This window comes from Dactylosporangium thailandense (assembly GCF_059739745.1).
The window spans coordinates 6876391-6933653 of record NZ_AP029195.1 but is presented as its reverse complement, the minus strand read 5'-3'; the positions used below and the strand labels follow the sequence as shown (position 1 = coordinate 6933653).

Genomic DNA, 57263 nt, shown 5'->3' with positions numbered 1-57263 from the left:
CACCACCTCCCGGGAAAACTCGTTTGGATCGTTACGATCGGCATTCTTGCGACGCCGCTGGTCAGCGCGGGTGCCCGCCGCGCGGGCACGCCGGGGATTCGGACATTCGCCCCCATGTGCGCCCGCTTCGGGTCGAGCCGAGGTGTTTCGTCAGTTAATGCGGACATGAACGCGCGTTCATTCGGGCCATCGCGGATATATGGCCTGGACAGGTATCCCGATGGCCCGCATACGCGCGTTTGTGGAAGTTCCACGGCAAACTCCTGGTCATTGACAAGCGCCATCGCGAAGTTCATACAATGGCCGGGCTCGCGCCGACATTGGGGTTCAGCGCGTACTTTCCCGGTACAGTGTTTCGGAGATTTGCGACTGTGAAAGCCGATACCGGTTCCGCATACCCGTCCGCGCCCGCCGGCCCGGGGCTCAACGCCGCGGTCGAGCGCTATTACGACACCACCCTCGATCTGTACGAGGACCTGTGGGGCGAGCACGTGCACCACGGCTTCTGGGACGCGGGTGAGCGCCCCGGCAGCGACGACGAGCGCCACGCCGCCACCGACCGGCTGGTCCGCGAGCTGGTGTCGTACGCCGGCATCCCGGCCGGCGCGCGGGTGCTCGACGTGGGCTGCGGCATCGGCGGCCCGGCGCTGTACCTCGCCGGCCCGCACGGCTGCACGGTCGAGGGCGTGACGCTGAGCGCCGCGCAGGCGGCCCGCGCCAACGAGAAGGCGGCCGCGGCCGGGCTCGGCGAGCGGGCCCGCTTCCACCAGCGCGACGCGCTCGACAACGGCTTCCCGGACGCGTCCTTCGACGCGCTGTGGGCCGTGGAGAGCCTCATGCACATCGCCGACCGCGTGGCCTTCTTCGCCGAGGCGATGCGGCTGCTGCGCCCGGGCGGGGTCCTCGCCATCGCCACCTGGTCGGTGCGCGACGGGGAGCTCGACGCCGAGGAGCACCGCGTCGTCGACCAGATCCTGCGCCACCAGGTGATGCCGAGCTTCTCGTCGCTGGAGGAGCACGAGCGGCTCGCCACCGCGGCCGGGTTCACCGACGTGTCCAGTGTGGACTGGAGCGCGAACGTCGCCAACTCCTGGGAGCCGACCTTCGCCCAGGTGCGGGAGCTGGACAACGGCCGGGCGATGATGCGCGACCTGGCCCGCGACCGGGGCGTGGACGTGCTCGGCTTCTTCTACGCCGGCCCGCTCATGCTCAAGGGCTTCAGCACCGGCGCGATGACCTACGGCGCGGTCCGCGCGACGAAGCCGGCCGGGGACTGACCATGTCCACGCCGACGCAGCTCGCGGTCACGCACCTGCTGCGGGAGGTGACGGGGGAGGACGCCGCGTGGGCAGCCGGGATCGGCCCCGGGACGCGGCTCGACGGCGATCTGTTCCTGGACAGCCTCGAGCTGGCCGCGCTCGCGCAGGGCCTCGCGGCCCGGTTCGGGCCGGCCGTCGACCTGGCCGGGTTCGTCGCCGGGCTCGACCTCGACGCGCTGCTGAGCCTGAGCGTCGCCGACGTCGTGTCCTATGTGGACAGCACCCGCGGTACGACATGAAGCTCCTGTTCTTGTCCCTGCCCCTGACCGGGCACGTCAACCCGATGGCGGCGGTCGCGGCCGCCCTGACCCGGCGCGGCCACGAGGTGCTGTGGGCCGGCTCGGAGTCGTTCCTGCGGCCGCTGCTCGGCGACGCCGCGCACATCCACCCGATCCCGCTGCGCGCGCACCGCGGCCAGGCCGAGCGCGGCCTCGACGCGACCCGCTCGCGCTGGGAGGGCTACATCGTCCCGCACGCGAAGAGCACCCGGAAGGGCGTCGACGCGGCGATCGAGGCGTTCCGGCCCGACCTGCTCGTCGTCGACCAGCACGCGATCGCCGGGGCCATCGCCGCGCACGCGCACGGCCTGCGCTGGGTCTCCGTCGCACCGACCACGATGGAGCTGACCCGGCCCTTGCGCCGCGGCCTGCCCCGGGTCGAGGAGTGGATCCTCGGGCAGCTCGCCGCGGCCTGGACCGCCGCCGGGCAGCCCGGCGAGCCCCCGCACGACCTGCGCTTCTCCCCGCACGGCACGATCGCCTTCACCGCGGGCGCCCTGGCCGGAGCGCCGGCTGCCGGGGTGAGGCTCGTCGGCCCGGCCCTCGCCGGGCGCGCGCCGGACCCCGATTTTCCGTTCGACTGGCTGGACCCCGGGCGCAAGCACGTGCTCGTCACCATGGGCACCCTGTCGATGGACCTGGCCAAGGACTTCTACCGCCGCATCGCCGAGGCCCTCGCGCCGCTCGGCGACCGGCTCCAGGCCATCGTGGTCGCGCCCGACGGCACGCTCGACGAGCCCGCCGGCCACGTGCTCGTCCGCCGCCGCGTGCCGGTGCTCGACCTGCTGCCGCACCTGCACGCCGTCGTCGCGCACGGCGGCCTCAACACGGTCTCCGAGGCGCTGGTGCACGGCGTCCCGCTCGTCATCGCGCCGATCAAGGGCGATCAGGCGCTCAACGCCGAAGCGGTGCGGGCGGCCGGCGCCGGCGTGCGGGTCTCCTTCGACCACATCCGGCCCGAGGCGCTGCGCGGGCACCTGCTGCACCTGCTCGACGACCCGGCGTTCGCCGCGGCCGCGCGGGCGGAGGGCGACCGGCTGCTGGCCGGCGGGGGAGCCGAGGCGGCGGCCGACATCCTCCAGGCACTGGCTCAGGCACACCACAACGATTGAGGCGATCCCCGTGAAAGTACTGCGCGACACCTGGCTCATCTTCCAGCGCAACATGCTGCTCATGCTCCGCTCCCCGCTGTGGGTCGTCCTCGGCATCGCGCAGCCGGTGGTGTACCTCATCCTGTTCGCCCCGCTGCTCAAGCCGGCCCTGAACGCCCCCACGATGCTCGACGCCTACCGCGTCTACGTGCCCGGCATGCTGGTCGCGCTGGCCATCGGCGGCGGCCTCTACGTCGGCTTCGGGCTGCTCGGCGACCTCGCCAACGGCAGCATCGAGCGGGCGCGGGTCACCTCCGTCAGCCGGGTCGCGCTGCTGCTCGGCCGCGCCCTGCGCGACGTGGTGACGGTCCTCGTGCAGGCGGTCATCATCACCGTGCTGTCGCTGCCGTTCGGGCTCATCCTCAACGTCGGCTACATCCTGCTCGGCTACGCCATCCTGGCCCTGATCAGCCTCGCGGCCGCCGCGATCTCCTACGGCATCGCCATCAAGGTGAACAACGCCAACGTGCTCGGCCAGGTCATCAACAACGTCGCCCAGCCGCTGATGCTGCTGTCCGGCACGCTGCTGCCGCTGACGCTCGCGCCGCTGTGGCTGAAGACGGTCGCCGACTACAACCCGTTCAACTGGGCCGTCACCGGGATGCGCAAGCTCTACGCCGGATACCCCGGCGACGTCCACGTCTGGGGCTCCATCGTCTTCTGCGGCGCGGTCGTCGTCGTCGCCATCGTGTGGTCGTCGAGCCTCTTCGCGCGCTCGGTCAAGTAGCCCGCCTCGGTTCTCTCGGGAGATTGTCATGATCAAGACCAAGGGGCTCAAGAAGTCCTACAAGACCAAGGCGAAGCGCCAGACCACCGAGGTCGAGGCGGTCAAGGGGATCGACCTCGACGTCGCCGAGGGCGAGATCTTCGGCTTCCTCGGCCCGAACGGCGCCGGCAAGACCACGACCCTGCGGGTGCTGGCCACGCTGCTGCCGCTCGACGACGGCGAGGCCACCATCGCCGGCGCGAACCTGCGCACCGAGCAGGCCGCCGTCCGCCGCGCGATCGGCTTCGTGGCGCAGGGCGGCAGCACCTCCGACGACGTCACCGCGCGGGAGGAGCTGATCCTGCAGGCGCGGATGTACGGCATGAGCCGCTCCACCGCCGCCACGCGCGCCGCCGAGGTCATCGAGTCCTTCGAGCTGACCGACTTCGCCGACCGCAAGTGCAAGACCTACTCGGGCGGCCAGCGGCGCCGGCTCGACATCGCGCTCGGCGTCATCCACCGCCCGCAGGTGCTCTTCCTCGACGAGCCGACCACCGGCCTCGACCCGCAGAGCCGCGCCCACATGTGGGACGAGGTGCGCCGCCTGCGCGAGGAGGGCATGACGGTCTTCATCACCACGCACTACCTCGACGAGGCCGACGCCCTCTGCGACCGCATCGCCATCATCGACCACGGCGAGGTCGTCGCCGAGGGCACGCCGGACGCGCTCAAGCGGGAGATCTCCGGCGACGTGGTGACCGTCGGCGTCGGCGACGCCGTCGAGGAGGCGGCGGCGCTGCTCAAGGCCCAGGCGTTCGCCCGGGACGTGGAGGTCCGCGACGACGGCGAGCTGCGGCTGACCGTCGAGTCCGGCGACACCGCGATCCCGCAGATCATGCGGGCGCTCGAGGGCGGCGGGGTCTCGCTGACCACGATCGAGCTGCACCGCCCGACCCTCGACGACGTGTTCCTCACCAAGACGGGGCGCTCGCTGCGGGACTGAGCTTTTCGTCCCCGGAACACACAGACGGGCGGCCCGCGCTGGGGCCGCCCGTCGTCCGTGTCCGAACACGGCGAGGTCCGCCGCTCGAGGGAGCGCGGCGATCCGGTGGTGGTGCGGCTTTCCGGCCGGCGGCCGGTCCGAACCGCGCTCGGCTCGAGGCCTCACGCGCCCGGCTGCCGGGCCGTTCCCTTCGAGCATCGTCCCGCCGCCGGGACGGTGTCAACCAGAGCTTTTTCAGTTAACTGTCGTGTCCGGAGTCCACAGTGGACAGCCGGATCGACTGGGGGTGGTGGAAGACGTCCTGCGGGTCGTACGCCGCCTTGACCGCCTGCAGGCGCGGGTAGTTGGCGCCGTAGTACGCCGCGGGCCAGTCCCGCAGATCGCGGTCGGCGTAGTTCTGGTACACCTCGCCGGTCAGATGGGGAAGCAGCGCCTCGTGGAAGTCGTCGATCCACGCGACGTTCGCGTCCGTCTCCTCGTCGCCGGGCCACTGCGCGATCACGGAGACATAGTGCAGGGCGCCACGGTGCACGAACGCGGTGGCGTCGGCCGGAACCCGGGCGATCGCGCCACCCGCGAGCAGGTCGAAGCGCACCATGGAGAACCCGGACGGCGCGCGCCGGAACCCCTCGATCAGCACGTCGAAGGCGTCCTCGTCGAAGCCTTCCTCCTGGAAGTACCCGCCGAGCCACTTCGACTGCAGGCCGTACACGATCTCCTCGCCCATGACCGTCATCATGTCGAGGTAGCCGGTCTCGCCGATGGAGCTGAACAGCGGCTCCCCGAGCGCGTGCACGGGGGCGAACGCGGCCTCGGCCTCGGCGGGCGGCCCGACGTACATGCCGTACATCCCGATGACGGGCTCGCCGTCCGGGTACGGCTCGGTGGTCAGCAGCAGGCAGAGCGCGAGCCGGTCGTCGGCGCGGTCCTTGTAGAGGTCGCGGTAGGCGGCGAAGACCTCCTTGGCCCGCTCGAACGGCCAGGCGACCATGCCGCCGACGACGGTCTTGGGGAGCGGGTTGAGCCGGTACGTCAGGCTCGTCACGACCCCGAACCCGGCTCCGCCGGCGCCGCGCAGCGCCCAGAACAGGTCGGCGTGCTCGTGCTCGTTCGCGGTCAGCCGCTCGCCGTCGGCGTTGACGAGCTCGACCTCCACGATGTGGTCGCAGCCGAGCCCGTACGTGCGGCCGAGCGGCCCGTACCCGCCGCCGAGGCTGTAGCCGGCGTTGCTGACCGTGGGGCACTCGCCGCCGGGCCCGGCCAGCCCGTACTCGAGGCCGTCGTCGCCGGTCTCGCTGTACCCCGCGTAGGTGACCCGGTCGATCTCGCGCCACCCCACGCCCGGCCCGACCTTGACGGTCCTCGCCGCCGCGTCGAACTCGATCTGCCCCATCCCGCCGACGTCGACGACGACGCCACCCTCCACAAGGGACAGCCCGCTGGCGTGGTGCCCGCCGCCGCGGACGGAGAGCGGCAGCTTCTGGTCGCGCGCGTACTTGATGGCGGCGGCCACGTCTTCGGCGCTGGTGCAGCGCGCGATGAGCGCGGGCCGGGTGCGCACGCGGGTGTTGAACAGCACCCGGGCGCCCTCGTACGCGGGGTCGTAGGGGGTGAGGAGCTCGCCGTGGAAGTTCGCCAGGGGGGTCAGGTCCAACCGCACCGGCCGATCTTGTCACCGCAGCCACGCTTCGTCCACCGTTCTCGATCACTTCGGTGACGGCGCTCCACGTTCCCGACGTCCCCGCGAAGCCGGACAATCACCGGAATCTCGCCCAATTCGCGCGCCCGCGCGGCCCGCCACCGGTGCCGAGCCGGGCGGGCGGCAGCCATGGTGGCCCGGCCGGCCACTGCGCCCCGCCGCGTACCGTGTCAGGCATGTCGATCGACCTCCTGCGCGATCAGGTGGCCGGCGCCGGCCTCGGCGAGGTCTGCGCCGTCGAGCGCGCCGCGGGCGGGTTCGCGGCCGAGTCGGCCCTCGTACGCCTCCGGTCCGGGCGGGAGGTCTTCGCCAAGACGCTGGCCGAGCCGCCGGGCGAGGACGTCTTCGAGGTCGAGGCCGAAGGGCTCGCGGCCCTCCGCGCGGCCGGGCCGGCCACGCCGGACGTCCTGGCGGTCGGCCGCGGCGTGCTGGTGCTGAGCCGCCTGCTGCCGCGGCGCGACGAGGCCGGAACATGGGAGCGGCTCGCGCACGACCTCGCCCGCCAGCACGCGGTGACGTCGCCGCGCTTCGGCTGGCATCGCAACGGCTGGCTGGGCACCCATCGGCAGGTCAACACCTGGGAGGACAACGGCCACAGCTTCTTCGCGCGCCATCGGCTGCTGCGGTGGCTGCCGAACCCGAGGCTTCGCGGCAAGCTCGGCGCGCCCGACCGCCGGGCGCTCGAGCGGCTGTGCGACCGGCTGCCCGAACTCCTGCCCGAGCGCCCGGCGAGCCTCACACACGGCGACTTCTGGGCGCAGAACATCATGACCACCCAGGACGGGCGGCCTGCCGTGGTCGACCCCGCCGTGTCATATACCTGGGCGGAGGTGGACCTGAGCCACCTGTGGTGCTCGCCGCACCCACCGGCCGCCGAGCGCTTCTTCGCCGTCTACGCGGAGGTCACCGGCCTCGACGCCGGCTGGCGCGAGCGCATGCCGCTGCTGCACCTGCGTCAGCTGCTCGCGCTCGTCGCCATGTTCGACGACGACTGGGGCTCGACGGACTCGGTCCGCGGGTTGCTGGCGCCGTTCCGCGACCGATGACCGTCCGGGCCCGGCCGGCCTGACCACGGCAGGGGGACCGGATCGACGGCGGCACCGTGGTGTGGTCGCGGCGCCCGGGCCTGCTCGAGGTGGACGCACGCGTGGTCGATCACCGCCTGGTCACGTTCGTGCGGCACCAGTGGCAGCACGGCCTGCACGGCGCGGTCGCGGCCACCGGCTGCAGGCCGTGGCAGCTGGCCGTCGCCGCGGCGAGCGGGCTGCGGGTGCCGCGCACGCTCGTCACCAACGCGCCGAGCTGGCCCGGCCCGGCCACCGTACGTTCTTCAAGCCGCTGACGCCGCTGCTGTTCCACCTGGGCGAGACGCGCGAGTTCACCGAGGGCCTCGCGACCGGCGAGACGCTCGAACTGGCGATCTTCCAGCAGCGCGTCGAGCGCGGCGTGGATCTGCGCCTGTTCGTCGTCGGCGACCGGGTCGTGCCCGCGGCCGTGCGCAGCCGGCACGAGGAGCTCATCGACTGGCGCGTCGACCCCGACACGGGTCGGTCGCCGCCGCGGTCGCCGCCATCGCTGGCGGGTCAACTGCTCCCGGATGCTGGCCGGGCACCTGCTGACCCGACGGCCCGACTGACGGCGGCCAGTTCGACGGGCAGGCACTCGCGGTGCTGAAGTCGGCCGCGCGTGACGTGTCGGTGGCGTGGAGGTCGTCGGGGGCTCCGGCGCGGGTGGTAATCGGTCGCGTCGAGCGCCCAGGCCAAGCCGCCGACGTCGAGATCCTCAAGGTCGATCAGCCGGTCACGGGGCGGTTGCGGCCGGTGGTTGCGGATCACCGGTGGCCGCGGCGAACTCGCCCACCAGCCGCCGCAGCCGGGTCACCACGGGCCGGTCCCCGAGCTTGCCTTCGAGCACCCCGAGCACCTCGCGGTAGTTCCACAGCAGCTCCCCGGCCGTGCGGGTGCTCCGCGCGAACAGCGCGGGCCCGAACCGGTGCAGATCGTCCACAAGGGACTGCAGGCTGCACACCTTGTCGGCCGCGATGACGAGCAGCGACTCGGCCCCGGCCTCCGAGCTCATGCGGCCGAGGTGCTCGCGCTTGCGCTCCCACCAGGTGAGGGCGCGCCGCTCGTCGGCGTCGGCGTCGGTGCAGTCGTGCACGATGCGGTACACCTCGTCGCCGAACACCGCCCGCAGCGCGCCGCGGCCCGTGGGCTGGTCCTCGAGCACGTCGTGCAGCAGGGCGCCGATCGCGGCCGTCTCGCCGCCGCCCTCCTCCAGCACGATCGCGCACGTGGCGAGCAGGTGCGAGACGTACGGGGTGCCGGTGTTGTGCCGCACCTGGGCACCGTGGCGGCGCGCGGCGTAGGTGAGCGCCTCCTCGAACCTCGGTGACAGCAACCCGGTGCCCCCTCGGGGCGAGAGGAAGAATCGATCGCGCGGTGCACCACCCCGGCGGCGGCTCCCATATTTTCAGGCTTAGTTTAGCCGACGCGTCCTAATCGATCTCGTATTCGATCACCACTCGGTCACCATCGGTAGCAGAGGCGTCGCGTAGAGGCGGGGAGTGGCGGGCGCGGAGAGCGGAGGCGGGTAGGTGGGGCGGAGACCAGGAGGAGTGGTGGCGGTCAGGAGAGCATCGCGGCTATGTCCTCGAGCTGGCGCACCACCTCGGCCCGGCTCAGGCGGCGGCCCAGCTGCACCCCACCCCGAGGGGGCGGCTCGTCCTGCCGGTAGTACACCTGCGACTCGCGTTTCTCCCGGGGACCGCGCAGCACCAGCGTCGCGCAGGCCTGGGTGCGGTCCGTCACGGCCTGGTGCACGATCGTCGCCGTCGTCTCGTACTGGCCCCGCAGCGGGGCGCGCTCCACGGTGCGGAAGGGCTCCAGGCCGACATCGCCGGTGAAGGAGACGTACGCGATCCGCCCGCCGAGGTAGGGGCGGTAGGTGAAGCGGCGCCACGGGGTCGTCGAGCGGGTCTCGGCCAGCTCGATGAAGTGCTGGCGGCCGCCCAGGAGGATCGAGCGGAAGGGGAAGCGGTGGTCGTGCGGGCGGGAGACGTGCTCGCGCTCGGCCGGGTCGGCGGGCCAGTAGTGCAGGGTGAGGCGGCTGCCGTCGGGGTACTGCGCGGCGACGATCTTCGTGAAGCCGTTGACGTGGCGGTAGGGGCGGCCGGCGGGCTCGCGGCCGGCCCGGACCTCCGCGGTCAGCCGCTGCAGGAGCTCGCCCACGTCGAGGCGGGGGAGGAGCAACGTGTCACCCACGGCGCGTCCTTAGGTCGCGGTGAAGCCTGACAGCTGAAGCGTGGCACAGATCGGACGCGCGAACGTGCGCCGGCCCGGGATACACCCTCGAAGGGCTAGCGCTTCGTGAAGCGTTCGGCCGCGTCGATCACGCGCCTCAGGGTGTCACCCGTGGCCTCGCGCAGCAGCCTCGCCGGGGAGCGGCCCGCGATGCCCGCGGCGCCCACCTCGCGCAGCCACCCCGCCGCCGCGCCGAGCCGGTTGGCCCGTGCGAAGGCGTCGGCCACCTCGACCGCGCCCTGGAGGCGCGCGCCGAACTCCGGCCAGCGCCGCCGGTCGCCCCGCCACCGGTGGAACTCGCCCACCGTGGCGGCGCCCGCGATGTACGCCGTCAGTTCCTCGCCCAGTAACGACACGCAGCGATCAATCCCGCTCGCCGACAGGACCCCCACCGTCATGCCACAAACGCTACCTGCAGAACGCGAGGTCAGCGACCCTACGAATCCAAGAACCGGACATATACGAAAAATCCGATATGTCGCGGCGCGAAGCGCCCGACATATCGGAGCCAAGCGCCCGACATATCGGATTAACACCTAGCCGAGGTAGAAGGACGAGACGTCCGAGGCGAGCAGGTCCAGCACCGGCACCCCAGCGTCCAAGGCCGCCGCGAACGCCGACCAGGAGTCGAGGTGGTAGCCGCCCGCCTCCGGGAACGACTCGCCGGTCAGGTACCGCGGCAGGAGAAACGCGTTCTGGACGAGCCAGTGCACGTACCCGCCCTCCGAACCCCATCCCGGCAGGCCGCGCGTCGAGGACAGGTACGCGCGCAGCTCCTCCGGCGACGCCCACCGGACCATGCGCGACTCGTTGGTCAGGTGCTTGATGTACGGGTTGTAGAGCAGCGTCCCGCCGAGGCCGAAGTGCTCGCGGAACTGCTCCCAGAGGAGGCGCTCGTCCGAGCCCGCGTACGCCATCACCTCGGCCGCCGGCTCGGTCTCCAGCAGGTGGTGCAGGTAGGACCAGGTGGTCAGCGGCGTCAGGAGACGGTTCGCGTCCTTGCTCAGCAGCGTCTGCACGATCGCCCCGGCGTTGCGCTCCAGGTCGTGCAGGGCCAGGTGCGGGACGACCTTGATGGCGGCCAGCACGCTGTAGAGCGACGGGTTGCGCTCGCCGTAGAAGATCCGGGCCACCGACCACGGGTCCGTCGGGCGCTCCAGCGACACCGCGGCCGTGGCCACGTAGTCCTGCAGCGACGCCACCTCCGGCGCCGCGTCGGGGTCGACGCGGCGCATCCAGCGGGTGAGGTCGGCGGCGAACTCGGCGCTGAGCGCCTCGCGGCCGGTGACGCCGAAGTCGTCGAGACACACGACCACGCGCACCCCGCGGGCGCTCAGCGCCGCGGCGGTCAGCGACTGCACGGCGTTGATGAGCGACGCCCGGGCCCGCAGCCGGACCGGCCAGAAGAGCAGCCTGGGGCGCTGGGGCTCGGCCGCCCAGTCCACGCCCCAGCCGTAGCGCCGTTCGAGCTGGCGGAGCAGGGGCAGTACACCTTCGGGAACGGTGTTGCCGGGCTGCGAGAACAGCTCGCGCTCCCACTCGAGGTGGCGCACCCGGCGCCGCGGGTCGGCGCGGGGACCGGCCGGGGGCACCTCGAGCCGGTCCGCGAGGCCGGTGAACAGGTCGTCGCCGTGGATGTCGGTGAAGAACTCGACCAGCCCGGCGAGGCGGTCGGGCAGCAGCAGCGGAGCCGCGTCGTGCAGCGCCCACAGCACCCGGACCGGCCGCGACGCCGCCACGGCCCGCAGGGCGCCGGTGACGACGTCGTCCCAGCCGCTGTACCCCACGACGAGCACGACATCGCCCGTGACCAGCTCCGCGAGGGCCCGCGAGTGGGACTGCGACGCGGTGGCGTCCGGCGCCGGGTCGTGCAGCAGCGGCGAGCGCGCCTCCTCGCTGACCGGCCGCCAGAACCCGTGGAGGTGGAACACCTGCACGGCGCCCTCGCCCTCGGGGCGGCGGTCGGGGCGGCCGTCGGGCGCGACCGGGACGCTGAGCGCCTGCCGGCCCGTCTGGCGGACCGCGACCTCGAAGAGCGGGTCGAAGTTCGTGGTGAGGATGCTGTTGCCGAACTCGTCGGGCCGCCCGGCCAGCAGCCGCCCGACCGCCCGGACCCCGGCCGGCAGCTCCCACCAGTCCAGGCTGTTCTCGACCCGCTCGCCGAGGCGCAGGTCGACGCGCTGCCAGATGCCGTGCGTGGCCAGCGGCGAGGAGTTGAGATCGGGCGCCCGGTAGCCCGCGAGCACGGCCTGCTGGGCGACGACGTCGAACTCGCCGGGGGAGCGGCGGGCGGTGAAGACGCGGCGGTACGCCAGGTAGAGCTCGATCGGCAGCGCGTGCGGGTCGAGCCCCTCGCGCGCCTGCCGCAGCGCCTGCGTCAGCTCGCCGTCGTCGCCGAGCCCGGCCGCGTACCGGTCCGCGAGCTCGACGAGGTCGCCGAGCCCGGGCACCACCGGCATCGTCATCCCGGCGCCGAGGATGAGTGTCACCGTCCCGCCGTGGCGGATCGCGGACACGATCTCGTCGATCAGCCTCAGTTCCATGGTCAGTCTCCCGGGCTCTACTCGCCCGCGGCCCGGGCGTGCAGGGTCGTCCACAGGTCCCGCGGCCGGCTCGACAGCGCCTCGCGCACGTCGGCGTCGCTGAGCAGCAGCAGGCCCCCGTCGATGTCGGCCTCCAGCTGGTCGGGGCCCCAGCCGAGGTAGCCGGAGAACAGCCGCAGCCCGGCGATCACCGGCGCGAGCGGCTGCGGGTCGGCGGACAGGGCGATCACGCCGAGCCGGTCCTTCACCGGCCGCCACCGCAGCGGCGGCTCGACGTCGGGCCGCAGCCGGGCGACCGCGATGAACCCCTCGTACCGGCTCAGCGGCCCCGCGTCGAAGAGCACCGCCGGCGTGGTCAGCAGCCGCCGCCAGCCCTGCGGGATGTCGGCCGGCAGCGGGTCGGTGGTGGGCCGGTTGATCCGCACGCCGACGGCGCCCCGCCCCCGGTCGTGCCGCAGGATCAGCACCGCGGCCTGGCGCAGGTCGCGGTCCTCGACGGCGGCGGTGGCGACCACGATCCGCCCGACGAGGTCGCGGTGGTGGCGGGCCGCGTTGTGCACCAGCGCGAGCTCGTCGCCGGCCGAGCGCAGCTCCGGCAGCTCGAAGCCGCGCTCGCGCAGCCGCAGGGTCACCTCGCGCCAGACGGTCCGCACGTCGAGCACGGCGGGCCGGTCGGGCAGGCCGCCGCGCAGCACCCGCAGCAGCTCGCCGGTGAACGCGGTGTACGGCTCGCCGGGCGGCGCCTGGGCGGTGCGGTTGCGCGGGGCCGAGACGAGCAGGCAGGTGTCGTCGGTGCCGGCCTGGTCCGCGACGGCCTGGCTGCCGGACTCCCCGGCGGCCAGGTGCCCCGCGGCCCGCCCGGCGTAGCAGCAGTCCAGGATCACCAGGCGGCGGCGGGCCCGGCTGCCGGCCACCGCGCGGCGGATCAGCTCGAAGGGCAGGCCGGCCTCGTACGGTACGGCGGGATCGGTCTCCCGCAGGCCCAGCACGAGCGAGCCGTCGATCGGGTCGACCAGCCCGTGCCCGGCGAAGTAGACGACCAGCATCCCCTCGGGGGCCGTCTCCTCCGCCGCGCGGCGCAGCACCCGGGACACCTCCCGGGCGTCGTCGGGGTCGTGCAGCACCGTGCAGTGCTCGGGCGCCAGCCCCCAGAGGTCGGGGTCCTGGAGCACCCCGGCGAGCCCGTTGAGATTCCTCGTGATCGCCGGTACCTCGGGCAGCGCCGCATACCGCGCCCCGCCGACGAGCACGGCCCGCGACGCGCGCGGGTCAGCCAGTTCCGCCACGGTGCCGCCCGGCTCAGCCGTCGAGCGCCCGCGCCGCGGCGGCGACGGCCTCCGGGTCGGAGGACTCGATGCGCACCGACCGCCCGTCGGGGTCGATGCGGGTGAGCACGATCGCGGGGGCCAGGGGCCGCGTCCGGCGCCAGGCCGACACCGCGAGCAGCAGCTGCCCGACCGACAGCCCGGTGCCGAGCACCAGGCTGATGATCTCGACGGCCCCGGAGAGCTCGCCGGGCCGCGTGGCCGTCGACAGCCCGATCTCGGACTGCACGATGCCGGACTCGCCGACCAGCCACCGCTGGAGGTTGAGCAACTCGTCGACGTCGGGTGTGGGACCGTCCCCGAGGGGCTCGAGGTGGATCTGCAGCTGCACTGGTCAACCCGGGGTGAGAGGGATGCGGACTTCGAACCTTATCGAACCCGCGCATCCCCTGTCACCCGGTGCTCACCCGGTGCTCGCCCAGTGCTCGCCCGGTGCTCGCCCGAGGCGTCACCCGAACAGGGCCCGGGCCGCCTTGCGCACCTTGCGGCGGGCCTTGGGCAGGTCCCGCAGGGCCAGCCGGCCGTGCTCGTCGGTGCGCGCGTGCAGCAGCCCGTAGGTGAACGCGTTCTCGCCGGCGCCGTACGCGCTGATGCCGTACTGCCGCAGCAGGTCCCCGGTCACCAGCGCGTCCTGGTGCGCGCCGAGCGCGTCCTGCAGGGTGGTGACCCGGTCGGCGAGGCGCGTGGCGGACTTGCCGGCGACGGGGGCGACGAGCTCGGCGGCGTAGCGGGCGCGCTTGTAGGCCTTGCGCGCCTCGTGCCGCCGCTCGTCGACGGTCGCGGTGGCGGCGCCGGCGGCCGCGGCGGTGTCCGCGGCGGCCAGGCGGGCGTCGGCGCGGCGCAGGGCCTTGCGCGCGCGGCGCAGGAGCCGGCGGCGGGGCACGCGCTCGGGCCGGGCGGAGCGCAGGACCAGCGCGTCGATCGCGTTGAGCACGTCGGTGTACCGCCGGCTGTCCAGCCCCGCGACGAGCGCCCGGCGGGCCTCGGCGGCGCGCGCGGCGAGCAGGGAGGTGATGCGCGCCGCGACCGGGCCGAGCACGAGCTCCGGCGGCTCGGCGTGCACGAGCCCGGCCAGGCGCTCGCTCATCACGTCGCAGTCGCGGACCTCGCCGAGCAGGCCGGTGACCCACTTGATCTCGTCGTGCAGCCGTTCCAGCGCGGCCGGGTCGTCCGGGCCTTCGGCCAGCAGCGGGGCGAACGAGCGCAGGCTGGAGCGCAGGCGGCGGGTGGCCACGCGCATCTTGTGCACCGCCTCGGCGTCGCCCTCGCGCACGTGCGGGTCGTGCTCGACGAGCGCGTCGCGCTGGACGGCGAGGTAGGCGGTGAGCGCCCGGCGGGACTTCGAGCCGCGCATCCGCACGCCGACCGGCTGGGGGTAGTCGGGGCCGAGGGCCTGGGCGAGCTTCGACGGGCTGTGGGCCGGGCGGGCGCCGGCCCGGCGCAGGGCGGCGTCGAGGCGGTCGAGGGCCGTGGCGTCGCCGTCGACGAGCTCGATCTCCAGCTCGTGCCATTCGCGGGCGCCGCCGCCGTCGCGCAGGGACTCGGTGCTGACCCGGTCGTCGGCGAGCAGGGCGACGGTGCTGCCGTCGGCGGCCTTCAGCGCCCGCTCGACGCGGTGGGTGCGGATGCGGGCGACGGGGGCGAGGTCGGCCCCGCGGGTGAGCGCGCGGACCTGGTCGGTGACGGCCCGCGGCGGGGACTTCTGCCGGTTGTTCGCGGGCAGCTGCAGCTCGCTGCGCTCCCCGCCGGCGGGGCGCTTGAGGTGCCAGCCCGCGTCGTTGCCGCCGGTGCGCCGGCGCAGGGTGACCCGGCCCCGGGCCAGATGCAGCCCGGCGGTGTCGTAGTAGACGGCGTCGAGGCGCTGGTCGTCGGGCTCGCCGACGGCGGTGACGCCGCCGACGCCGGTGAGGTCGGGCAGGGCGAACCCGTCCGGCAGCTCGTATTTGCGTTCCACTTCAAGCTTTCCGGCCATGTCACCCATTGTCGCAGCGAACGCGGCACGTCGCGAACGTGAACGTGGGATAAACGAGAGGTGCACCACGACGTACTCGGGCTGCTCGACGCACATCTCGCCGAGCTGACCGCCCTTCGCCATGTCCTCGCCGCGCCCCGGCCGGTGCACCCCGGGGAGCGCTGGGCCGCGGCCCTGGAGACCGTCCGCTCCGCCGACCGGTACTCGCAGGCGGTGGGCGCGCTGATGGATCCCGCGCCCGTGTAACGACCGGCGCGGCCGTTAATCTGGCTGCGTGGGGGTCGTCGCTCAGCGGATTCGCTTCGCGTTGCGGCTGCTGCGCGACTGGCGCCTGACCGTCGCGTGGGGCAAGTCGCTGCTGCGCTCCGGCGTGACGAGCTTCGCCGTGCTCGCCGTCGTGTTCTGGGCGCTGCCCGGCGTGACGGCCAGCGGCGGCCCGGTGGCCCTGGTCGAGCTGACCGTGCTGCTCGCGGTCATCGGCACCCTCATGCGGCTGGTGCTGCTGGGCGTGGCGGTGCTGGTCGGCGGGGTCGGGGTGCTGGCCGTCGGCGTGGTCATCCAGGCCGTGGTGATGTTCACCGCTCTGCACTTGGCCAACGGCGTCAGCGTCGGCTCCTTCGCCGACGCCTGGATCGCCTCGTGGCTCGCCGCCGTGCTCACCGCGCTCGTGAACTGGCTCGCCGACGCCGGCAGCGAGGACGTCTTCCTCGGCCAGGCGCTGCGGCAGATGGCCCGCCGGCACCGGGGCACCCCGGCGACCGAGCCGGGGGTGCTCATCGTGCAGCTCGACGGGCTCTCCGCGCCGCTGCTGTCGTGGGCGGTGAAGGCCGGGAACCTGCCCAACCTCGGGCATTGGCTGCGCACGGGCACGCACGCGATGCGGGCGTGGCACACGGGCCTGCCGGCCACCACCCCGGCCAGCCAGGCGGGGATCATGCACGGGGACTTCGCGCAGATCCCGGCCTTCCGGTGGTACGAGAAGGACGCCGCCCGGCTCGTGGTGACCAACCGGCCCCGCGACGCCGCCGACGTCGAGGCCCGCATCTCCACCGGCCGCGGCCTGCTCGCCGACGGCGGCGTGAGCATCAGCAACGTGTTCTCCGGCGACGCCCCGACGAGCCTGCTGACCTTCAGCAACGCCTCCCTGCCGGGCCGCTCGGCGCGCGGCTACCTGGCCTTCGTGGCCAGCCCCTACGGCTTCGCGCGGGCGCTGGTGCTCTCCGTGGGCGAGATGCTCAAGGAGATCCAGCAGGCCCGGCGGCAGCGGTTTCGCAACGTGTACCCGCGGGTGCCGCGCACGGCCGCCTACGTGGCCCTGCGCGCGGTCACCAACGTGCTGCTGCGCGACCTCAACGTCTCGCTGATCGCCGAGCAGATGAGCCGGGGCGCCCCGGTGATCTACTGCGACTTCGTCGACTACGACGAGGTCGCGCACCACGCCGGGCCGCTGCGCCCGGAGGCCCTGCAGACCCTGGAGGGGCTCGACCGGGTGCTCGGCACGCTGCACAAGCTCGCCCGGGTCGCCGGTCGCGACTACCGCATCGTCGTGCTCTCCGACCACGGGCAGAGCCAGGGCGCGACCTTCAGCCAGCGCCACGGCGTGACCCTCGAGCGCCTCGTCGCCGACCTCGCGGGCAACGGCTCCGAGTCGGCCCCCGCCGGACCCGACGACGAGGACTGGGGCCGGGCCAACACCCTGCTCGCGGGCGTGTCGCACCAGACCCGCTCGTGCGGCCCCGTCACGCACCGCCCGCGCGGCGAGGTGATCACGATCGCGTCCGGGAACCTCGCCATGCTGTACCTCACCGCCGTCCCCGGTCGCGCCGAGCTCGACGCGATCGAGGAGCTGCGCCCCGGCCTGGTCGACGGGCTCGCCAAGCACCCGGGCATCGGGCTCGTCGTCGCCGCGGCCGCGGACGGCCCGGTGGCGATCGGCCCGGCCGGCCGGCACCACCTGCGCGACGGGCGCGTCGAGGGCGTCGACCCGCTGCTGCCCTACGGCCCCGCGGCCGCCGCCGACCTGCTGCGGCACCAGGGCATGGCCCACGTCGGCGACCTGGTCGTGGTGAGCCGCGTCGACCCGGGCACCGACGAGGTCGCCGCGTTCGAGGAGCTGGTCGGCTCGCACGGCGGCATCGGCGGCTGGCAGACCGAGGCGATCCTGGTGCACCCCGCCGACTGGCCGATGCCCGCCGGGGAGCTGCTCGGGCCGGTCGCCGTGCACGAGCGGCTGATCGCGTGGCTCGAGGAGCTGGGGCTGCGCGAGGAGATGCCCGAGACGCCCGCCGGTGAGAAGGATCTTCCCTTGTCCGCCAGAGTTCGAGGTGTTTAGATCAACGCATGTCTGAGGCCGCATTACGCCCCTGGAACTGGGAAGACCCGCAGGAGCTGGCCGCCACGGTCGACTCGTTCACCGAGGACCTGGCGCGCGTCGAGAAGCTCGCGCCGGAGCTGTCCGCCGAGGTGCTCGACCGCTCGCACTTCGACCGGCTCGGCCTGACCGGCATCGAGTTCGCGGCGTTCAAGACGAGCCACCCGCGGGCGCTGGGCACCGACCTCGTCTCGCTCACCGCCGCCGACGGCACGCGGACCGAGCGCGGCCAGGTGTACCGCGTGGACGACGCCGCGTACTTCACGGAGATGGACATCACCGGCCGGCTGCCGGTCGCCGACGACACCGTGGACTGGGCCTACGCCGAGCACCTCATCGAGCACGTGACCCTGCGGGCCGGCATCGCCTGGCTGACCGAGGTCAAGCGGATCCTGCGCCCCGGCGGCCTGCTGCGCGTCACCACGCCGGATCTCAAGGTCTACGCCGAGAGCTACGTCAACAACGACGGCTTCTTCGGCAAGCACCGCCGGCGCATGAACCGCGCCCTGACCGGGGTCGCGCCCGCGATGCCCGCGCGCGGGGCGTTCATGTTCAACCAGCTGTTCTACGTGTACGGCCACCGCTGGCTCTACGACCTCGAGGAGCTCACGTACGCGCTCACCGCGGCGGGCTTCGCCGAGGACGGGATCGCGGTGCGCGCCTACCGCGAGGGCGCCGTCCCGGACGTGGCCGACCTCGACCAGGTGCTGCGCAACGACGAGACGATCTACGTGGAGGCTACGGCGTAACGTTCGCCGCCGAGTCCCCGGCGCCGCGCGCCCGCCGCTTCTCGACCCAGCTCGCGACCTGGCCGGCGACGAGCACGACGACGATCGCGCAGACCACGCCCTGCCACGGCTGCGGGAAGACGTTGCGGCTGAGCAGGCCGATCGCGCTGTACGTGGCCGACCACAGCAGGCACGCGGCGACGTTGGACACCACGAACGTGCGCCACGACAGCCCGACGATCGCCGCCGCGAGCAGCACCGGGATCCGTCCGCCGGGCACCAGCCGGGACACCAGCAGCGCGGTCACCGGCCGCCGCTGCAGCCGCTCCCGCACGGTCTCGGCGAGCCGCCACGGCTGGCGCAGCAGCCGCAGCCGGCGCGTGAGGGCCTCGCCGCCGGCCCGGCAGATGGCGAAGGTGACGGCGTCGCCCACGTAGGCCCCGAGCCCGCCGGCCGCGATCACCACGGGCACGGCCAGGGGACTGTAATGCGCGGCGAGCACCGCGGTGGCGCTGACCGCGGCACCGGTCGGCAGCACGGGCAGGATCGAGCCGACCGCCACGATCCCGAACATGACCGCCACCGCGGCGATGAGCCCTCCGAACGTGATCACGAAACGGTCAGGCTCTCGCCGGGCGCGAGCACGCGCACGCCGGTCTGCGGGGCCGTGTCGCGGGTGTGCGCGGCGAACTCGTCGCCCGGGCGGTGGAAGCGGTCCGGCCGCACCCGGCCGCACCCGATCGGCCACAGCGTGCCCCAGTGGATCGGCACCGCCTGGCCGGGCTCCACCAGGCGCATCGCCTCGGCCGCGCGGGCCGGGTCGAGGTGCCCGGACCCGAGGGTCCAGCCCCAGCCCCAGACCGGTACCAGAGCCAGATCCACCGGACCGATCTCCTTCATCTCGTCGAAGAGCCCGGTGTCCCCGCCGAACCAGGCCGAGCGCTCCCCGGCGACGACATAGCCCAGGGCCACGGCCCGGATGCGCGACTTGGGGGTCCGCCCGCCGTCGTGCGCGGCCGGCACCGCCCGCACCGTCACGTCGCCGACTGTGGTCTCCTGCCCGGCCCGCAGCTCGACGAAGTCCCGCTCGCCGAGCCGCGAGCGCAGGAACGCCGCCGCCCCGTGCGGCACGATCAGCCGCGTGGCCGGCGGCAGCGACCGCAGCGACGGCAGGTCGCAGTGGTCGGCGTGCAGGTGGGACACGACGACCGCGTCGGGGGCCCGGTCCAGGCGCGGCCGCGGCCCCCGGCGCCGGTGCAGGTGCGCCAGCCGGTCGCGCAGCACCGGATCGGTCAGGATCGTGACCCCGCGCTCGCGGATGGCCACGGTCGCGTGTCCCCACCAGGTGACGTCCATCCAGCCATTATGGGCTCGGGCTAGACGGCCTCGCTGACGACGGGCTCGGGCGCCGGCCGCGGGGCCTCCCAGGCCGGGCGGCCCGTGCGCACCACGAGCAGCACCAGCACCGCGGCGGCCAGGCCGGTGCAGCCCGCCACGGCGGCCACGTGGTTCACCGCGTCGGTGGGGGCGTGGTGCCCGGCGAGCCGGTGCGCGAAGATCGAGCCGAACACGGCCACGCCGAGGGCGAACCCGAGCTGGCGGAACGTGTTGACCGCGCCGCCGGCCATGCCGCTGCGCTCGTGGGGGACCGCGGCGAGGGCGGCCGAGGCCATCGTCGGCAGCACCGCGGCGACGCCGAGCCCGACGACGATCAGGCCGGGGATGAGCGCGGTCGCCGGGGACGCGGGCGTGAGCCGGGCCTGCAGCAGGGCGCCCACGCCGATGAGCAGCAGGCCGACGCCGATGGACCAGCGCGGGGACACCCGCTGCAGGAACCGGCCGCCGAACGCCCCCACGAGGAAGGAGGCGGCGCTCATCGGCAGGGCGCCGAGCAGCCCCGCGTCGACCGGGCCCTTGCCCATGAACTGCTGCAGCCAGACCGTCGTGAACGGCAGGTAGGCGAAGGCGGAGGCCTGGGCCAGTACCGATGCCGCCATGAGGGCGCTGAAGGACGGCTTGGCGAACAGGCGCAGGTCCAGCATGGGGTGGTCGGTGCGCCGCTCGGCGACGACGAACGCGGCCAGGGCCACGGCGGCGACGGCGAAGGCGGCCAGGGTGCTCGGCGCGGTCCAGCCGGCGTCGCCGCCCCGGATCAGGGCGAACGTGACGGCGGTGGCGCTGAGCGTGAAGGTGACGATGCCGGCCAGGTCGAGCCGGTTGCCGGCGCTGGAGCGGCCGTGGGACTCGGTGACGCCGCGCAGCGTGAACCAGACGGCCAGGAGGCTCACCGGCAGGTTGACGATGAAGATCCAGCGCCAGCCGAGGTGCTCGGTGAGCAGGCCGCCGGCGATCGGGCCGGCCGCGGCGGCGGCGCCGTTGACCGCGCCCCAGACCCCGAAGGCCACGCCGCGGTCGCGGCCGGTGTAGGCGACGCCGAGGATCGCGACGGTGGTGGCGAGCATCGCGGCCCCGCCGAGGCCCTGCAGGAACCGGGCGGCGATGAGCAGGCCGGCGTTCGGGGCGACCGCGCACAGCAGCGAGGCGGCCGCGAAGACGACGGTGCCGCCGAGGTACACCCGGCGGCGCCCGTGCCGGTCGGCCAGCGACCCGGAGGCGAGCAGGACGGCGGCGAGCGCGAGGGCGTACCCGTCGAGGACCCACTGCAGGCCGCCGATCGTGACCCCGAGGTCGCGGGAGACGGCGGGCAGCGCGACCGTCACGATCGTGACGTCGACGAGCAGCATGAACGTGCCGATGGAGACGGCGACGAGGGCAGACCATTTGGGCATGCCGTCGAATGTGCGGCCCGCGCCGGTTCATGGGTAGCTGTCCGGCCCGAGGTGGCGGATTCCGACATCGTTTATCGTGGGCCGGTGGAAGTCGACACCCTGGATCATCAGATCGTCGACGCGCTGCGGCTGGACGGGCGCGTCCCGTTCAGCGCCCTCGCCGAGATCCTGGGCGTGTCGGATCAGACGGTGGCGCGGCGGTACCGCCGGATGCGCGACGGCGGCCTGCGGGTCGCGGCCCTGCCCGACGGGGTGCGCCTCGGCTACGACATGTGGATGATCCGCCTGCAGACCACGCCGGACAGCGCGGGGGCGATCGCCGAGGCCCTGGCCCGCCGCCCCGACACCACCTGGGTGACGCTGGGCTCGGGCGGCACCGAGGTCACGTGCTTCGTGCAGAACCCGGGCACCGCCGACCGCGAGAGCCTGCTGCTGCAGAAGCTGCCGCGCACCCCGCGGATCGTCTCGGTGCGCGCGCACTGCCTCATGCACCACTTCGCCGGCGGCCCGATCGGCGGCGAGGCCCGCGGCACCCACCTCGGCGCCGAACAGGTCGCCCGGCTGCGCCCGCCGGTGCCGCCGCCGGGCACCCCCGCGGTGCTCACCGGCGAGGACCGGCCGCTGCTGGCCGCGCTCAACCGCGACGGGCGCCTCGGCTACCCGGCGCTGGCGGCGGCCCTGGGCTCGTCGGAGTCGACGGTCCGGCGGCGCCTGGAGCACCTGCGCGCCACCGGGGCGATCTTCTTCGACGTGGAGATGGACCCGGCGCTGCTCGGGTACCCGGCCCGGTTCCTGCTGTGGCTGACGGTCGCGCCGGCGCGTCTGGCGGCGGTGGGGGAGGAGCTGGCGCGGCACGAGGAGGTCGTGTTCGTCGCGGCGACCACGGGCGAGACGAACCTCATGGCGACCGTGATCTGCCGGGACATGGCGCAGCTGTACACGTACGTCACCCGTCGCATCGGGCCGTTGCGCGGGGTGGAGCGGCTCGAGTCGGTGCCCGCCCTGCGCCACGTGAAGCAGGTCGCCGCGGTGGTGTGAGCCGATACGTCGGGCACTTCGTGCCACGACTTATCGGATATGTCTGTCGTCAGGCGATATTTCGGTTCCGGCCGGGAATTTCGCGGGCGGGTCCGCGGTGAAGGGTCGCGCGTCGGGCGGGACCCAGCCGGCGCGGGCCGCCTCCGTGGCGAGGGTGCCCGGGCGGTAGTGCTCGTTGAGGAGCCGCTTGTCGAGCACCTCGGGATGGCGCGCCGCGAAGGCCGCGAAGTCGGGGTCGTCCGGCGTCATGCGGGCCGCGATCAGCTCGACCCAGGCGCGGCTCATCGTCACGTGGTACTTGCGGGGCTGCCCCGCGTACCGGGCCGTGCGCCGGATGCCGTGGCTGACGAGCCCGATCGCCGCGTCCGGGCCCACCCGGTGGATCGCCAGCCAGGTCAGGTGCACGTGCTCGCGGTGCCCGAAGTGCCCGGGTCCGGCGGTGACCGCCGCGAACAGCTCGTCGAAGGTGGGGATCATGTGGCGGCCTCGGTCAGCGCGTGCAGTACCGCCGCCGCATGCTCGGCGGCGTCGGGCGGCAGGGTTGCCAGGGCGCGCCGCTCCAGGCCGTCCATCGCTGCCAGCACCCGCGTGGCGATCGTGGTGCCCGATGGGGTCAGGCGGACGATCACCGTGCGCCGGTCGCGTTCCTGCGGGCCGCGGCTCACCAGGCCGCGTTGCTCCAGGCGGTCCAGGATGCTCGTGAGGGTGGTGGGGCGCGTGCCGGCCGCGGTGCCCAGCTCCGACACGGTGCACGCGCCGGCCGGGTGGCGGGCCAGGTTCGCCAGGGCGTTGAGCTCGGACGGGGTCAGTTTCAGGTCGGCCAGCTCGGTCGTGAGCCGGTGCAGGGTCGCGTGGGTGGCGCGCTGCAGGTCGAGCACCAGGAATACCACGAGATCGGACTATACGATATCGCAGTAGTTTACGCAGCCTCGTGGATGTGGTACGCGCCCGTTCTGCGGCGTTTCTTGGCGGTGTACATCGCGAGGTCGGCCTGGCGCAGCAGCTCGTCGGGCAGCGAGGCGTCGTTCGACAGGGCCACCCCTACGCTCGCGCTCGCCGGCAGCCGGTGGCCCTCGACGATGATCGGGGCGCCCACCGCCTCCACCACCCGCTCCGCGATCCGCACCGCGGCCGCCAGGTCCGGCAGGTCCTCGGCCACGACCACGAACTCGTCGCCGCCCAGGCGCCCGACGGTGTCCTCGAGCCGCACGCAGTGGGTGAGCCGGCCCGCGACCGCGCGCAGGAGCTCGTCGCCGGCCTCGTGCCCCAGCGTGTCGTTGACCGGCTTGAAGCCGTTGAGGTCGACCAGCAGCACGCCCACCCGCCGGCCGTTGCGGCGGGTGCGCGCCAGGGCCTGCGCCAGCCGCTCGCCGATCAGGCGGCGGTTGGCCAGGCCGGTGAGCGGGTCGTGCAGCGCGCGCATCGTCAGCTCGGCGGTGAGCGCGGCGCCGTCCAGGGCCAGCGCGGCCTGGGTGCGCAGCGTCTCCAGCGCGCGGCGCAGGTCGGCGTGCAGGGTCCGCTCCGCGGTCACGCACAGCACGCCGAAGAATCGGCCGTTGACGACCAGCGGGAGCAGCAGGGCCGTGCGGGGCGTGGTCAGGCCCGGCACGCCGAGCTCGGCGACGTCGCCGACGCCGAGCACCTCGCCGGCCTGCATGAGCGCGCGCAGCTGTGGCGGCGGGGCGAAGCGGCGGCCGACCAGGCCCGTGTCCGCGCCGTCGAGGTCCGTGCCGGCCGCCGCCGCCACGACGAGCTCGTCGGCCTGCGGCACCAGCAGCACGGCCAGCGCGTCCGGCGTGTCGGCGAGCAGCGCGGCGGCCCCGTGGACGGCGAGATCGTGCACGGCCTCCGTGTCGCCCGCGGTCAGCAGGCCGGTGCCGGTGTCGGCGAGGATCTGGTCGCGCACCATCGTCTTGCGCAGGGCCGCCAGGGTGCGGTCCAGCCGCCGCAGCAGCCGCGCGTGCACCCGCAGGGACCACGCCTGCCGCACGAGCACCGCGCCGTTGAGCGCCAGCGCCGCGACCGGCACCGCCCAGCCGTGCTGATCGGCGCGCTCGCCCCAGGCCGCCAGCAGCACCGCGTCGATCACGCCGACGGCCAGCAGCGACACCCAGGTGACGACCCGGCCGTTGAGGTCCACGCTTCGCTCATCGGCACAGGGCCGCACCCTGCTAACGTTTTCGTGCCGCTTGCCGATGGGAAGACCCGTGGCAGCGGCAGCGGTACTCGTGCGGCGACTGATGGTCGCGATCGTCGCCTGCATGCTGGCCGCCGCGTCGTGGGCCACGCTCTACGCGGCCGGCCTGCCGATGCCCAAGCAGATCGTGTGGGTGGTCGGCCCGTTCGGCCTCGCGATGTCCGCCTGGATGGCCTGGCTGGCCGGGGAGGTGCCCGGGATCGCGGCGAGCGCGCGGCGGTTCTGGCACCGGTTCGCGCTCGCGACTGGGCTGGTCACCATCGGTACCGCCATCATGACCCCGGCCCGGCTCAGCCCCGAGTCGCCGTATGCGCTGCGGCTCACCCAGATCGCCGCGCCGGTGCTCGCGGCGAGCATCCTCATCGTGCTGTACGCGCTGCTGCGGCTCCCCGTGCGCACCCGCACCCGGGCCGAGTGGACCCGCCTCGGCCTCGACGGGCTCACGGTGCTCATCACCACGGCCCTGTTCCTGTGGCACCTCGCGCTGCGCCCGATCGCGGAGCACAACGGCAACCTCGGCGTCGTGATCGGCCTCTCCCTCGTGGGCATCACCTGCCTGGTCACGCTCGTGGCGGTGCTCAAGGTCGTCATGCTCGGCAGCGGTACCGTCAGCCGCCGCTCCATGGCCCTGCTCGCCACGACGCTGGTCGCCGGCGGCCTCAGCTCCGCGGTGTCGCCGCTCATCGCCACCCACCCGCGCCTGGCCGGGCTCCAGCCGATGCTCACCCTCGTCGAGTGCCTGCTCGTCGCGGCGGCGGCCCGGGCCCAGTGGCGCCCCGCGGCCGCCCAGCGCACCGCGCGCGGCGGGCGCACGTACAGCAAGCTGCCCTACTACGCCGTCGGCGCGACCCTGGTGCTGCTCGCGTTCGTGGCGTACACCGACCACCGCGACATCGCCGCCGTGGCCACCGGCGCCATCGCGGTCAGCGCGATCGTCGGCGCCCGCCAGCTCGTCGCGCTGCGCGACAACCAGCGCCTGCTCGCCGAGGTCAGCGCGCACGAGCGCCGGCTGCGCCACCAGGCCACCCACGACGCCCTCACCGGCCTGGTCAACCGCAACCACTTCACCGAGCTGCTCGGCGCCGCGCTGCGGACCCCCGGGCCGACCGCGGTCCTGCTCATCGACCTCGACGACTTCAAGCTCATCAACGACACCCTCGGGCACGCGGTCGGCGACGAGGTGCTCATGACCGTGGCCGAGCGCCTCCGCGGGGCCGTGCGCGCCGAGGACGTCGTGGCCCGCCTCGGCGGCGACGAGTTCGCGGCCATGCTCTACGAGGTGCCCGGCGAGCACGCCGTCGGCGTCGCCGAGCGCATGCGCGACCTGCTCACCACCTCGGTACGCGCGGCCGGGCACGAGCTGCTGGTCCGGGCCAGCGTGGGCGTCGCCACCTCCTCGCCGGAGCTCGCCGAGGACGTCGACACCCTGCTGCGCAACGCCGACCTGGCCATGTACGCGGCGAAGGAGCGGGGCAAGGGCGGCCACTTCGTGTACGTGCCGGGCATGACGACGCGCATCGTCGCCCACGCCGAGATCGGGGCGCGGCTGCGCGACGCGATCGATGCCGGGCAGCTCCATCTGCAGTACCAGCCGATCGTGCGCCTCGACGACGGCCGCACCGTCGGCACCGAGGCCCTGGTGCGCTGGCGCCACCCCGAGCTCGGCGTCATCCCGCCCGGCGACTTCATCCCCGCCGCCGAGCAGACCGGGCTCGTCGTGCCGCTGGGCCGCTTCGTCATGCGCGAGGCGTGCGCCCAGCAGGCCCGCTGGCTGCGCGAGCTCGGCGCGTCCGCCCCCGGCTACGTGTCCGTGAACGTCGCCGGCCGCCAGCTGACCGACCCCGACTTCGTGACCGACGTGCTGGCCGCCCTCGACGACGCCGGCCTGGACCCGCGCCACCTCACGGTCGAGGTGACCGAGACCGCGGTGGTGGACGAGGCCGCGATCGCCGCGCTGCAGCGGCTGCGGGACCGCCGCATCCGCATCGCCCTGGACGACTTCGGTACCGCCGCCTCGTCGCTGGGTCTCCTGCTCACGTGCCCGGTGACCACGCTCAAGCTCGACCGCTCCTTCGTGGACGAGATCACGACGGTGGCCCGGCAGGAGGCGGTGGCGACGGCGGTGATCCGCATGGCGCAGGCCCTCGACCTGGACACCGTGGCGGAGGGCATCGAGACGGAGGCCCAGGCGCGGATGCTGCGCCACCTGGGCTACACGTTCGGCCAGGGCTACCTGTACTCCCGCCCGCTGGCCCCCGGGGACCTGGCCGAGCGGGCCGTGGTCGCCCCGCCCGCCTTCGCCGGCCTCGCGGTCCACCACGCCACCTGAGTACTCGGCCGCCGCCTCGGTCCTTCGGCCGCCGCGTCCAGCCATTCGTATTCTTGTTTACATCAATGTCCGAGTGAACGATCGCCATACATGGAACGCATCACGGTGACCTTCGAGGGCGAGGGCGCCGCCACCGGCGAGCTGACGTGGGGCCAGCAACAGGTCTTCCAGGCCATGCGGGAGATGAACAGCTCCATGAGCATGGGCGGCGTGGTCCCCGTCCACGACGGCCGCACGGTCGCGGACTTCGCGGAGGAGCTGCGCTTCTTCATGAGCCGCTACCCGTCGATGCGGACCCTGCTGCGCTTCACCCCGGACGGCCGCACGACCCAGGAGACCTTCGGCTCGGGCGAGGCCCACCTGGAGGTCCACACCGCCGAGGCCTCGGCGGCGGCCACCGTCGCCGCCCCGGCCGTGTCCTCGTCGTCCTCGTCGCTGGTCCCGCTGGCCTCGGCCGCACTGCCGGCCGCCGCGGAGGCGCTGGCCGCCGAGGTGTTCGCGGCGTGGAAGTCGCGCCCCTTCGACTACGGCACCGAGTGGCCGATCCGCATGGCCGTGGTCCGCTCGGGCGCCGGCGGCCCGGTCACTCACGTCCTGGTCGAGGTCACGCACATCGCGACGGACGTGACGGGCCTGGCCACGATGATCCGCGAGCTGTCCCAGCGCGACTCGCTCGGCCCGGAGCCGGTGCCGGGCCCGCTGGACATCGCCGCGCAGCAGCGCTCTGCGACCCGCCAGACCGACAACGCCATGCGCCACTGGGAGTCCCAGCTGCGGGCCATCAACCCCCAGCGCTTCCCGCTCGGGTACCGCGACCCTTCGGCGCCGCGCTTCCGCCAGGTGGTGTGGGCGTCGCGGGCGCTGCACGCGGCCAGCGAGCGCCTGGGCGCCCGGCTGGCCGTCGACACCGCCCCGGTCCTGCTCGCCGCGTACGCCGTGGCCTTCACCCGGGTGGTCGGCGGCGCCCCGTTCGCGACCCAGGTCATCGTCGGCAACCGCTTCCGCCCGGGCCTGGCCGAGGTGGTCTCCCCGTTGTCGCAGAACGGCCTGGTGGTGCTGGACCCGCGCACGATCACGGCCGCCGAGGCGGTCCTGCGGGCTCGCCAGGCGTCGATGAGCGCGTCGAAGTACGCCTACTACGACCCGCAGGCCCGCCAGGCCCTGCTGGAGCGGGTGGCCAAGGACCGCGGCGAGCCGATCGACCTGCAGGTCTTCTACAACGAGCGCCGCCTGGCGCTGCGCCCGCCGGCGACGGCCGCCGACGACGCGACCATCCGCGCGCTGCGGCGCGAGACGGCGCTGATCCGGGAGACCGAGCTGCCGTACTTCAACGAGAAGCTGATGGTGAACATCGACGACGTCCCCGACACGGTCCAGATCACCACGGAGGTGGACACGGCCTACCTGACCATCCCGCGGCTGCACCTCCTGCTGGCGGAGATGGAGCACTTCACCGTGGAGGCCGCCCTGAACCCGGAAGCCCAGGCCATCCCGTAGCGCTTCCAACCTCCCAGCAGACGCCCCACCGCAGCCCGGGCCCGCCACTTCGCGCACCCTGCAACGTCTCTCGGGCCGCCGCCCGGTTGACGATCCGTTGCGGCTCGTTCGCGCGTTCCGCCGCGTTCCGCCGCTTCGCGGTGCCGGTCCACTGGTGAACTAGCACCCTGTAACGTCTCTCGGACCGTCGCCCGGTTGACGATCCGTCTCGGCTCGTTCGCGCGTTCGGCCGTGGTCCGCCGCTTCGCGGTGCCCAGTCCGCTGGTGAACTGGTGCGCAGGTCCGCCGGCTTGCCGGCCGCATGACCGTCGGCTTGCCGGCCGCATGACCGTCGGCTTGCCGGCCGCATGACCGTCGGCTTCGGTCGGTTGCCGCGTCACTTCACGGCTTACCGGACCGCGGGTTCCTAGTTCGCGGCGCAAGTCCATTGGTCCGTCGGGTCCCGGCCGGTGACGCCTCGGGCTGTGGTCCGCGCCTCGGGTCGCGGCCCGCGCCTCGGGTCGCGGCCCGTCGCCCCGCAGGTGCCCAAGTGACCGCGCCGCCCCGTCGCGGAAGTGCTTCGGATGCCTGGACCCTGCTCAGAGCCCCGCCATGCGTCCTCGCTCCCTGGCCTCGTCCCGCCCAAGACCGTCAAGCCCGTCGAGCCGCCACTTCTTCGCGTTGAACAGCCGGATCCAGAGCCCGGCCGCCCACGCCGCCTCGATCTCCTCGCGGTTGAACCGCCGCCCGCTCGCCCGCTGGTACCCGTCGAGAAACTCCCCGCTCTCCTGCAGCGTCGCGCCCCACCGCCCGTCGCCCGCCGGCCACATCGCCGCCGCCACGCCCACGATCACCGCCTCGGGTTCGGCCACCACGCTGTCCCAGTCGTGCACGGCCAGCGGCACGTCCCCGCGCCACCAGATGTTGTGCGATTCGAAGTCGCAATGCCCGATCACCGGCTCGGCCGCGAACCGCCTCAACCGCGCCCGTACCGCCAGCGCCGCCGCATCATGCCAGCTCTCCTCCGCATGCAGATCGACGTCCCGGTCATCGGGCCAAGGCCAGATCGGCCCTTCCTCGTGATGCCATCGAACCCAGGGGGGTGACGGCGACGTCGAAGGCGTGTCCCGCACCCGCGGCGCCATCTCGATCAGCCTTGCCAGCAGCGCCGAATACTCTGCCGCCCCCGCGACTCCTGCCCCCGCGACTTCCGCGCCCGCGACTTCCGCCCGCGCATCGGAGGCTCCGCAAGCCTCGCCGACCGGCTTCTCGTGACCGTCGCCTGTCGTGCCGAGCGGGCCGGACGTCGAAGCCGGCCCGACCGCCTCTCGTCGTGTCGTCGACACCGCCGGGCCCGCGGCGGGACCGGCGGTCGGCTCCACGGCCATCTCGGCGCTCACCGCCAGCTCGCCGAATCGGGTCGGCCCCGCGATCGGCTCGGGACAGGGGAAACCGGCCCGCCAGAGGTGCCGGTGCACGTGGGCGCACCCCAGCAGCCGGTCCTCCGCCGGCCGCGCCTTCACCACCACCGCGCGCCCGTCGGCCAGGCGCAGGACGTGCACCACGGCCAGGTTGCCGGTCGTGCGGATCGTCTCGGTGACGTCACTGCCGAGCCAGGCGCCGATGGCGGCGTGCGGAATCATGCCAACGGCAGCCATGCGAGCACCTCCCGGATCTTCTCGTCCCAGAAGGCCCAGTCGTGAGCGCCGGGGGAGAACTCGGTCTTCAGCGGGATGCCGCGCTCGGCGCAGGCGTCGCGGAATCGCACGTTCGACGAGTACAGCACATCCTCCGTGCCGCACGTGACGAACAGCGGCGGCGGGTTCTCGACGGTGTCGAGCAGGTGCAGCAGGTCGTTGTCGGTGCCCTCGATGGTGGGCGGGGTGCCGTAGATGCGCTCCCACATCCGCGGGTCTTCGGGCCGGGCCAGTTCGCGCGCCCGTGTGGCGAGGTCGAGGACGCCGGAGAGGCTGGCCGCGGCGCCGAATCGGTCGGGGTGGCGGAGGGCGAGCTTGAATGCGCCGTACCCTCCCATGGAAAGCCCGGCCACGAACGTCCTCGCGGGATCGTCGGTGAGGCGGAACAGCCCGCGGGCGGTTCGCGGCAGCTCTTCGGAGATGAACGTCCAATATGGACGGCCCCAGACCTCGTCGGTGTAGAAGCTGCGTTCGACCCGCGGCATGACGATGGCGATCTGCCGCTCGGCGGCGTAGCGCTCGAGCGACGTGAACCGCGTCCAGGCGGTGTCGTCGTCGCTGAGGCCGTGCAGGAGATAGAGGGTCGGGAACTCGGCGGCCTGGCCGGTCGCCTGTTCGGGAAGGAGGACGGTCATGGAGGTGCCGACCCCGAGCGCGTCGGAGGAGAAGTCGCATCGGATGCGGGCCATCGTCATGCTCCCATCGTAGCTCATTTTGGTGGTAGCTGTCTGCCCCGGCGACGGTCGGTGAGTCGGCGGGCCTTCACGCGCGAGCCGCAGTCGGTCATCGAGCACCATCGCCGCGAATGGTTGCGGCTGCGGTCGAGGAACAGCCAGCCGCAGCCGCCCTCTTCCAGCGGGCAGATGCGGAAGTCCTCGACGTTTTCGCTGGTCAGCACGTCGACGGCGATCGCGGCGAGACGATCCTGCACGGCGAACGCGGCCACGTCGCCGATCCGCAGGTGCGCGGCCGTCGGAGCGTCGAACGACAGTGTGACGCGCGCCCGGGCCACGGCGGCGGAGTAGCGCGTGCTGAGCTGCTCGAGTGCCGGCTGATACGGCACCTGTGTCTTCAGGGTCTCGTCCAGGCGCACGAGCAGTACCGTATAAAGGGCCTCCCGAATCGCCAGAGCCGCTGCCAGGGCCTGCTCGCCCTGCCACGCGAGCCGGATGTCGGGTGCCTCCTCCGGCTCCACGACGGCCGTGCGGATGGCCCACCTCAGCAGCTCCTCCGGCGTGCTGAGGTGCTCCTTCTCCGGCTCGGCGTCCGGCACCCGCGGCTCGACCGTGTTCACCAGGTCGAGCGCGGTGTGCCCGCCGACGACGCGGAGGGCGGGCTTGTCCGTCGTCTCCATATGTGCGATGCTACCACCGTACCCGCATTAACTGGAATCACCTCGGAACGGGAGGGCGCTGATGCTCGAACACCGACGTGCAAACCTCGCCCTGGCCGCACTGTCCATCTCGACCTTCACCTTCGTCACCACCGAGATCCTGCCCGTCGGGCTGCTGACGCTCATGGCCGACGATCTGCACCGCTCGAGGTCGCAGGTCGGGCTGTTGATGACGGGCTACGCGGTCGTGGTCGTGCTCATGTCGTTCCCGCTCGCGCACCTCACGCGCCGCATCCCGAAACGGCTCCTGCTCGGCGCCACGCTCGGCGTGTTCTCCGCCGCGACGCTGGTCACCGCGATCGCGCCCGGCTATGAGGTGCTGCTCGTCGCGCGGCTCATCGTCGGGCTCAGCCAGGCGCTGTTCTGGTCCATCGTCGCCTCGACCGCGACGAGTCTCTTCCCGCCGTCGCAGCGCGGCCGCACCGTGGCCCGCATGTCCATCGGTGCCGCCCTGGCCCCGGTGCTCGGCGTGCCGCTCGGCACCTGGCTCGGGCAGCAGGCGGGCTGGCGCGTCGCGTTCCTCGTCATGGCCGCCGTCGGAGTCGCGACCTGTGCCGTGGTGGTGGCACTCGTACCGTCCGCCCCGCCCGAGGCCGACTCGGCATCACGAGGCGTGAACCCCTCGCTCCGGCGCTATGTGCTGCTGGTGCTGTGCACCGCCATCGTGGTGACCGGCGCGCTGACCGCCCAGACCTACGTGACGCCGTTCCTGCTCGACGTCACCGGATTCGCCGCCGCGACCCTCGGCCCGCTGCTGCTGGTGACGGGCTCCGCCGGATTCCTGGGCACTCTGGTGGTGGGGCGATTTCTCGATCGGTACCCGTGGTTCGCGCTCGTCGTCCCGATGGCCCTCATCTGCCTGGCACTGGGCGTGCTCTACGCGCTCGGCACGATGAAGGCGGCCGCGATCGTGGCCCTGGCTCTGAACGGCTTCGCGTACAGTGCGATGGCCGCGGCCGTGCAGAACCGCATCCTCCTGGTCGCCCCGGGCAGCACCGACCTCGCCTCGGCCGGCGGCAGCTCGGCGTTCAACGTCGGCATCGCCACCGGCTCGTTCGTCGGCGGCGTGATCATCGACCACGCCGGTGTCCGGTCCGTCGCCCTGGCCGGCGCGCTCATCACCGTCGTCGCCGTCGCCCTCCTCCTCGCCGAACCCCGCCTCGCTCGCACCCGCCGCGACCCGTCCGCATCGCCGGCAGAGCCGCAGGCCGAGGCGGCGACGCTGGACTGGCAGCGCGCGGCGGCCTGAGACCGGCCGGTCGGGGCGGGCGTCGGCTCGGCCGGAGCGGCCATCGCGGTGCGACCGCGCCTCGGGGCCCGCGGTCGTGTCGGAGCTACGCGTAGCCGCATCGATCGAGGGACTGGCCGCGCCGGACTGTGGCGGGCCGCGTCAGACCCGGCGGTCGCGTCCGTGCGTCGGGCCGAGCCGTGCGCCGGGCCGAGCCGTGCGCCGGGCTGTGCCGGATGACACTGAGCCGCGCGCCGGGACTGCGCGGGGCCGGAGTGCGGAGTGTGGGGTGCGCTGGGCTGAACCGTGGCCGTGTGCCGGGGCCGCGCCGGGTCGGGCTGCTGTGTTGGGACCGGACGGAAACAGTGCCGGGCCGGATCGTGTGAGGGCGTGCTGCTGCGAGCGGGGGCCGGAACAGCGTCGGGTCGGGGTCGGATCGTGCGCCGGACGAATGGCGCTGGGCTGTGTGCGGGGACTGGAGCGGTGTCGGGCCGGATCGTGTGAGGGCCGTGCTGTTTCGGGCGGGGCTGCGAGCGGGGGCCGGAACAGCGTCGGGTCGGGGTCGGATCGTGCGCCGGACGAATGGCGCTGGGCTGTGTGCGGGGACTGGAGCGGTGTCGGGCCGGATCGTGGTGAGGGCGTGCTGCTTCGGGCCGGGCTGCGCGCGGGGACTGGAACAGTGTCGGGGCGGGCGTGTGGCGCCGGGCCGTGCTGTGGGGAGTCGGGAGCCTGTCAGGCGGCCGCGTGGTGTGGACCGGGCCGAGGCTGTACCGCTCCGAGGAATCCCTGCGAGAGAGAAAAGAGCGGTGACTCAGGCTCCGGGCAGCCTGCGGTGCTCAGACCGGGCCTCGCGGCGGTAGTTGCGCCAGGGGCGGGCGCCCGTCTCCCGCGAAGGGGCCGGCACGTCGGCCCTCCCGCCCGCGTGCGCGGCCCCGCACTCGAGATCCGGTCATCTTCGTGCGCGTAGGCGTTGCCCGGGTGCGGGTCGGATCCGGATGGGTGCGGTTCCAGAGGCGCTGCGAGTCGCGTGGCGGTGGCTGCCGAGGCCGCGAGAGAAAGGCGGCCGTCATCGGGAAATGGGGCTGATACTGATCCACAACTGTTGCTCGATGTCGGCTATTCGACAAAATCCGGTGTATTTCCGCCGTCAATGGATTCGTTCAAGAAAGAGACCCGGAAACAGCCTGTCGGATCCGTTACATCGGTGGCTGGCGGGCGGGGTTGGGAAGCGGTGCGAGACGCCTCTCACCTGCGGAAACGGTCTCGGGTAAAGGATCGATGACCGGCCGTTCGGGTGGTCCTCGTGATCGCATTCAGTGCCTACCATCGGCATTGCCGTAAGGGCGGCGAGCATCCAAGATCGGAGGCTGGGTCGTTGCTGGACACCGTCGTGCCCCCATCGGCGACTTCCGCTGCCGAGGCCGGGAAGCCGGGCCGCCTTGAGCGGCGTCTGAAGCGGCGGCAGGCGAAGCTCGCCGAGACGCACCGCGCCTACGAGGACTGCGACGAGCTCGCCGGGCCGCTGACCACGCCGGGGCGGGCGCAGCATCCGGTGGTGTACCGGCACGTGGGCGGGGTGGGGCGGCGGGTCGTGCTGTCGCTGCTGATCGCGCTGAATTTCCTGACGGGGTTCGTCTTCGTCGGCTGGCTGCTGCTGCCCGAGCACATCCCCGGCGTCGGCCAGGACTGGCACGTCATCGTCGCGCGGGTTGCGTTCTGTTTCGTCGTCCTGGTCGAGGCCGTACGGATGCTGCAGAACTTCGCGGTGTGGGTGTTCGCCTGGAAGGCCAGGGACCCGGTGCCGATGGTGCCCGAGCGCGGCCTGCGCATCGCCATGCTCACCACGATCGTGCCGGCCAAGGAGCCCATCGACGTCGTCGTGCGGTCGCTGCGGGCCATGCAGCAGGTGCGCTACGACGGGCAGGTCGACATCTGGATTCTCGACGAGGGCGACGACCCCCGCGTGAAGGCGATGGCCAAGCGGCTCGGCGTGCACCACTTCAGCCGCAAGGGCCGGCCCGAGTTCAACCAGGACCACGGCGCGTTCCGGGCCAAGACCAAGTCCGGCAACCACAACGCCTGGCGGGCCACGCACGAGCACCGCTACGACGTCGTCGCGCAGATGGACCCCGATCACGTGCCGCTGCCCAGCTTCCTGGAGCGCACGCTGGGCTACTTCCGCGATCCCGACGTCGCCTTCGTCGTGGCGCCGCAGGTGTACGGCAACATGTACGACAACTGGGTCGTGCACGGCGCGTCGGTGCAGCAGTATCTGTTCTCCGGTCTCATCGAGCGCGGCGGCAACGGCCTCGACGCCCCGCTGCTGATCGGCACCAACCACCTGTACCGGCCGCTGGCGTGGGGGCTGATCGACGGCTATCAGGACTCGATCATCGAGGACCACCTGACGAGCATGGTCGTGATGGGCGCCCGTAACCCGCTCACGGACCGGCGCTGGAAGGGCGTCTACACCCCCGACGTCGTCGCGGTCGGCGAGGGCCCGACGAGCTGGACCGACTACTTCAACCAGCAGAAGCGGTGGGCGTACGGCGTGTGGGAGATCCTCCTGCGCCGCTCCCGGCCGCACCTGAGGAACCTCGGGGCCGGGCAGCGCCTGTGCTACGGCCTGGTGCAGTCCTACTACCCGAGCGTCGCGCTGTCCGCGGTCTCCGGGATCGTGGCCACCGGCACGTACCTCGGGCTGGGCATCAACGCGGCGACGATCGAGTGGCAGTGGTGGCTCGGGCTCTGGTCGGCCAGCATGGGCAGCTGGGCGGTGCTGTGGCTGTGGCTGCGCCGGTTCAACCTGGCCCGGCACGAGCGCCGGGAGATCGGCGTGCACGGCATGGCGCTCGCGCTCTTCGCCGTGCCCGTCTACGCCGCGGCCGGGCTCGCCGCGCTCGCCCGGCGGCCGCTCGCCTACGCGGTGACGGCGAAGGGGCGGCTGCGCAGCGCCGACGGGCCCAGGACGTTCCGGACGCACGCGGTCTGGGCCCTGATCGGCGTCGCGCTGCTGGCGACGAGCGGGCTCATGGGGTACGACTCCATCGCCCTGCGTTTCTGGGCCTCCGTCAGTGTGGTCGTCGGGATCGTCCCGCCCCTGATCGCGTGGGTGGCCTATCTGCGCGACCGCGGCGCCGAGGTGCCCGAGGAGGACCCGGTGACCGCCGGGCTCGTCGTCACCGTCCGCGCCACGGCGGCCAGCGCGACCGCCATCGACGAACTGCCGACCGTGCGCGGGTTCCCGGCCGTGCCCCACGCCGGCTTCCCGCTGCCGAACCCGGCCGTGCCGCAGGGGAGCGCCGCGTGATCACGCTGCCGCGCGTCATGCTCGCCGCCCTCGTGCTCATCGGCGGCTACGTCTTCGTCGTCGCCCCGCGGGTCGAGGCGAACACGCGCACCACGGCGAGCTGGCAGGAGCAGGTCGCGGAGCCGGTGCCGAGCTTCAGCCCGGCGCCGAGCGCGCCGAGCAAGAGCCGGCAGACCTTCCCGCAGGCCGGCACCGCGTTCTTCGGCGTGTTCACCGACAAGGGGCCCGGCGACCTCACCGACTACAACGGCTTCGTGCACGCGGCCGGCAAGAGCCCGCAGGTCATGATGTTCGCGTCGGGCTGGGGCGCGGAAAAGCACTTCGACCGCCAGCCCTTCGACCGGATCGTGAACCGCGGGATGCTGCCGATGCTCGGCTGGGAGCCGTGGGACTACCGAGCCGAGTCCAAGACCGACCGGGACCGGGGGACGCAGCCGCAGTACCGGCTGGCGAGGATCAGCGGCGGGGACTTCGACGGCTACCTCACCGAGTGGGCGCAGGGCATCAAGGCGCTGGGCTATCCGGTGGCGATCCGCTTCGCGCACGAGATGAACGGCTACTGGTACCCGTGGGGCGAGTCCGCCAACGGCAACCAGAAGGGCGACTACGTGGCCGCCTGGCGCCACGTGCACGACCTCTTCGAGCGCCTCGGCGCCGGCAACGTCATCTGGGTCTGGAGCCCGAACGTCGTCTACGACAACGCCACCCCGCTGACCCAGCTGTACCCGGGCGACGACTACGTGGACTGGGTGGGCCTGTCGGGCTACTACGGCACCGCGGGCATGGAGACGTACCAGACCTTCGAGCAGATCTACCGGCCGACGCTCAACGAGCTCAAGCGGCTGAGCCGCCGCCCGATCGTGGTCACCGAGACGGCCGCCACCGACAAGCAGGGGCGCAAGGCCGACTGGATCACCGACCTGCTGCGGACGCTGCCGCAGCACCCGGAGATCATCGGCTTCCTCTGGTACGAGTCGGTCAAGGAGACCGACTGGCGCATCGCCGCCACGCCCGCCGCCTCGGCCGCGTTCGCCCAGGGCATCGCCCAGCCCTACTACGGCGCGACCTGGGACCCCGACATGGTCCCGCGCCGCCTGACCCGAACCAACTAGAGGAGCAGCGTCGTGGTGAGCCCCACGCCCGGCGGATACGTCGTCGGCATCGACCTCGGCACGTCCAACACCGTCGCGGTGATCCGCTCGCCCGACGGGCGGCGCCGCCCGGTGCTGTTCGACGGCGCCCCGCTCATGCCCTCGTCGCTCTTCCTCACCGACCACGGGCAGCTCGCCGTCGGCCGCGACGCCCAGCGCCTCGCCCAGCTCGACCCGGCCCGCTACGAGCCGAACCCGAAGCGGCGCATCGACGAGCCCTCCGTGCTGCTCGGCAGCGCCGAGATCCCGACCGTGCACCTGCTCGGCGCGGTGCTGCGGGCCGTCGCCGCCGGGGTCGCCGAGGTCACCCGCTACGCGCCGCCGGTCGTGCTCACCTACCCCGCCTCCTGGGGCCAGACGCGGCGCAAGGCGCTGCACGACGCCGCGCTCGCCGCGGGGTTCACCGACGTCAGCATGCTGCCCGAGCCGGTGGCGGCGGCACGGTACTTCATCAGCGCCCTCAACCACCCGCTGCCCCGCGGCGAGGCGCTCGTCGTCTACGACTTCGGCGGCGGCACCATCGACATCGCGGTGGTGCGCAACGACCCGCAGGGCTTCACCGTCATCGGCTCGGGCGGCCTCGAGGACGTCGGCGGCCTCGACCTCGACGCCGCGCTCGTCGAGCGCCTCGGCGAGGTGCTGCAGGCCTCCCAGCCGGACGTGTGGCGGCGCCTGCAGGACCCGCGCACCGCCCAGGACCGCCGCGACCGCCGCCTCTTCTGGGAGGACGTCCGCGGCGCGAAGGAGATGCTCTCGCGCACCACCGTCGCGCCGGTGAGCGTCCCCGGCGTCGAGTCGGCCCTGCACCTGACCCGCGACGAGCTCGAGCAGAAGATCGGCCCGACGATCGCGCGCACCGTCGCCGAGACCGCCCGGGTCGTGCGCGACTGCGGCCTGGAGCCGAACAAGCTCGCCGGCATCCTGCTCGTCGGCGGCTCGTCCCGCGTCCCGCTCGTGGCCCGCATGCTGCACCGCGAGCTCGGCGTCGTGCCGACCGTGCTGGAGCAGCCGGAGCTGCCCGTGGCCGAGGGCGCGGTCGTCCACCCCTCGGAGCTGGCCGCGGCCTCGGCCGTCAAGGCCACCGCGTCCGTCCCGGTGAGCGCGCCACCCTCCGGGACGCTCTACGGCACCGAGCACATGGCGATCCCGGTGTCCGGCGTGCCCATGTCGGCCCCGCCGATCTCCCCGGTCTCCCCGATCTCCGCGATCCCGGTCTCCCCGCCGGTGGGCACGCCGATCCCGAAGCCGCCCACCATGGACGGTCCGCCGCCGCCTCCGCCCCCGGGCGGTCGCGGGCGGGCGGCCCTCATCGCCGGTGTCGCGGCGCTCGTCCTGCTCGCCGCGGGCGGCCTCTTCGCCTACAAGGCCCTGCACAAGACGGACACGACGCCGACCACGACCACGATCGGCAAGTGGGAGAAGCTCAGCGAGATCCCCTCGAAGATCGGCATCGAGGGCGCCGGGGCGGCGGTCGTCAATCGCCAGCTGTACGTCATCGGCGGCTACACGGCCGAGGAGCCGCGCGGCCAGACCAGCGACGTCTACATCTACGACCTCGACCGCAACAGCTGGCTCAAGGGCCCGAAGCTGCCCCGCCCGCTGAGCCACATGTCCGTGGTCCTCGACGGCGGGAAGAGCATCTGGGTCCTGGGCGGGCTCGCCAGTGACGGCGCCACCGACCAGGTCTGGCGGCTCAAGCCCGGCGCCGAGGCGTGGGAGGAGGGGCCGAAGCTGCCGGCAAAGCGCAACTCCGGCACCGCGGTCTACGACAGCGACGGCATCGTCTTCGCGGGCGGCACCGGCTCCGACGGCTTCGCCACCGACACCGTCTGGGCCCTGGGCACCAGCGGCTGGACGACGATCGGGCAGCTCTCCGAGAAGCGCGAGAAGCTCGCCGCGACCACCGACCGGGCCGGGCGGGTCTGGTTCATCGGCGGGCGGCGGCAGAAGCCGGACAACGCCACGCTCGACTCCGTCGACATCATGCTCAACCGGCAGATGACCGGCGAGCACCTGAAGCTCGACGGGCCGCGCGAGGGGGCCGCGGCCATGAACATCACCGGGATCGGCCTGTGCGTGCTCGGCGGCAACAACGGCGCGAACGCCTACGACTGGTGGTGCCAGGACGGCACGCAGACGGCGAAGCTGCCGAAGCAGGAGCAGCCGCGGGCCGGCCAGGCGGTCGCGGTCTCCGACGGCGTCATCTACACCGTCGGCGGCTACAACGGCTCGAAGAACCTCAACGGGACCTTCGACGTGCAGGCGTTCCGGTACACCAGCTGAGGCACGGACTTGGCCCAGTGGGAACGGCACCGAATTGGCGCTTCTCCGGTCCAAGATGGCCTGCTTGAATCGCCGGTGTGACTGTCGTGGACATGTGGTTCGACCCGAAGTGCCCCTGGGCGTGGAACACCTCGCGCTGGCTGCTGGAGGTGGAGCGGGTCCGGCCCGTCGAGGCCCGCTTCCACGTGATGAGCCTCTGGCTGCTCAACGAGCACCGCGAGAACCTCGACGACTGGTACCGCACGTGGCTGGCCGACACCCTCGGGCCGGTCCGCGTGCTGGTGGCCGCCGGGCAGCGCCACGGCACCCCGGTCCTGCGGGACCTGTACACCGAAATCGGCACCCGCATCCACCACGGCAAGGAGACGATCGGCCCGCAGCTGTACCGCGGCGCCCTGTCCGCCCTGGACCTCGACCCGGACCTGGCCGCCGCCGCGGACTCGGACGCCCACGACGAGGCCCTGCTGGCCAGCCACCGGGCGGGGCTCGACCCGGTCGGCGAGGACCTCGGCACCCCGGCACTGCACATCGGCTCGTCGGCGTTCTTCGGCCCGGTGGTGACGCCCGTCCCGCGTGGCGAGGCGGCGGGCCGCTCTTCGACGGCCTGCTGCTGATGGTCGAGACGCCGGGGCTGTACGAGCTCAAGCGGGGCAACCGCGTATCGCCCACGGTGGACTGACCCGGGCGGGCCGTGTGTAGGGTCGCAATTGTGGAGCATGACGGGTTCGTGGTCCGGCCGGTCGGGCGCGTCGAGTCGCCCCTCACCGAGCGCGCGGACGCGCCGCGGCAGGGCGACGAGGGCGCCCCGCGGGCGTGGCTCGTGTTCGACGAGCGGGTCGCCCCCGCCCTGGCCGACCTGCGCCCCGGCGACCGGGTGCTGCTGCTGACCTGGCTGCACCGCGCCGACCGGGACGTGCTGGCGGTGCACCCGCGCGGCGACCGCGGCCGCCCGCGCACCGGCGTGTTCAGCACCCGCGCCCCGGACCGGCCCAACCCGATCGGCCTGCACGGCGCCGAGATCCTCGCGGTCGACGGCCTGCGCGTGCGGGTCTCGGGCCTGGAGGCGATCCACGGCACCCCGATCCTCGACGTGAAGCCGGTCCTCGGCGAGGCCGACGCCCGCTGAGGCCCCGCCGCGCCTCAGGCCTTGCGGACCTCGCCGGCGCAGGCCGAGGCCACGCCGGCCCACGCGGTGGCGAACCGGGCGGACGACGCCGACTCCAGGGACTGCTTCTCGCGCACGACGTCGCCCCAGAAGTCCAGCATCTTCGCCTCGCCGAACCGCTTCGCGAGGCAGGAGATGCCCAGCAGCGCGATGCCGTACCGCGCGTCGATCTCCACCCCGCCGGCGCGCTCCGGCGGCGGGCCCATCGCGATCTGACCGTCCCAGCCCTGCTTCACGAACTTGTGGATGGACGGCAGCCGGCTGCGCGTCGCCTCGCCGTTGCGGTCGGCGATGTACTCGGCGACGCCCTCCTGCAGCCACCACTGCTCGGCCGTGGGGTAGTTGTCGCCGATGGTCACCACGTGCCCGAACTCGTGGGTCAGCACGATCTGCAGGTAGGGCCGGCCAAGGTCGTCGACCGGGATCACGACGCCCTGGGCGCCCATCGAGTAGCCGTCGTAGTAGGGGCCGAGGTCGGTGTTGTCGAACCAGGTCTTCCACTCGCTCGGCGAGGCGACGTACACGATGTACCACTTCGGCGCCGGGCCCCAGTGCGCGTAGCGGTCCGCGACCTCGGCCGCGACGTCGGCGGCGCTGAGCACCTGCTGGAGCTTGTTCGCGGTGGAGCCCGAGCCGGCCACGATGACCCGGTGCCCGGTGACCGCCTTCAGGTCGGAGGCGTCCCAGGGGTCGGTCGCCTGCGCGTACTTGGTGACCGTGGCCTCGCTGCCGGAGATCGTCCACGAGGTCTGCACGAACTGGCGGGACTCGGGCTTGCAGCCCTCGCCGAGGCAGTAGTCGTACTGGACGATGACGTCCCAGCTGCCGCTGCCGTCGGAGCTCTGGCTCGGCTTGTCGATCAGGTTCGGCGTCCAGGCCTGCACACCCAGTGACCGCAGCGAGCCGAACCGGCGCCGGTAGCCGTCCTTGAGCCCGGCCGCCACACCCTCCAGGTAGCCGTTCTGGTCCCCGGCGAGCAGCGCCTTCGCCTGCTTGTCGAGCGCGGTGCGGATCTTGTCGGCCACGGTGGGTTCGCCGGTACCGGTGGTCGCCGCGACCGGCCCCGCCGAGGCCGACACGCTCGCCGCGGCCGACGGCGGGGCGGCGGCGGTCTGGCCGCTCGGGCCCTGCGCGGCGACCCACACGATGAGCGCCAGCACCAGCACGGACGCCACGACCAGGCCCGAGATCAGCGGCCAGCGCCGGCGGCGCGGCGAGGGCGGGGGAGCCGCGGGGTAGCCGGGCTGCTGCCAGTGGATCGGCGGCGGGCCTGACACCGGCGGGGCCGACACGGGCGGGAGGAACATCTCCGGGCCTCGTTGCTGCGGGACCATGGTCACCGGCTCGGTGACGGCGGCCGGCTCGGTGTTCTCCCCGTCGTGCACCCAGGCACCGTACTGGATGCGCGCGGGCTGCGGAATCCGCGAAGCGGTCACGCTCGGAGTCGGCTACCGGACGTGGGACGGCCGGGGGCGCCGCGCGGCTGAGCGGCTGGAATAGGATGCCGCGATGCCTTTCCGGTTCGCGGTGGACCTCGGCACGTCCAACACCGTCGCGGTGGTCGACCGCGGTGACGGCACGCCCCGGCCGCTGCTGTTCGACGGCAGCCCGCTGCTGCCCTCGGCCGTCTTCGCCGACGCGTTGGGGGCGCTGCTGGTCGGCCGCGACGCCGAACGGCACCTGATGACCGACGCCGCCCGCTTCGAGCCGAACCCGAAGGGCCGCGTCGACGAGGGCGTCATCCTGCTCGGCGACCGCGAGCTGCCCGTCGCCGAACTGCTCGCCGCGGTGCTGCGCCGGGCCGCGACCGAGGCCGCGCAGACCGGGGTGCCGGTGACCGGCTCCACGGTGCTGACCTGCCCCGTCGACTGGGGCAACACGCGCCGGTCGGTGCTGCTCGACGCGGCCGCCCGCGCCGGGCTCGGGCGCGTCACGCTGCTGGACGAGCCGGTGTCGGCGGCGACGTACTGCGTCCGCGCCCTCGGCGGCCGCCTCGCGCCCGGGCGCTGCGCGGTAGTGTTCGACTTCGGCGGCGGCACGCTCGACGTGACCGTCGTGCAGGCCACGGGCGCGATGCCGGCGCTGCGGGTGCTGGCGACGGGCGGGCTGGCCGACCTGGGCGGTACCGACGTCGATGACGCCCTGGTCGGACACGTCGGGCACCTCGTCGCCGCGGCCGACCCGCAGCTGTGGCGCCGCCTGGCCGCGCCGCGCACGCCGGCCGAGCTGCGCGACCGCCGCACGTTCTGGTCCGAGGTCCGCCAGGCCAAGGAGATGCTGTCGCGCGCCGCGTCGGCCCCGATCCACGTGCCCGGCGGCGACCACGCGACCCACCTCACGCGCGAGGAGCTCGATCGCGTCGCCGGCCCGCTGGTCGACCGCGCCGTCGACGAGACCCGGCGGGTCCTGGAGCGCTCGGGCGTCACCCCGGCCCAGCTGGAGGCGATCGTGCTGGTGGGCGGCTCGAGCCGGCTGCCGCTGGTGGCGAGCCGGCTGCACGCGCGGTTCGGGCTGGCCCCGGTCGTGCCCGAACAGCCCGAGCTCCCGGTGGCGTTCGGCGCCCTCCTGCTGGCCAACGGCGCCGCTCCCGCCCCGGCCGGGCCGCCGCCGGTCCCCTCGGACCGCACGTCGACCGGCACCGTCTACGGCGCAGGTCCGTCGACATCCGCCGCGATGCCGCCCGTGGCTCAGGTCAGCGTCCCACCCGTGGCCCCTGCCAGCGTCTCGCCCGTGGCCCCGGTCAGCGGCTCGCCCGTGGCTCCGGTGAGCGCCTTCCCGGTGGCCCCCGCCAGCGCTCCGCCCGGGCCCGCCGCCGCCCCGCGACGCCCCTCCGTGATCATCGGGCCCGGCGTGACGATCCAGGGCAACGTGGCCGTGTACGGCGACGACTCCCTCATGCCCCGCGACGAGGACGAGCGCGACGACCGGGACGAGCCGGCCCCGCCGCCCGCGAAGCCGCGCCGGCGGGGCGGGATGCTGCGGCGCCTGCGGTTCGCGGCGCTGCCGCTGCTGCCCTGGGTGCTCATCATGACCCTGACCCCGTGGGGCCGCGGCCTGCTCGCCGACGGCCGGGCCAAGGCCGAGTCGCTGTTCGGTGCCGGGCCGAGCCCGAGCGCCTCGGCACCGGCGAGCGAACCGGCCCCGCCGTCCTCGGCGCCGGCCACCCCGCCCGCGACGGTGCAGCTCCAGCCGAGCTCGGGCAAGGCCGGAGTCGCGGTGAAGCTGACCGCCCACGGCTTCGCGGCGGGGGAGAAAATCGAGGCCCGGGCCGGCACGAAGCTGCTCACCACCCTGACCGCGGACGCCGACGGCGCGGCGGAGGCGAGCGTGACGGCGGCCCCGGCGGGCACGAAGGCCGGCGCGGTCGTCGTCCAGCTCGTCGGCCGGACGAGCCGGAAGTCCGCCACGGCCACGTACCGCGTCGCCGCCTGACGACCCCGCGTGCGCCGGGGCGCTACTGTCGAGCGGCCCGGCCCGAACGGCGGACGATGCCGGGCGATGCGCCGATGGCATCCGCCCGCGACGTACGGTTCGGTCGGACTCCATGTGGCAGTGTGCGGTCTGCGGCACCAGTAACGGTGGCGACGTTGCGGCCTGCGGGTCGTGCGGTGCCCGGCGCCCGTCTCCGAGCGGGCCCGGCCCGGCTCCGGCCGCGCCCGGCCCTTCCTTGAGCGCGCCCGGCCCGGCTCCGGCCGGTCCTTCCTTGAGCGCGCCCAGTCCGTCCTTGAGCGCGCCCGGTCCGGCCGCCGAGGGGCTTGGGGCGTGGCCGCCGCCCGGCACGCTGCCCGCCGACCCGCCCGTCGCCTGGCCCGCATCCGCGCCGGCCGACGCGTTCGGGTCGTGGTCGCCCGCGAGCGCGCCGCCGAACCCCGGTGCCGAAGGCGCACCGGCCTCCGCGCCGCCCGCGCCGAGCTGGCCGGTCGCCGGCCCGCCGGCCCCTGGTCTGCCCGCGCCGGACTGGTCGGCCTCCGGCACACCGGCCTCCGGGCCGCCCGCGCCGAGCTGGCCGGCCGCCGGCCCGCCGGCCCCTGGTCTGCCCGCGCCGGACTGGCCGGCCTCCGGCACACCGGCCCCCGGTCTGCCCGCGCCGAACTGGCCGGCCTCGGGGCCGCCCGCGCCGAACTGGCCGGCTGCCGGCCCGCCGGTGGAGGCCGGCGATCTCGCCGCGCAGAACTGGCCCGGCGCGGGGCCCGGGCTCGGGCAGACGCCGGTCCCGTGGGTCACCAGCGCGCCGCCCCAGCCGCCGTGGGTCCCCGCCGCCCCGCCCGCCGGGGAGCCGCCCCGGAGCCGGCCGATCTGGATCTTCCCGGCGATCGTGGCGGTGGTGCTGCTGCTGGCGGGCGGTACCGTCGCATTCGTCCTGCGCGACCGCTGGCTGCCCGGCGGCGGTGGCGAGGCGAGCCCGGCCACGGGCCCGACGGCCACCGCGAACCCGGTCGCCCCGACGGCGACCCGCACCGCCGCGCCCACGACGGCGGCGCCGCCCACGGCCGCACCCACGTCCGCCGGACCGGCGCTGCCGGCGAGCGTCGGCGCCGTACGACTGGATTCGAGCCTCGATCCCGCGCAGGCACCGGCCGTGGCCGCGATCTTCGACAGGTACTTCGCCGCCGTGAACGCCCGCAACGCGAGCGCCGCGCTCGCCGTCATGGACCCCAACGGGTCGATCAACCAGGGCGACGCGGGCGCCGTCAAGCGCTTCACCGACGGCATCTCCACGAGCACCGACGACGACATCCTGCTGCTCAGCCTCGGCTCGGACCCGACCGGCAAGGGCCTCCTGCAGGCCCATGTCACGTTCCGCAGCCAGCAGCAGGCCGGCAAGGGCCCGAAGGGCCGCGAGTCGGAGACCTGCACGCGCTGGGACGTGACGTACTCGATCACCCAGCCCGGCGGCGAGTACCGCATCTGGGGCAGCACCAACGCGGGCAGCCGCCCCTGCTGACACCGCCGCGAGCCCTGACGGCGCCGCGGGTCCTCGGCCGTGCCGCGGCGCTCACGGGACGGCGGTGGCTTGGCCGCGCGGGATAGCATCCGCGGCGTGCTGGAGTCGACCCGAGCCGTTCGCATCGCCGCCGTCCTGACCGCCGTTCTCGCGATCGGCGTGGCCTTCGGCATCCGCGCACTGGCCGGCGGCACGCTCCTCAGCAACGGCCCGCTGCAGCAGAACACCGGCACGGCGCTCTACGCATCGGCCGTCTACGCCGGCGTAGTCTTCCTCGCCCCGAGATGTAGCCCGCTCACCGCCGGTGCGTACGCACTGGCCTGGTGCTGGGCCGCCGAGACGTTCCAGCTCACGGGCATCCCGCACGAGCTGAGCCGGTACAGCCTCCTGCTGCGCCTGATCTTCGGCGATGCCTTCGACTGGCTCGACATCGCCTGGTACCCCGCGGGAATCGTCCCCCTCGTGCTGCTGGAGCTCCTGGTGAAGCCGCGGCGCCGAGCCGCGTGACCGGGCGCCCGGCCGCGCCGGTGCGGGCGCGATCGGGGGCGGTGTCAGGCGACGCGGCGGGCATCCCAGCGCGCCGCGCCCGTAAGTAGCGTGTCCAGGCTCGGTAAGGGATCAGGTGGCGGTGATCGCGCCGGTCGCCAGCAGGGCGACGAGGATGCCGCCGACGGCCACGCGGTAGTACACGAACGCGGCGAAGGTGTGCCCGGCGACGTACTTGAGCAGCCACGCGATGCTGACGTAGGCCACGATGAAGCTGATCACCGTGCCGACGCCGGTCTGCACCCAGCCGACCGTGGCGGCGATCTCGTCGGCCCGCGTGACCGCCTCGAGCAGGCCGCCGCCGGCCAGCGCCGGGATGCCCAGGAAGAACGACAGGCGGGTCGCGGTCACCCGGTCGAGCCCGCGGAACAGCGACGCGCTGATCGTGGCGCCGGAGCGCGAGACGCCCGGGATGACCGCGATGCACTGCGCGAGGCCGATGATGAGCGCGTCCTTCCACGTCACGTCGCCCTCGGCGCGCTTCTGCTTGCCCAGGTGGTCACCGAGCGTCATGACGATGCTCCACACCACCAGGCCCGCGGCCACGAACCACATGCTGCGCAGGACGCCCTCGATGTAGTCCTTGAACAGCAGGCCGACGATGATGATCGGGATCGAGCCGACGATGACGTTGATCGCCATCCGCCAGTCCTCGTGCTGGCGCGCCTCGGCGTTGAACAGGCCACGGAACAGCCCGGTGATGAACCGGATGATGTCCTTGCGGAAGTAGATGACCGCCGCGAGGATCGCGCCGACCTGGATGACCGCGGTGAACGCCGTGACGCCCTTGTCGTCGATCGGGATGCCCATCAGCTTCTCGGTGATGGTCAGATGCCCGGTCGAGGACACCGGGAGGAACTCGGTCACGCCCTCCACGACGCCCAGCACGATCGCTTCCCAGATCTGCAACGCCGTTTCCTCCTCGCCGCGCCCGACTTGCCGGAGAGGAACTTACCGGACGCGGCTGAGAGGACTTTCAGTCACGGTGGTGCTGGTTGGCGTGCCCGGCGGCGAGCTCCTCCCGCAGCTCGGTCAGGTGCTCGGTGTCCTCCGGCAGGTCGAGCCGATCGAGCAGCTCGAGCGCGGGCGCGATCTCCAGCGAGCCATAGACGTCATGGAAGCTGTACAGCACGCCGCTGAACACCGCCCGCCGCAGCCGCTCGTGCTCGGCGGCCGCGGTGTAGACCGGATACTTGAGCTTCCACGGAACCGGGCCGCTCACCTTCAGCACCGAGCCCGCCCGCCGCTGCAGCCCCTCGTCCTCCTCGCCGAGCCGGCTCACGTCGCGGGCCAGCACCTCGGTGAACGCGCGCTCGACGGTCTCGATGTCCTCGAACCAGTCGACCCACAGCGAGTACAGCACCGCCTCGCTGGGCCGCGGCTGCTCGAGGTGTTCGCGGATCGCCTGCCAGTGCGTGGCCCAGAGCTCCTCGTCATCGGCGGCGTTGACGAACCAGCGCAGCTCGACGGTCACCCAGTAGGCGTCGAGGATCTCGAGCAGCCCGAGGCCGACCTCCAGCTTCTCGGCGTTCGAGAGCGCCTCGTCGCCGCGGATCTCCGGCATCAGATCACGAGCGGCATCATTGGGATCACCGTCCGTGTCGAGCTCGTGCGCGGCCAGCCAGGCTCGTGTGCGATTGCTGCGTGCAGTCTCCACGATCGACAAGTATCGCCGGTCGCCCGCGTTCCCGCGCTACCGCGGATCCGGACCGTGACCTGCGCCCCACAAGATCGACCGGCCGCGAACCTAGAGGGGGAGGACGCCGACGGGGAGGGGGCTGCTCGCCACGTGGTCGAGCAGCGTCGTGCGCAGGGCCTGGGCGGCGTGGGGCAGGACCGACCCGCGCCGCTGGGCCAGCGCGATCGTCCGGTGCACGCCCGGCGCGACCAGCGGCGCCGCGTGCAGCAGCGGGCGGTTCACCAGCGCCATGCTCGGCACCAGGGCCACCCCCAGCCCCGCCTCGACGAAGGCGAGCACCGCGTCCATCTCCCCGCCCTCCACGGCGTAGCGCGGCGTGAACCCCGCCCGCCGGCACGCCTCCAGGGTCGTGTCGCGCAGGTCGTACCCCGTGCGGAACATGACCAGCGGGGTGTCGCGCAGCTCGGCGAGCGCGATGCGGGGCGCGGACAGGGGCGCGACCGAGGCGACCACGAGGCTCTCACGCAGCACCGGCACGGTCGACAGGGCCGGGTCGATGCCGCGCGCGGGCTCGACGATCAGGGCGAGGTCCAGGCCGTGCGCGACGAGCGCGGCGACGAGGTCCTGGGAGCCGCCCTCGTCGACGTGCAGCTCGATGTCCGGGTACCGCTCGTGGAACTCGCGCAGCACCAGCGGTACCAATGACGTGCACAGACTCGGCGTCGCGCCCAGCCGCACCCGTCCGCGCCGCAGGCCCACCACCTCCTGGACGGCGTCCCGGGCGCTGTCGGCGTCGGCGACGACCCGGCGCGCGAGCGGCAGCAGCGTCTCGCCCGCGGTCGTGAGGGCCACGCCGCCCCGGGAGCGGTCGAACAGCGGGGCACCCAAGGCCGACTCCAGGGTGTGAATTTGTTTACTGAGTGTCGGCTGGCTCACACCGAGTTGCTCCGCCGCCCGGGTGAAATGTCGTACTTCGGCGACGGTCACGAAGTATCGAAGCTGCTGTAGCTGCACATTCATAGCCTACGGCTATCGCCACTGTGGCCTTCATGCATTGGACGAATCACGAAGCGCGCCCCTAGCGTCGGCGGAGTGGCGGTAATGACGGCAGAACGGACGAATCGGGTCAAGCCCCGTAGCAAGACCTCGTCCGTGGCGCTGAAGATCCTGATGGCGGGCACGGGCCTGCTGCTCGTGCTGTTCCTGTTCGCGCACATGGCCGGCAACCTGAAGATCTTCGTCGGGGCCGAGGCGTTCGACCACTACGCGCGCTGGCTGCGCGACCTGGGCGCCCCGCTGCTGCCGCACACCGGGTTCCTGTGGCTGCAGCGCGGCGGGCTCACCGTCGCCGTGCTCGCGCACATCGCCGCGGCCGTCGTGCTGGCCCGCCGGGCCCGCGCCGCCCGCCCGGTCCGCTACGCCCACCGGCCCAAGGTGCAGGGCAGCTACGCGGCCCGGACCATGCGCTGGGGCGGCGTGATCATCCTGCTGTTCGTGGTCTTCCACATCCTGGACCTGACCACCGGCACCGTGAACCCCGTCGGCGACCACGAGCACCCGCACGCCAACGTGGTCGCGGACTTCGCGCCCGGCCGCTGGTACGTGACGCTGTTCTACACGCTCGCGATCGTCGCGGTCGGCTTCCACCTGCGCCACGGGATCTTCTCCGCGCTGCGCACCCTCGGCCAGCGCTCCCCGCGGGGAGAGCGCATCGCCCGGGCGGCGGCCCTCGTGGTGTCGCTCGTGCTGGTCGTCGGCTACCTCTGCGTACCGTTTGCCGTTCTGACCGGGCTGGTGAAATGACCATGAACCTCTGGAGCGAGGGCGACCCGATCGCCGACGCGGCCGCCCCCGACGGGCCGATCGAGACCCGCTGGGAGCGGCGGCAGTTCGCCGCGAAACTCGTCAACCCGGCCAACAAGCGCAAGCTCACCGTCATCGTGGTCGGCACCGGGCTGGCCGGCGGCTCCGCGGCGGCGACCCTGGCCGAGGCCGGATACAAGGTCCGCTCGTACTGCTACCAGGACAGCCCCCGCCGCGCGCACTCGATCGCGGCCCAGGGCGGGATCAACGCCGCCAAGAACTACCGCAACGACGGCGACTCCGTGTACCGGCTGTTCTACGACACGGTCAAGGGCGGCGACTTCCGGGCGCGGGAGTCCAACGTGTACCGCCTCGCCCAGGTCTCGGTGAACATCATCGACCAGTGCGTGGCCCAGGGCGTGCCGTTCGCCCGCGAGTACGGCGGCCTGCTCGACAACCGCTCGTTCGGCGGCACCCAGGTCTCGCGCACCTTCTACGCGCGCGGGCAGACCGGCCAGCAGCTGCTGCTCGGCGCGTACCAGGCCCTCGAGCGCCAGATCGCGGCCGGCAACGTCGAGATGCACGCGCGCCACGAGATGCTCGAGCTGGTCGTGGTCGACGGCCGGGCCCGGGGCATCGTCGTGCGCGACCTCGTCACCGGCGAGATCACGACCGACCTCGCCGACGCCGTGGTGCTCGCCTCGGGCGGCTACGGCAACGTGTTCTTCCTGTCCACGAACGCGAAGGGCTGCAACGTCACCGCGTCGTGGCGCGCGCACCGGCAGGGCGCCCTGTTCGCCAACCCGTGCTACACGCAGATCCACCCGACGTGCATCCCCGAGTCCGGCACGCACCAGAGCAAGCTCACGCTGATGAGCGAGTCGCTGCGCAACGACGGCCGCGTCTGGGTGCCGGTGCGGGCCGGCGACGACCGCGTCCCGGCCGACATCCCCGAGGACGAGCGCGACTACTACCTCGAGCGGATCTACCCGTCGTTCGGCAACCTGGTGCCGCGGGACATCGCCTCCCGGGCCGCCAAGAACGTCTGCGACGAGGGCAGGGGCGTCGGCCCCGGTGGGCTCGGGGTGTACCTCGACTTCGCCGACGCCATCGCCCGGCTGGGCCGGCCCGCGGTCGAGGCCAAGTACGGCAACCTCTTCGAGATGTACGAGCGCATCACCGGCGACGACCCCTACGTCACCCCGATGCGCATCTACCCGGCCGTGCACTACACGATGGGCGGGCTCTGGGTCGACTACGACCTGCAGTCCAACATCCCGGGCCTGTTCGTGGTGGGCGAGGCGAACTTCTCCGACCACGGCGCCAACCGGCTCGGCGCGTCCGCGCTGATGCAGGGGCTGGCCGACGGGTACTTCGTGCTGCCCAACACCATCAACGACTACCTCGCCGCCGGCCCCTTCCCCAAGGTCGCCGAGTCCGACGCGGCCGTGGTCGCGGCCCGCGGCGCCGTGGAGGAGCGCATCGCGAAGCTCCTGGCCGTGGACGGGGACCGCACCGTGGACTCGTTCCACCGCGAGCTCGGCCACATCATGTGGGAGTACTGCGGCATGGAACGCACCGAGGAGGGCCTGACCAAGGCGATCAGCCTGATCCGGGCCCTGCGCGAGGAGTTCTGGACCCGCGTCAAGGTGCCCGGCACCGGCGAGCAGCTCAACCAGAACCTCGAGCGCGCCGGGCGGGTCGCGGACTTCTTCGAGCTCGCCGAGCTCATGTGCGTCGACGCCCTGCACCGCGCCGAGTCGTGCGGCGGGCACTTCCGCGGCGAGAGCCAGACCCCGGACGGGGAGGCCATGCGCCACGACGAGCAGTTCTCCTACGTCGCCGCCTGGGAGTTCGCCGGTACCGGTGAGCCGCCCGTGCTGCACAAGGAGGCGCTCGAGTTCGAGTACGTCCACCCGAGCCAGCGGAGCTACAAGTAATGGACATCAAGCTGCGTGTGTGGCGCCAGAGCGGGCCTCAGGACCGGGGCCGCATGGTGACGTACGAGGTGCGGGACATCTCGCCGGACGCCTCCTTCCTGGAGATGCTCGACGTGCTCAACGAGCGGCTCATCATCGAGGGCGAGGAGCCGATCGCCTTCGACCACGACTGCCGCGAGGGTATCTGCGGCATGTGCGGCATGATGATCAACGGTGTCGCGCACGGCCCGCTCAAGGCCACGACGACGTGCCAGCTGCACATGCGCCACTTCAAGGACGGCGAGACGATCGACGTGGAGCCGTGGCGGGCGGCGGCCTTCCCGGTCGTGCGCGACCTCGTCGTGGACCGCGGCGCGTTCGACTCGATCATCCAGGCGGGCGGGTACATCACCGCCCCGACCGGCGCCGCCCCCGACGCCCACGCCACCCCGGTGCCCAAGGCCGACGCCGACGCCGCGTTCGAGGCGGCCACGTGCATCGGCTGCGGCGCCTGCGTGGCCGCGTGCCCGAACGGCTCGGCGATGCTCTTCACCGCGGCCAAGGTCGGCCACCTCGGCCTCATGCCGCAGGGCCAGCCGGAGCGCGACACCCGCGTGCTGGGCATGGTCGCCGCGCAGGACGAGGCCGGCTTCGGCGGCTGCACCAACGCGGGGGAGTGCACCACCGTGTGCCCCAAGGGCATCCCGCTCACCCTGATCGGCCGGCTCAACAGCGACTACCGCAAGGCGGCCACCGGACGGCGCGGATAAGCTTCCGACTCATGCAGTTGTCGGAGCTCGCCGGGCGGCGGGTGGCGGTCTGGGGTACCGGCCGGGAGGGCATCGCCGCGATCGAGGCGATCGCCCCGGTCGGCCCCGCCTCGCTCGTCGCCGTGCAGGACAAGACCACGTTCCTGGCCGCCTCGCGGTGGGACGGGGCCGTGCCGTTGTTCGAGGGTGAGGCGATGGGCCCCGCCCTGGACGGCGTCGAGGTCCTCGTGCGCTCCCCGGGCGTGGGCGAGTCGAACCCGTGGATCCAGCAGCTGCGCCGGCGCGGGGTCGTCATCACCGGCGGCACCGCCCTGTGGATGGCCGACCACGCCAAGCAGACCATCGGCGTGACCGGCTCCAAGGGCAAGAGCACCACCACCACGCTGATCTCGCACCTGCTCACCGCGACCGGCCGCCCGAACGAGCTGGGCGGCAACATCGGCATCGCGGTGCTGTCGCTGCCGCCGGCCGAGCGGTACGTGCTGGAGCTGTCGATGTACCAGTGCGCGGATCTTCAGGATTCCCCCCGCGTCTCGGTGGTCACGTCGCTGTTCGAGGAGCACCTGGACTGGACCCGTGACGGGCTGCCGTCGCAGTACTACGCGCACAAGCTCAACATCGCCATGCACGGGCCCGAGGCGGTCGTCTACAACGCGACGGACCCGACCCTCTCCGCCGAGCTGGCCGCGCGCCCCGGGCTGCCGCTGGTCCCCGTCGAGCCGTGGGAGGCCGACGGCTGGATCGTGCGCCACGGCGAGCGGCTCTTCCCGCGCGACGCCTTCCCCCTGCGCGGGAGCCACAACACCGGCAACCTCAGCGTGGCCCTCGCCGCGCTGGAGGCCGCCGGTGTCGACGTCGTCGGTGAGCGGGCCGCGATCGAGGCGGGGCTGCGCTCGTACACCCCGCTGCCGCATCGCCTCACCCCGATCGCGGACCCGTCCGGCGTCGAGTTCGTCAACGACTCGCTGTCCACCGCGCCGCAGACGACCATCCACGCCATCGAGGCGTACGCCGGGCGCCCCCTCGTGGTGCTCGTCGGCGGCCAGGACCGCGGCATCGACTACGCGCCCCTGCGCGACTATCTGCGCGACAAGGCCGTACCGCTGACGCTGGTGGCCATTCCGGACAGCGGGGAGCACATCCTCGACGTCGTCGGCGAGCTGCCGAACGTCCGCCGGGAGGTGGCCGAGGACCTGCCCGCCGCCGTCGCCCTGGCCCGCGGGCTGGTCCCGGCGGGCGGCGTGGTGCTGCTGTCCCCGGCCGCGCCCAGCTACGGCCGCTACGACAACTACGAGGCGCGGGCGAAGGCGTTCATCGCCGCGATCGAGTCGACCCGGGTGGTGTAGCGGCGGTACGGTGCTCGCCATGGGGGCCAGGGCCACGCTGCTCGCGTTCGTCGACGGGGATCTGCCGCCCGCGCTGCTCGGCGCGGTGCCGACCGACCCGGCGGAGGCGGAGGAGTTCGTCCGCCGCGTCCATCCCGGGTTCACCGTGCAGGCCGACCCCTACGAGGACAGCACGCTCGCCGAGACGTACCCGCCGGACGGCACCACGCACGTCGCGATCCTGGCCGGCGCCGAGGTGCTGGCCGACAAGCGGCTCGTCTGGGACTGCCCCTCCGAGCTGCCCGGGCACCTGCTCGCGCTGGGCGCCGGCCGCCGGATCCTCATGCTCGGCATGCATTCGGTGATCGACTGGCTGTGCTTCGCCGTCTGGGAGGACGGCGTGCTGGTGCGCTCCCTGGGCCTGCTGCCGGACGAGGGCATCCAGGAGAACATCGGCGAGCCGTACCCGTTCGAGCGCCCCTTCTGGGCCGGCGAGCACCCGGTCGAGCCGGACGAGGAGGAGGGCGAGTATCCGCTGCCCTTCCACCCCCTCGAACTGGGCGATGTGGTGCTGCGGGAGCTGTGGGGCGTCGAGGCGCTCGACTGGACGGACGTGCCCATGCGCGGCTTCCGCACGACCGAGCCCGAGGCCGGCGAGCCGGCCTGACCGGGTGCCGCCGGGCGCCGAAGGGCCGGGGGACGTTCCTCCCGGCCCCGGTGACGGCAAAAGGCGTCAGCAGTTGTACGCGCACCCCGGCGGCAGCAGCCGCCTGCGCAGCCCCCGCCGGACCCGGCCCGCGGCGAGCAGGGCCACGCCGAGCGCGAGGCTCAGCAGGGCCGTCGCGGTGACCCCGGCGAGGTTGCCCCCGGTGACGGGCAGCGAGCCGGAGCCCGCCGCGGGCGCCGCAGCCGCGACCGCGACGGGCACGGCCAGGCTCAGCGCCCGGGGCTGCGCAAGGTTCAGCCCAGCCAGGACGCCTCGGCCAGGGCGCGGGCGGCGGCGTCGGAGTAGGTCGCGGCGGCCAGCCAGGCCTGCGCGAACGCGGTGCCGTCGTCGTCGCCGAGGCGGCCGAACGCGTTGCGCGGGCGGTCGTTCGCGGCCGCGACGAGCCGGTCCAGCAGCGCCGCGCCGGTGTCGAGGCGGGCCCGCCGCAGCCGGGCCGCGTCCGACGGGCCGCGGCCGGCCGGGAACGTGAGCATGACCCGCCCGCCGTTGACCGTGCGCTCGACCTGCGCGCTCAGCAGCTGCAGCGCCGGATCGCGCACGGCCGGGCGCCACACCTCCTCGGCGGCGGGCCCGGCCGCGGCCGGGCGGGCCGAGGCCACCTCCTCGCGCAGGTGCTCCTGCGGCAGCTGGCTGCTGTGGAGCCGGTCGAACGCGAGGTCGGCGTGGCCCTCGACCCGCCACTGCTCGCCCTCGACCGGCGCGACGGCCAGCGGGAGCACGGTGCCGGGCCGCCCGGGGTCGGGCCGCGCGATCAGCAGCATCCGCAGGCCGGGCGCGCGGCCGAGCACGCGCAGGTTCTCCCGGTAGCCGAGGGCGGGATGATCCACGGCGACCCGCAGCGTGAGCGGGGTGCCGTCGGCGTGCTCGGCCTGGATCGCGTCCCCGTCGGTGCCGAGGACCGTCACCGTCAGGAACAGCAGATCGGCCCCCGCGGTCCGCTCCGTGACCGGCTCCGCCAGCGCCGCGAACGCCCGGTGCACCTGCGCGGCGACCGGCTCCGCCCACAGCCCGGCCAGCGGCTCCTCGTGCCAGGCGGCCCCGGAGGCGGTGACCGCCCGCACCCCGCGTCCGGCCCCGAGCTGCCGGCTGCCGGCCGCGGTCGCGCCGGTGACCACGAGCCCCGCCCGGGTGAACCCCCGGTGCGTCAGCGCCGTCTCGCCCATCGCCAGGGTCGCGTCCCCGCCACGGGCCGCGCGCTTCGCGTCGCCGGGCATCACGTCGGCGACCATCCACAGGCGACCGTCGCGATCCGCCGCGTACGTCACGACCCCCGCGTGTCCCGTCCCGGCGAGCACCGCCGTGGAGCACAGGCCGTACAGGCGCAGGCTCCCCTCGACGTGGTACTCCCGCCGCGCCGTGCCCAGCTCGGTGCTCGCCCCGGTCCGCAGCGCGTGCGCGACGAGCAGCAGCTCCCGCATCGCGTCGCTGAGATCCGCGAGCCGGTAGTGCGCGTCGTCCCCGCGGGCCGCCTGCAGCTGCGTGGCCACGACCCGGGCCGCGGCCGCCAGCTTGTACACCTTCGTCGCCTGCGCCTCGTGCGCCGCCCGCAGCAGCGCCGCCCGCGCCACGGTCCCCGACCCGCTGACCCCGCCCCCGAGCACGGCCACGGCCGCCCGCCAGACATGCTCGACGGCCGCCCGCTGGGCCACCCCGAGCTCGTCGCCCGGCTCCTCGGTCGCCTTGGCCTCGACCGCGGCCCCGGCCCCGGCTTCGGTCTCGGCCGTCGCTTCCGGCGCCGCGGAGGCGTCCCAGACGGGCGCGTTGGACAGCACACCCGCGCGGTGCAGGCAGTTCGGCGCCAGCAGGCAGGTGCACGTCACCTCCGCGGCCGTGCGCACCACCCCGCCCGGCGCCAGCAGCGTGACGGTCGTGGCGTCGTCGATCGCCACCGTGTACCGCTCCCCGTCGGCGACCACCGCCAGCGCCGCGAAGCGCCCCACGGCGTCGTCGAGCTTCTTGCGCAGCCGGGCCGGCAGCCCGTCGACCGCCTCCACCAGGACCGGCGCGTCGATCGGGGGCAGCGATGCGTTCACGGTTTCACCTTCTCCGCGACCCAGCGGGCCAGTTCCAGGGGGCTCAGCGCGGCCACCGGCATCCCGGCCGCGACGAGCTGTGAGGCGACGGACACCGAGTACCGCGGCCGCCCCGCGTCGTCCAGGCTCGCGCAGCCGAGCACGGTCACGCCCGACTCGGCGAGCGCCCGCGTCTCGGCGAGCAGCCCGCCGATCGGGTAGCCCTCCTCGAAGTCGCTGACGAGGACGACGAGGGTCCGCGACGGTACCGTCACGAGGCTGCGCGCGTGCCGCAGCCCCTTCGCGATGTGCGTCCCGCCGCCGACCCGCACCTCCAGCAGCAGGCCGAGCGGATCGCCGACCCGGTCGGTCAGGTCCACGACCTCGGTGGAGAAGGCGACGAAGTGCGTCGTGAGCGCCGGTACCCCGGCCAGGATCGCCCCGGTCAGCGCGGACCAGATGATCGAGGCCTCCATCGACCCGGACACGTCCACGACGAGCACGAGCCGCCAGTCGACCCCGCGGCGCGCCCGCGTCTTGAACACCGGCCGCTCCGGGATGACCCGCACCCGCCCGTCCTCGTCGCGCCGGGTGGTGGCCAGGTTCGCCCGCAGCGTGCGCGGCAGGTCCAGCGGCCCGCCCGGCCGGTACGTCGGCCGCGGCGTGCTGATCCCCGCGAGCGCCGGCCGCAGCCGGGTCGCGAGCCGCCGCGTGAGCTCGTCGACGATCCGGGCCACGAGCGGCCGCAGCCGGGCCAGGGAGCTCTCGGGCATGCCGCCGGCGAGCGACAGCACGGTCTGCAGCAGCTCGACCGAGGGATTGACCGCCTCGGGCTCGAGCAGCATGACGGCGTCGCGCCGCCCACCCTCGGCCGCCCGGGCGAGCACCTCCTCGCGGATGCCGGGCCCGAACAGCGCGGAGAGCTCCTCGGCCCATTCCCGCACGCCGGGGAACGGCGCCTCCCGCCCGGCGCGTCCGGCCGCGTCGGCCGCGGAGCCCTCGCCGCGCCCCCTGCCGTACAGCTCGTCGAGCGCGGTGGCGTACCGCCGGGCGGCCGCACCCATCTGCTGGTCCTGCCGCCCGAGCAGCAGCCGCCATCGGTCGATGACGGCCAGGCTCCGCTC

At 73.6% G+C, this 57263-nt stretch carries 50 protein-coding genes and 1 pseudogene (1 of these 51 running past the window's edge); 26 read left to right on the top strand and 25 right to left on the bottom strand.

All coding sequences use genetic code 11. The annotated features are described in order from the left end of the window. The first annotated feature begins 371 nt into the window (after positions 1–371). From AC6JBM_RS30655 to AC6JBM_RS30635, 5 genes are read left to right on the top strand one after another with little or no spacing between them, the layout of a single operon-like run. On the top strand, positions 372–1277 hold the full coding sequence (locus AC6JBM_RS30655) for a methyltransferase domain-containing protein (protein WP_497977507.1): 906 nt from the start codon (positions 372–374) through the stop codon (positions 1275–1277). A 2-nt stretch (positions 1278–1279) separates the two neighbouring features. Continuing rightward, positions 1280–1558, top strand: a complete 279-nt coding sequence (locus AC6JBM_RS30650; protein ID WP_497977506.1) for a hypothetical protein — start codon at positions 1280–1282, stop codon at positions 1556–1558. Next, positions 1555–2709 (top strand): glycosyltransferase, encoded by a 1155-nt coding sequence (locus AC6JBM_RS30645; protein WP_497977505.1) that lies wholly within the window; start codon positions 1555–1557, stop codon positions 2707–2709. Before AC6JBM_RS30650 ends, AC6JBM_RS30645 begins: the two co-directional genes overlap by 4 nt. Positions 2710–2719: 10 nt before the next feature. Continuing rightward, entirely contained in the window at positions 2720–3475 is a 756-nt protein-coding gene (locus AC6JBM_RS30640) for an ABC transporter permease (RefSeq protein WP_350609205.1), read from the top strand. A 28-nt stretch (positions 3476–3503) separates the two neighbouring features. Next, positions 3504–4457 carry an ATP-binding cassette domain-containing protein gene (locus tag AC6JBM_RS30635; RefSeq protein ID WP_497977504.1) on the top strand — a complete coding sequence of 318 codons (954 nt, stop codon included), beginning with the start codon at positions 3504–3506 and terminating at the stop codon, positions 4455–4457. Positions 4458–4695: 238 nt separating this feature from the next. Here AC6JBM_RS30635 and AC6JBM_RS30630 read toward each other — a convergent pair whose 3' ends face one another. Beyond that, positions 4696–6117 (bottom strand): FAD-binding oxidoreductase, encoded by a 1422-nt coding sequence (locus tag AC6JBM_RS30630; RefSeq protein WP_497977503.1) that lies wholly within the window; start codon positions 6115–6117, stop codon positions 4696–4698. A gap of 215 nt (positions 6118–6332) precedes the next feature. Between AC6JBM_RS30630 and AC6JBM_RS30625 the strand changes: the two genes are divergently transcribed. After that, positions 6333–7202 (top strand): fructosamine kinase family protein, encoded by an 870-nt coding sequence (locus AC6JBM_RS30625; protein WP_497977502.1) that lies wholly within the window; start codon positions 6333–6335, stop codon positions 7200–7202. Positions 7203–7311: 109 nt separating this feature from the next. Here the strand turns inward: AC6JBM_RS30625 and AC6JBM_RS30620 are convergent, their stop codons facing one another. The 8 genes from AC6JBM_RS30620 to AC6JBM_RS30585 all read right to left on the bottom strand — a co-directional run bounded on the left by AC6JBM_RS30620 (position 7312) and on the right by AC6JBM_RS30585 (position 15298). Continuing rightward, entirely contained in the window at positions 7312–7665 is a 354-nt protein-coding gene (locus AC6JBM_RS30620) for a hypothetical protein (protein ID WP_497977501.1), read from the bottom strand. A gap of 291 nt (positions 7666–7956) precedes the next feature. Further along, positions 7957–8556: an HD domain-containing protein gene (locus AC6JBM_RS30615; protein ID WP_497977500.1), complete on the bottom strand. Its 600-nt coding sequence runs from the start codon at positions 8554–8556 to the stop codon at positions 7957–7959. Positions 8557–8783: 227 nt separating this feature from the next. Then, on the bottom strand, positions 8784–9419 hold the full coding sequence (locus AC6JBM_RS30610) for a hypothetical protein (RefSeq protein ID WP_497977499.1): 636 nt from the start codon (positions 9417–9419) through the stop codon (positions 8784–8786). A 95-nt stretch (positions 9420–9514) separates the two neighbouring features. Further along, on the bottom strand, positions 9515–9856 hold the full coding sequence (locus AC6JBM_RS30605) for a hypothetical protein (RefSeq protein ID WP_497977498.1): 342 nt from the start codon (positions 9854–9856) through the stop codon (positions 9515–9517). Positions 9857–9994: 138 nt separating this feature from the next. Then, positions 9995–12001 carry an SIR2 family protein gene (locus AC6JBM_RS30600; protein WP_497977497.1) on the bottom strand — a complete coding sequence of 669 codons (2007 nt, stop codon included), beginning with the start codon at positions 11999–12001 and terminating at the stop codon, positions 9995–9997. A 17-nt stretch (positions 12002–12018) separates the two neighbouring features. Continuing rightward, positions 12019–13287, bottom strand: coding sequence for a YqgE/AlgH family protein (locus AC6JBM_RS30595; protein ID WP_350609219.1), 1269 nt, complete (start codon positions 13285–13287; stop codon positions 12019–12021). Between the two features lie 13 nt (positions 13288–13300). Further along, complete coding sequence (locus AC6JBM_RS30590; RefSeq protein WP_350609221.1) at positions 13301–13657, bottom strand: effector-associated constant component EACC1; 357 nt, start codon at positions 13655–13657, stop codon at positions 13301–13303. 117 nt (positions 13658–13774) lie between these two features. Beyond that, the gene (locus AC6JBM_RS30585; protein WP_497977496.1) at positions 13775–15298 is read right to left on the bottom strand and encodes a CYTH and CHAD domain-containing protein; all 1524 of its coding nucleotides are present in this window, start codon (positions 15296–15298) and stop codon (positions 13775–13777) included. Positions 15299–15358: 60 nt separating this feature from the next. Between AC6JBM_RS30585 and AC6JBM_RS30580 the strand changes: the two genes are divergently transcribed. The 3 genes from AC6JBM_RS30580 to AC6JBM_RS30570 are packed head-to-tail and all read left to right on the top strand — an operon-like array spanning position 15359 to position 18418. Beyond that, positions 15359–15544 carry a hypothetical protein gene (locus AC6JBM_RS30580; RefSeq protein ID WP_350609225.1) on the top strand — a complete coding sequence of 62 codons (186 nt, stop codon included), beginning with the start codon at positions 15359–15361 and terminating at the stop codon, positions 15542–15544. A 28-nt stretch (positions 15545–15572) separates the two neighbouring features. Further along, positions 15573–17630: an alkaline phosphatase family protein gene (locus tag AC6JBM_RS30575; RefSeq protein WP_497977495.1), complete on the top strand. Its 2058-nt coding sequence runs from the start codon at positions 15573–15575 to the stop codon at positions 17628–17630. A gap of 8 nt (positions 17631–17638) precedes the next feature. Next, a complete protein-coding gene (locus AC6JBM_RS30570; RefSeq protein WP_497977494.1) occupies positions 17639–18418 on the top strand; it encodes a class I SAM-dependent methyltransferase in 780 nt (259 codons plus the stop codon). Here AC6JBM_RS30570 and AC6JBM_RS30565 read toward each other — a convergent pair. Genes AC6JBM_RS30565 through AC6JBM_RS30555 form a run of 3 tightly spaced genes read right to left on the bottom strand, consistent with a single transcriptional unit; the run spans position 18408 to position 21186 of the window. Continuing rightward, positions 18408–19010, bottom strand: a complete 603-nt coding sequence (locus AC6JBM_RS30565) for a DedA family protein (protein WP_497977493.1) — start codon at positions 19008–19010, stop codon at positions 18408–18410. The genes AC6JBM_RS30570 and AC6JBM_RS30565 overlap by 11 nt on opposite strands. Then, complete coding sequence (locus tag AC6JBM_RS30560) at positions 19007–19753, bottom strand: MBL fold metallo-hydrolase (RefSeq protein ID WP_497977492.1); 747 nt, start codon at positions 19751–19753, stop codon at positions 19007–19009. The genes AC6JBM_RS30565 and AC6JBM_RS30560 overlap by 4 nt, the downstream gene beginning before the upstream one ends. Before the next feature lie 20 nt (positions 19754–19773). Next, positions 19774–21186: an MFS transporter gene (locus AC6JBM_RS30555; protein WP_497977491.1), complete on the bottom strand. Its 1413-nt coding sequence runs from the start codon at positions 21184–21186 to the stop codon at positions 19774–19776. A gap of 84 nt (positions 21187–21270) precedes the next feature. On the opposite strand from AC6JBM_RS30555, the gene AC6JBM_RS30550 reads away from it, so the two are divergent. Further along, positions 21271–22224, top strand: a complete 954-nt coding sequence (locus AC6JBM_RS30550) for an Lrp/AsnC family transcriptional regulator (RefSeq protein ID WP_497977490.1) — start codon at positions 21271–21273, stop codon at positions 22222–22224. Between the two features lie 30 nt (positions 22225–22254). Here AC6JBM_RS30550 and AC6JBM_RS30545 read toward each other — a convergent pair whose 3' ends face one another. From AC6JBM_RS30545 to AC6JBM_RS30535, 3 genes are read right to left on the bottom strand one after another with little or no spacing between them, the layout of a single operon-like run. Beyond that, entirely contained in the window at positions 22255–22701 is a 447-nt protein-coding gene (locus AC6JBM_RS30545; protein ID WP_497977489.1) for a hypothetical protein, read from the bottom strand. Next, a complete protein-coding gene (locus tag AC6JBM_RS30540; RefSeq protein WP_497977488.1) occupies positions 22698–23114 on the bottom strand; it encodes a MarR family winged helix-turn-helix transcriptional regulator in 417 nt (138 codons plus the stop codon). Before AC6JBM_RS30540 ends, AC6JBM_RS30545 begins: the two co-directional genes overlap by 4 nt. A 29-nt stretch (positions 23115–23143) precedes the next feature. After that, positions 23144–24364, bottom strand: coding sequence for a diguanylate cyclase domain-containing protein (locus AC6JBM_RS30535; protein WP_497977487.1), 1221 nt, complete (start codon positions 24362–24364; stop codon positions 23144–23146). 88 nt (positions 24365–24452) lie between these two features. On the opposite strand from AC6JBM_RS30535, the gene AC6JBM_RS30530 reads away from it, so the two are divergent. Next, positions 24453–26750: a putative bifunctional diguanylate cyclase/phosphodiesterase gene (locus AC6JBM_RS30530; protein WP_497977486.1), complete on the top strand. Its 2298-nt coding sequence runs from the start codon at positions 24453–24455 to the stop codon at positions 26748–26750. Positions 26751–26840: 90 nt separating this feature from the next. Then, entirely contained in the window at positions 26841–28247 is a 1407-nt protein-coding gene (locus AC6JBM_RS30525; RefSeq protein WP_497977485.1) for a condensation domain-containing protein, read from the top strand. Positions 28248–28825: 578 nt separating this feature from the next. Here AC6JBM_RS30525 and AC6JBM_RS30520 read toward each other — a convergent pair. The 3 genes from AC6JBM_RS30520 to AC6JBM_RS30510 are packed head-to-tail and all read right to left on the bottom strand — an operon-like array spanning position 28826 to position 31277. Beyond that, the gene (locus AC6JBM_RS30520) at positions 28826–29884 is read right to left on the bottom strand and encodes a hypothetical protein (RefSeq protein WP_497977484.1); all 1059 of its coding nucleotides are present in this window, start codon (positions 29882–29884) and stop codon (positions 28826–28828) included. Then, a complete protein-coding gene (locus AC6JBM_RS30515) occupies positions 29866–30612 on the bottom strand; it encodes an alpha/beta hydrolase (protein ID WP_497986553.1) in 747 nt (248 codons plus the stop codon). The genes AC6JBM_RS30520 and AC6JBM_RS30515 overlap by 19 nt, the downstream gene beginning before the upstream one ends. Before the next feature lie 20 nt (positions 30613–30632). Continuing rightward, positions 30633–31277, bottom strand: a complete 645-nt coding sequence (locus tag AC6JBM_RS30510; RefSeq protein WP_497977483.1) for a CGNR zinc finger domain-containing protein — start codon at positions 31275–31277, stop codon at positions 30633–30635. A gap of 61 nt (positions 31278–31338) precedes the next feature. Here AC6JBM_RS30510 and AC6JBM_RS30505 point away from each other — a divergent pair, with 61 nt between their 5' ends. The 6 genes and pseudogenes from AC6JBM_RS30505 (at position 31339) to tsaA (ending at position 40414) form a co-directional block, all read left to right on the top strand. After that, the gene (locus AC6JBM_RS30505; RefSeq protein ID WP_497977482.1) at positions 31339–32565 is read left to right on the top strand and encodes an MFS transporter; all 1227 of its coding nucleotides are present in this window, start codon (positions 31339–31341) and stop codon (positions 32563–32565) included. 1354 nt (positions 32566–33919) lie between these two features. Beyond that, entirely contained in the window at positions 33920–35854 is a 1935-nt protein-coding gene (locus tag AC6JBM_RS30500; protein ID WP_497977481.1) for a glycosyltransferase family 2 protein, read from the top strand. Continuing rightward, entirely contained in the window at positions 35851–36966 is a 1116-nt protein-coding gene (locus tag AC6JBM_RS30495) for a glycoside hydrolase family 26 protein (protein WP_497977480.1), read from the top strand. Before AC6JBM_RS30500 ends, AC6JBM_RS30495 begins: the two co-directional genes overlap by 4 nt. 12 nt (positions 36967–36978) lie before the next feature. Beyond that, positions 36979–39288 carry an Hsp70 family protein gene (locus tag AC6JBM_RS30490; RefSeq protein ID WP_497977479.1) on the top strand — a complete coding sequence of 770 codons (2310 nt, stop codon included), beginning with the start codon at positions 36979–36981 and terminating at the stop codon, positions 39286–39288. 68 nt (positions 39289–39356) lie between these two features. Continuing rightward, positions 39357–39967 (top strand): annotated as a pseudogene (locus AC6JBM_RS30485) (mycothiol-dependent nitroreductase Rv2466c family protein). Between the two features lie 30 nt (positions 39968–39997). Further along, positions 39998–40414: a tRNA (N6-threonylcarbamoyladenosine(37)-N6)-methyltransferase TrmO gene (gene tsaA, locus AC6JBM_RS30480; RefSeq protein ID WP_497977478.1), complete on the top strand. Its 417-nt coding sequence runs from the start codon at positions 39998–40000 to the stop codon at positions 40412–40414. A gap of 14 nt (positions 40415–40428) precedes the next feature. Here tsaA and AC6JBM_RS30475 read toward each other — a convergent pair whose 3' ends face one another. After that, positions 40429–41838 carry a hypothetical protein gene (locus tag AC6JBM_RS30475; protein ID WP_497977477.1) on the bottom strand — a complete coding sequence of 470 codons (1410 nt, stop codon included), beginning with the start codon at positions 41836–41838 and terminating at the stop codon, positions 40429–40431. Between the two features lie 124 nt (positions 41839–41962). On the opposite strand from AC6JBM_RS30475, the gene AC6JBM_RS30470 reads away from it, so the two are divergent. From AC6JBM_RS30470 to AC6JBM_RS30460, 3 genes are all read left to right on the top strand, one after another. Further along, on the top strand, positions 41963–43885 hold the full coding sequence (locus AC6JBM_RS30470; protein ID WP_497977476.1) for an Hsp70 family protein: 1923 nt from the start codon (positions 41963–41965) through the stop codon (positions 43883–43885). 292 nt (positions 43886–44177) lie between these two features. Continuing rightward, positions 44178–45398 (top strand): hypothetical protein, encoded by a 1221-nt coding sequence (locus tag AC6JBM_RS30465; protein ID WP_497977475.1) that lies wholly within the window; start codon positions 44178–44180, stop codon positions 45396–45398. 96 nt (positions 45399–45494) lie between these two features. Continuing rightward, positions 45495–45905, top strand: coding sequence for a DUF2809 domain-containing protein (locus AC6JBM_RS30460; protein WP_497977474.1), 411 nt, complete (start codon positions 45495–45497; stop codon positions 45903–45905). Between the two features lie 111 nt (positions 45906–46016). Here the strand turns inward: AC6JBM_RS30460 and AC6JBM_RS30455 are convergent, their stop codons facing one another. The 3 genes from AC6JBM_RS30455 to AC6JBM_RS30445 all read right to left on the bottom strand — a co-directional run bounded on the left by AC6JBM_RS30455 (position 46017) and on the right by AC6JBM_RS30445 (position 48603). Further along, entirely contained in the window at positions 46017–46853 is an 837-nt protein-coding gene (locus tag AC6JBM_RS30455; RefSeq protein ID WP_497977473.1) for an undecaprenyl-diphosphate phosphatase, read from the bottom strand. Between the two features lie 67 nt (positions 46854–46920). Beyond that, the gene (locus AC6JBM_RS30450; RefSeq protein ID WP_497977472.1) at positions 46921–47601 is read right to left on the bottom strand and encodes a hypothetical protein; all 681 of its coding nucleotides are present in this window, start codon (positions 47599–47601) and stop codon (positions 46921–46923) included. Positions 47602–47691: 90 nt separating this feature from the next. Then, complete coding sequence (locus tag AC6JBM_RS30445) at positions 47692–48603, bottom strand: LysR family transcriptional regulator (RefSeq protein ID WP_497977471.1); 912 nt, start codon at positions 48601–48603, stop codon at positions 47692–47694. Between the two features lie 81 nt (positions 48604–48684). Between AC6JBM_RS30445 and AC6JBM_RS30440 the strand changes: the two genes are divergently transcribed. Genes AC6JBM_RS30440 through AC6JBM_RS30420 form a run of 5 tightly spaced genes read left to right on the top strand, consistent with a single transcriptional unit; the run spans position 48685 to position 54067 of the window. Further along, the gene (locus AC6JBM_RS30440) at positions 48685–49386 is read left to right on the top strand and encodes a succinate dehydrogenase cytochrome b subunit (RefSeq protein ID WP_350609278.1); all 702 of its coding nucleotides are present in this window, start codon (positions 48685–48687) and stop codon (positions 49384–49386) included. 2 nt (positions 49387–49388) lie between these two features. After that, positions 49389–51326 (top strand): fumarate reductase/succinate dehydrogenase flavoprotein subunit, encoded by a 1938-nt coding sequence (locus AC6JBM_RS30435; protein WP_497986552.1) that lies wholly within the window; start codon positions 49389–49391, stop codon positions 51324–51326. Continuing rightward, on the top strand, positions 51326–52075 hold the full coding sequence (locus tag AC6JBM_RS30430; protein WP_497977470.1) for a succinate dehydrogenase/fumarate reductase iron-sulfur subunit: 750 nt from the start codon (positions 51326–51328) through the stop codon (positions 52073–52075). The genes AC6JBM_RS30435 and AC6JBM_RS30430 overlap by 1 nt, the downstream gene beginning before the upstream one ends. Positions 52076–52086: 11 nt before the next feature. Next, complete coding sequence (murD, locus tag AC6JBM_RS30425; protein WP_497977469.1) at positions 52087–53421, top strand: UDP-N-acetylmuramoyl-L-alanine--D-glutamate ligase; 1335 nt, start codon at positions 52087–52089, stop codon at positions 53419–53421. 19 nt (positions 53422–53440) lie between these two features. Further along, positions 53441–54067, top strand: a complete 627-nt coding sequence (locus tag AC6JBM_RS30420; protein WP_497977468.1) for a DUF6928 family protein — start codon at positions 53441–53443, stop codon at positions 54065–54067. A gap of 66 nt (positions 54068–54133) precedes the next feature. Here AC6JBM_RS30420 and AC6JBM_RS30415 read toward each other — a convergent pair whose 3' ends face one another. The 3 genes in view from AC6JBM_RS30415 to AC6JBM_RS30405 are tightly spaced (at most 32 nt apart) and all read right to left on the bottom strand, a layout consistent with a single transcriptional unit that may run on beyond the window. Further along, on the bottom strand, positions 54134–54328 hold the full coding sequence (locus AC6JBM_RS30415; protein WP_497977467.1) for a hypothetical protein: 195 nt from the start codon (positions 54326–54328) through the stop codon (positions 54134–54136). Positions 54329–54360: 32 nt separating this feature from the next. Continuing rightward, a complete protein-coding gene (locus AC6JBM_RS30410) occupies positions 54361–56160 on the bottom strand; it encodes a hypothetical protein (RefSeq protein WP_497977466.1) in 1800 nt (599 codons plus the stop codon). Continuing rightward, a protein-coding gene (locus AC6JBM_RS30405) for a DUF5682 family protein (protein ID WP_497977465.1) crosses the window boundary here: on the bottom strand, positions 56157–57263 show its final stretch. It continues 2487 nt past the right edge of the window; 1107 of the gene's 3594 nt are visible here — the last part of the coding sequence; its start codon lies beyond the right edge, outside the window — the gene reads right to left on this strand; its stop codon occupies positions 56157–56159. Before AC6JBM_RS30405 ends, AC6JBM_RS30410 begins: the two co-directional genes overlap by 4 nt.

Bases quoted from the DNA above. Each gene is read 5' to 3' on its own strand.
- AC6JBM_RS30635 (WP_497977504.1), top strand. From the start codon at position 3,504: ATGATCAAGACCAAGGGGCTCAAGAAGTCCTACAAGACCAAGGCGAAG.
- AC6JBM_RS30435 (WP_497986552.1), top strand. From the start codon at position 49,389: ATGAACCTCTGGAGCGAGGGCGACCCGATCGCCGACGCGGCCGCCCCC.
- AC6JBM_RS30440 (WP_350609278.1), top strand. From the start codon at position 48,685: ATGACGGCAGAACGGACGAATCGGGTCAAGCCCCGTAGCAAGACCTCG.
- AC6JBM_RS30585 (WP_497977496.1), bottom strand. From the start codon at position 15,298: ATGGCCGGAAAGCTTGAAGTGGAACGCAAATACGAGCTGCCGGACGGG.
- AC6JBM_RS30650 (WP_497977506.1), top strand. From the start codon at position 1,280: ATGTCCACGCCGACGCAGCTCGCGGTCACGCACCTGCTGCGGGAGGTG.
- AC6JBM_RS30445 (WP_497977471.1), bottom strand. From the start codon at position 48,603: ATGAATGTGCAGCTACAGCAGCTTCGATACTTCGTGACCGTCGCCGAA.
- murD (WP_497977469.1), top strand. From the start codon at position 52,087: ATGCAGTTGTCGGAGCTCGCCGGGCGGCGGGTGGCGGTCTGGGGTACC.
- AC6JBM_RS30560 (WP_497977492.1), bottom strand. From the start codon at position 19,753: ATGGACGTCACCTGGTGGGGACACGCGACCGTGGCCATCCGCGAGCGC.
- AC6JBM_RS30430 (WP_497977470.1), top strand. From the start codon at position 51,326: ATGGACATCAAGCTGCGTGTGTGGCGCCAGAGCGGGCCTCAGGACCGG.
- AC6JBM_RS30520 (WP_497977484.1), bottom strand. From the start codon at position 29,884: ATGGCTGCCGTTGGCATGATTCCGCACGCCGCCATCGGCGCCTGGCTC.
- AC6JBM_RS30600 (WP_497977497.1), bottom strand. From the start codon at position 12,001: ATGGAACTGAGGCTGATCGACGAGATCGTGTCCGCGATCCGCCACGGC.
- AC6JBM_RS30545 (WP_497977489.1), bottom strand. From the start codon at position 22,701: ATGATCCCCACCTTCGACGAGCTGTTCGCGGCGGTCACCGCCGGACCC.
- AC6JBM_RS30510 (WP_497977483.1), bottom strand. From the start codon at position 31,277: ATGGAGACGACGGACAAGCCCGCCCTCCGCGTCGTCGGCGGGCACACC.
- AC6JBM_RS30555 (WP_497977491.1), bottom strand. From the start codon at position 21,186: ATGCCCAAATGGTCTGCCCTCGTCGCCGTCTCCATCGGCACGTTCATG.
- AC6JBM_RS30515 (WP_497986553.1), bottom strand. From the start codon at position 30,612: ATGGCCCGCATCCGATGCGACTTCTCCTCCGACGCGCTCGGGGTCGGC.
- AC6JBM_RS30470 (WP_497977476.1), top strand. From the start codon at position 41,963: ATGCCTTTCCGGTTCGCGGTGGACCTCGGCACGTCCAACACCGTCGCG.
- AC6JBM_RS30420 (WP_497977468.1), top strand. From the start codon at position 53,441: ATGGGGGCCAGGGCCACGCTGCTCGCGTTCGTCGACGGGGATCTGCCG.
- AC6JBM_RS30605 (WP_497977498.1), bottom strand. From the start codon at position 9,856: ATGACGGTGGGGGTCCTGTCGGCGAGCGGGATTGATCGCTGCGTGTCG.
- AC6JBM_RS30525 (WP_497977485.1), top strand. From the start codon at position 26,841: ATGGAACGCATCACGGTGACCTTCGAGGGCGAGGGCGCCGCCACCGGC.
- AC6JBM_RS30645 (WP_497977505.1), top strand. From the start codon at position 1,555: ATGAAGCTCCTGTTCTTGTCCCTGCCCCTGACCGGGCACGTCAACCCG.
- AC6JBM_RS30570 (WP_497977494.1), top strand. From the start codon at position 17,639: ATGTCTGAGGCCGCATTACGCCCCTGGAACTGGGAAGACCCGCAGGAG.
- AC6JBM_RS30625 (WP_497977502.1), top strand. From the start codon at position 6,333: ATGTCGATCGACCTCCTGCGCGATCAGGTGGCCGGCGCCGGCCTCGGC.
- AC6JBM_RS30505 (WP_497977482.1), top strand. From the start codon at position 31,339: ATGCTCGAACACCGACGTGCAAACCTCGCCCTGGCCGCACTGTCCATC.